At 64.2% G+C, this 55,654-nt stretch carries 56 protein-coding genes and 1 tRNA gene (1 of these 57 only partly in view); 22 read left to right on the top strand and 35 right to left on the bottom strand.

Annotation, left to right across the window (positions count from 1 at the left end):
* On the bottom strand, positions 1-1,081 hold the 5' portion of the coding sequence (locus AC0L3O_RS09510) for an MFS transporter (protein WP_473536401.1). The gene continues 203 nt to the left of window position 1, outside the view; only the first 1,081 of its 1,284 coding nucleotides appear in the window; the start codon lies at positions 1,079-1,081; the stop codon falls past the left edge of the window.
* An 82-nt stretch (positions 1,082-1,163) separates the two neighbouring features.
* Here AC0L3O_RS09510 and AC0L3O_RS09505 point away from each other — a divergent pair, with 82 nt between their 5' ends.
* On the top strand, positions 1,164-1,763 hold the full coding sequence (locus tag AC0L3O_RS09505) for a TetR/AcrR family transcriptional regulator (protein WP_473536402.1): 600 nt from the start codon (positions 1,164-1,166) through the stop codon (positions 1,761-1,763).
* Positions 1,764-1,808: 45 nt separating this feature from the next.
* The gene (locus tag AC0L3O_RS09500; protein WP_023800477.1) at positions 1,809-2,402 is read left to right on the top strand and encodes a hypothetical protein; all 594 of its coding nucleotides are present in this window, start codon (positions 1,809-1,811) and stop codon (positions 2,400-2,402) included.
* A gap of 246 nt (positions 2,403-2,648) precedes the next feature.
* Here the strand turns inward: AC0L3O_RS09500 and ppa are convergent, their stop codons facing one another.
* The 5 genes from ppa to AC0L3O_RS09475 form a co-directional block, all read right to left on the bottom strand.
* On the bottom strand, positions 2,649-3,182 hold the full coding sequence (ppa, locus tag AC0L3O_RS09495; RefSeq protein ID WP_023800478.1) for an inorganic diphosphatase: 534 nt from the start codon (positions 3,180-3,182) through the stop codon (positions 2,649-2,651).
* Between the two features lie 112 nt (positions 3,183-3,294).
* Positions 3,295-3,801: a GNAT family N-acetyltransferase gene (locus AC0L3O_RS09490; protein ID WP_023800479.1), complete on the bottom strand. Its 507-nt coding sequence runs from the start codon at positions 3,799-3,801 to the stop codon at positions 3,295-3,297.
* A gap of 116 nt (positions 3,802-3,917) precedes the next feature.
* Entirely contained in the window at positions 3,918-4,556 is a 639-nt protein-coding gene (locus tag AC0L3O_RS09485; protein ID WP_473615447.1) for a TPM domain-containing protein, read from the bottom strand.
* A gap of 8 nt (positions 4,557-4,564) precedes the next feature.
* Positions 4,565-5,392: a TPM domain-containing protein gene (locus tag AC0L3O_RS09480; protein ID WP_473536404.1), complete on the bottom strand. Its 828-nt coding sequence runs from the start codon at positions 5,390-5,392 to the stop codon at positions 4,565-4,567.
* An 85-nt stretch (positions 5,393-5,477) separates the two neighbouring features.
* Complete coding sequence (locus AC0L3O_RS09475) at positions 5,478-6,110, bottom strand: LemA family protein (protein WP_023800481.1); 633 nt, start codon at positions 6,108-6,110, stop codon at positions 5,478-5,480.
* A 161-nt stretch (positions 6,111-6,271) separates the two neighbouring features.
* Here AC0L3O_RS09475 and AC0L3O_RS09470 point away from each other — a divergent pair, with 161 nt between their 5' ends.
* The 6 genes from AC0L3O_RS09470 (at position 6,272) to AC0L3O_RS09445 (ending at position 11,528) form a co-directional block, all read left to right on the top strand.
* Entirely contained in the window at positions 6,272-6,514 is a 243-nt protein-coding gene (locus AC0L3O_RS09470) for a hypothetical protein (RefSeq protein ID WP_128248090.1), read from the top strand.
* Between the two features lie 7 nt (positions 6,515-6,521).
* Positions 6,522-7,406, top strand: coding sequence for a pyridoxal kinase PdxY (gene pdxY / locus AC0L3O_RS09465; protein WP_287184531.1), 885 nt, complete (start codon positions 6,522-6,524; stop codon positions 7,404-7,406).
* The gene (locus AC0L3O_RS09460; RefSeq protein ID WP_473615445.1) at positions 7,403-8,158 is read left to right on the top strand and encodes a DUF429 domain-containing protein; all 756 of its coding nucleotides are present in this window, start codon (positions 7,403-7,405) and stop codon (positions 8,156-8,158) included. The genes pdxY and AC0L3O_RS09460 overlap by 4 nt, the downstream gene beginning before the upstream one ends.
* A gap of 154 nt (positions 8,159-8,312) precedes the next feature.
* Positions 8,313-8,957: a carbonic anhydrase gene (locus AC0L3O_RS09455; protein WP_473476130.1), complete on the top strand. Its 645-nt coding sequence runs from the start codon at positions 8,313-8,315 to the stop codon at positions 8,955-8,957.
* Positions 8,958-8,966: 9 nt separating this feature from the next.
* A complete protein-coding gene (locus tag AC0L3O_RS09450) occupies positions 8,967-9,377 on the top strand; it encodes a nuclear transport factor 2 family protein (protein ID WP_128168617.1) in 411 nt (136 codons plus the stop codon).
* Positions 9,378-9,473: 96 nt separating this feature from the next.
* Positions 9,474-11,528 carry a M3 family metallopeptidase gene (locus AC0L3O_RS09445; RefSeq protein WP_473615444.1) on the top strand — a complete coding sequence of 685 codons (2,055 nt, stop codon included), beginning with the start codon at positions 9,474-9,476 and terminating at the stop codon, positions 11,526-11,528.
* Between the two features lie 85 nt (positions 11,529-11,613).
* Here AC0L3O_RS09445 and AC0L3O_RS09440 read toward each other — a convergent pair whose 3' ends face one another.
* Both AC0L3O_RS09440 and AC0L3O_RS09435 read right to left on the bottom strand, forming a co-directional pair.
* The gene (locus tag AC0L3O_RS09440; protein WP_473476123.1) at positions 11,614-11,943 is read right to left on the bottom strand and encodes a DUF167 family protein; all 330 of its coding nucleotides are present in this window, start codon (positions 11,941-11,943) and stop codon (positions 11,614-11,616) included.
* Between the two features lie 10 nt (positions 11,944-11,953).
* Positions 11,954-12,244: a YggT family protein gene (locus AC0L3O_RS09435; RefSeq protein ID WP_023800489.1), complete on the bottom strand. Its 291-nt coding sequence runs from the start codon at positions 12,242-12,244 to the stop codon at positions 11,954-11,956.
* Between the two features lie 161 nt (positions 12,245-12,405).
* Between AC0L3O_RS09435 and AC0L3O_RS09430 the strand changes: the two genes are divergently transcribed.
* From AC0L3O_RS09430 to AC0L3O_RS09405, 6 genes are all read left to right on the top strand, one after another.
* A tRNA-Ala gene (locus AC0L3O_RS09430) sits at positions 12,406-12,481 on the top strand.
* A gap of 520 nt (positions 12,482-13,001) precedes the next feature.
* Positions 13,002-13,916 (top strand): sugar phosphate isomerase/epimerase family protein, encoded by a 915-nt coding sequence (locus tag AC0L3O_RS09425; protein WP_473615443.1) that lies wholly within the window; start codon positions 13,002-13,004, stop codon positions 13,914-13,916.
* Positions 13,917-13,962: 46 nt separating this feature from the next.
* The gene (locus tag AC0L3O_RS09420; RefSeq protein WP_287171807.1) at positions 13,963-14,997 is read left to right on the top strand and encodes an ABC transporter substrate-binding protein; all 1,035 of its coding nucleotides are present in this window, start codon (positions 13,963-13,965) and stop codon (positions 14,995-14,997) included.
* 280 nt (positions 14,998-15,277) lie between these two features.
* Positions 15,278-16,816 carry a sugar ABC transporter ATP-binding protein gene (locus AC0L3O_RS09415; RefSeq protein ID WP_287281918.1) on the top strand — a complete coding sequence of 513 codons (1,539 nt, stop codon included), beginning with the start codon at positions 15,278-15,280 and terminating at the stop codon, positions 16,814-16,816.
* Complete coding sequence (locus tag AC0L3O_RS09410) at positions 16,813-17,781, top strand: ABC transporter permease (protein WP_473615441.1); 969 nt, start codon at positions 16,813-16,815, stop codon at positions 17,779-17,781. Before AC0L3O_RS09415 ends, AC0L3O_RS09410 begins: the two co-directional genes overlap by 4 nt.
* A gap of 256 nt (positions 17,782-18,037) precedes the next feature.
* Entirely contained in the window at positions 18,038-19,018 is a 981-nt protein-coding gene (locus tag AC0L3O_RS09405; protein ID WP_023800493.1) for an ABC transporter permease, read from the top strand.
* A gap of 42 nt (positions 19,019-19,060) precedes the next feature.
* Here the strand turns inward: AC0L3O_RS09405 and AC0L3O_RS09400 are convergent, their stop codons facing one another.
* From AC0L3O_RS09400 to AC0L3O_RS09305, 20 genes are all read right to left on the bottom strand, one after another.
* Positions 19,061-19,495, bottom strand: a complete 435-nt coding sequence (locus AC0L3O_RS09400; RefSeq protein ID WP_077381007.1) for an FKBP-type peptidyl-prolyl cis-trans isomerase — start codon at positions 19,493-19,495, stop codon at positions 19,061-19,063.
* A 796-nt stretch (positions 19,496-20,291) separates the two neighbouring features.
* Positions 20,292-21,098 carry a cytochrome c oxidase subunit 3 gene (locus tag AC0L3O_RS09395; protein WP_128168630.1) on the bottom strand — a complete coding sequence of 269 codons (807 nt, stop codon included), beginning with the start codon at positions 21,096-21,098 and terminating at the stop codon, positions 20,292-20,294.
* Entirely contained in the window at positions 21,095-22,669 is a 1,575-nt protein-coding gene (locus AC0L3O_RS09390) for a cytochrome c oxidase subunit I (RefSeq protein ID WP_473615440.1), read from the bottom strand. Before AC0L3O_RS09390 ends, AC0L3O_RS09395 begins: the two co-directional genes overlap by 4 nt.
* Positions 22,666-23,448 carry a cytochrome c oxidase subunit II gene (gene coxB, locus AC0L3O_RS09385; RefSeq protein ID WP_473615438.1) on the bottom strand — a complete coding sequence of 261 codons (783 nt, stop codon included), beginning with the start codon at positions 23,446-23,448 and terminating at the stop codon, positions 22,666-22,668. The genes AC0L3O_RS09390 and coxB overlap by 4 nt, the downstream gene beginning before the upstream one ends.
* Positions 23,449-23,495: 47 nt before the next feature.
* The gene (locus AC0L3O_RS09380; RefSeq protein ID WP_023800498.1) at positions 23,496-25,109 is read right to left on the bottom strand and encodes a GMC family oxidoreductase; all 1,614 of its coding nucleotides are present in this window, start codon (positions 25,107-25,109) and stop codon (positions 23,496-23,498) included.
* Complete coding sequence (locus AC0L3O_RS09375) at positions 25,106-25,654, bottom strand: sugar dehydrogenase complex small subunit (protein WP_473615437.1); 549 nt, start codon at positions 25,652-25,654, stop codon at positions 25,106-25,108. Before AC0L3O_RS09375 ends, AC0L3O_RS09380 begins: the two co-directional genes overlap by 4 nt.
* 323 nt (positions 25,655-25,977) lie before the next feature.
* Positions 25,978-27,102, bottom strand: coding sequence for a D-alanyl-D-alanine-carboxypeptidase/endopeptidase AmpH (ampH, locus tag AC0L3O_RS09370; RefSeq protein WP_473615436.1), 1,125 nt, complete (start codon positions 27,100-27,102; stop codon positions 25,978-25,980).
* A gap of 488 nt (positions 27,103-27,590) precedes the next feature.
* Positions 27,591-29,090 (bottom strand): helicase HerA domain-containing protein, encoded by a 1,500-nt coding sequence (locus AC0L3O_RS09365; RefSeq protein ID WP_473615434.1) that lies wholly within the window; start codon positions 29,088-29,090, stop codon positions 27,591-27,593.
* A 105-nt stretch (positions 29,091-29,195) separates the two neighbouring features.
* Positions 29,196-30,428 carry an arsenite efflux MFS transporter ArsK gene (gene arsK / locus AC0L3O_RS09360; RefSeq protein ID WP_473615433.1) on the bottom strand — a complete coding sequence of 411 codons (1,233 nt, stop codon included), beginning with the start codon at positions 30,426-30,428 and terminating at the stop codon, positions 29,196-29,198.
* Positions 30,425-31,852, bottom strand: a complete 1,428-nt coding sequence (locus AC0L3O_RS09355; RefSeq protein ID WP_473615431.1) for an FAD-dependent oxidoreductase — start codon at positions 31,850-31,852, stop codon at positions 30,425-30,427. The genes arsK and AC0L3O_RS09355 overlap by 4 nt, the downstream gene beginning before the upstream one ends.
* A gap of 51 nt (positions 31,853-31,903) precedes the next feature.
* On the bottom strand, positions 31,904-32,224 hold the full coding sequence (locus AC0L3O_RS09350; RefSeq protein WP_127315183.1) for an ArsR/SmtB family transcription factor: 321 nt from the start codon (positions 32,222-32,224) through the stop codon (positions 31,904-31,906).
* Positions 32,225-32,301: 77 nt separating this feature from the next.
* Positions 32,302-33,018: an arsenical resistance protein ArsH gene (gene arsH / locus AC0L3O_RS09345; protein ID WP_473615540.1), complete on the bottom strand. Its 717-nt coding sequence runs from the start codon at positions 33,016-33,018 to the stop codon at positions 32,302-32,304.
* A gap of 4 nt (positions 33,019-33,022) precedes the next feature.
* Positions 33,023-33,445 carry an arsenate reductase (glutaredoxin) gene (gene arsC / locus AC0L3O_RS09340; RefSeq protein ID WP_473615430.1) on the bottom strand — a complete coding sequence of 141 codons (423 nt, stop codon included), beginning with the start codon at positions 33,443-33,445 and terminating at the stop codon, positions 33,023-33,025.
* Entirely contained in the window at positions 33,442-34,131 is a 690-nt protein-coding gene (locus tag AC0L3O_RS09335; RefSeq protein ID WP_128168639.1) for an aquaporin, read from the bottom strand. Before AC0L3O_RS09335 ends, arsC begins: the two co-directional genes overlap by 4 nt.
* Positions 34,132-34,135: 4 nt before the next feature.
* Entirely contained in the window at positions 34,136-34,642 is a 507-nt protein-coding gene (locus AC0L3O_RS09330) for an arsenate reductase ArsC (RefSeq protein ID WP_287322279.1), read from the bottom strand.
* 16 nt (positions 34,643-34,658) lie between these two features.
* Positions 34,659-34,991 (bottom strand): ArsR/SmtB family transcription factor, encoded by a 333-nt coding sequence (locus AC0L3O_RS09325; protein WP_287281907.1) that lies wholly within the window; start codon positions 34,989-34,991, stop codon positions 34,659-34,661.
* 278 nt (positions 34,992-35,269) lie between these two features.
* The gene (locus AC0L3O_RS09320) at positions 35,270-36,253 is read right to left on the bottom strand and encodes a TonB family protein (RefSeq protein ID WP_023800508.1); all 984 of its coding nucleotides are present in this window, start codon (positions 36,251-36,253) and stop codon (positions 35,270-35,272) included.
* On the bottom strand, positions 36,253-36,711 hold the full coding sequence (gene exbD / locus AC0L3O_RS09315; RefSeq protein ID WP_473615428.1) for a TonB system transport protein ExbD: 459 nt from the start codon (positions 36,709-36,711) through the stop codon (positions 36,253-36,255). The genes AC0L3O_RS09320 and exbD overlap by 1 nt, the downstream gene beginning before the upstream one ends.
* A gap of 15 nt (positions 36,712-36,726) precedes the next feature.
* Complete coding sequence (exbB, locus tag AC0L3O_RS09310; RefSeq protein ID WP_473615427.1) at positions 36,727-37,662, bottom strand: tonB-system energizer ExbB; 936 nt, start codon at positions 37,660-37,662, stop codon at positions 36,727-36,729.
* A gap of 28 nt (positions 37,663-37,690) precedes the next feature.
* Entirely contained in the window at positions 37,691-38,482 is a 792-nt protein-coding gene (locus AC0L3O_RS09305; protein ID WP_128173647.1) for an ATP-binding cassette domain-containing protein, read from the bottom strand.
* Positions 38,483-38,712: 230 nt separating this feature from the next.
* On the opposite strand from AC0L3O_RS09305, the gene AC0L3O_RS09300 reads away from it, so the two are divergent.
* The 3 genes from AC0L3O_RS09300 to fhuB are packed head-to-tail and all read left to right on the top strand — an operon-like array spanning position 38,713 to position 43,815.
* Complete coding sequence (locus AC0L3O_RS09300; protein WP_473615425.1) at positions 38,713-40,887, top strand: TonB-dependent siderophore receptor; 2,175 nt, start codon at positions 38,713-38,715, stop codon at positions 40,885-40,887.
* A 7-nt stretch (positions 40,888-40,894) separates the two neighbouring features.
* Entirely contained in the window at positions 40,895-41,776 is an 882-nt protein-coding gene (locus AC0L3O_RS09295; RefSeq protein WP_473615424.1) for an ABC transporter substrate-binding protein, read from the top strand.
* Positions 41,773-43,815 carry a Fe(3+)-hydroxamate ABC transporter permease FhuB gene (gene fhuB, locus AC0L3O_RS09290; protein ID WP_473615422.1) on the top strand — a complete coding sequence of 681 codons (2,043 nt, stop codon included), beginning with the start codon at positions 41,773-41,775 and terminating at the stop codon, positions 43,813-43,815. The genes AC0L3O_RS09295 and fhuB overlap by 4 nt, the downstream gene beginning before the upstream one ends.
* Before the next feature lie 7 nt (positions 43,816-43,822).
* Here the strand turns inward: fhuB and AC0L3O_RS09285 are convergent, their stop codons facing one another.
* The 3 genes from AC0L3O_RS09285 to AC0L3O_RS09275 all read right to left on the bottom strand — a co-directional run bounded on the left by AC0L3O_RS09285 (position 43,823) and on the right by AC0L3O_RS09275 (position 45,642).
* Positions 43,823-44,767 carry an LLM class flavin-dependent oxidoreductase gene (locus AC0L3O_RS09285; protein ID WP_473615539.1) on the bottom strand — a complete coding sequence of 315 codons (945 nt, stop codon included), beginning with the start codon at positions 44,765-44,767 and terminating at the stop codon, positions 43,823-43,825.
* Between the two features lie 131 nt (positions 44,768-44,898).
* Positions 44,899-45,048, bottom strand: a complete 150-nt coding sequence (locus tag AC0L3O_RS09280) for a hypothetical protein (RefSeq protein WP_287343343.1) — start codon at positions 45,046-45,048, stop codon at positions 44,899-44,901.
* Positions 45,049-45,249: 201 nt separating this feature from the next.
* Positions 45,250-45,642, bottom strand: a complete 393-nt coding sequence (locus tag AC0L3O_RS09275; RefSeq protein ID WP_023800517.1) for a hypothetical protein — start codon at positions 45,640-45,642, stop codon at positions 45,250-45,252.
* A gap of 271 nt (positions 45,643-45,913) precedes the next feature.
* On the opposite strand from AC0L3O_RS09275, the gene AC0L3O_RS09270 reads away from it, so the two are divergent.
* A complete protein-coding gene (locus AC0L3O_RS09270; protein ID WP_473615421.1) occupies positions 45,914-48,064 on the top strand; it encodes a DUF294 nucleotidyltransferase-like domain-containing protein in 2,151 nt (716 codons plus the stop codon).
* 6 nt (positions 48,065-48,070) lie between these two features.
* On the opposite strand, the gene AC0L3O_RS09265 is transcribed toward AC0L3O_RS09270, so the two are convergent.
* Positions 48,071-48,703, bottom strand: a complete 633-nt coding sequence (locus tag AC0L3O_RS09265; protein WP_128245866.1) for a hypothetical protein — start codon at positions 48,701-48,703, stop codon at positions 48,071-48,073.
* Between the two features lie 297 nt (positions 48,704-49,000).
* On the opposite strand from AC0L3O_RS09265, the gene AC0L3O_RS09260 reads away from it, so the two are divergent.
* The 4 genes from AC0L3O_RS09260 to AC0L3O_RS09245 all read left to right on the top strand — a co-directional run bounded on the left by AC0L3O_RS09260 (position 49,001) and on the right by AC0L3O_RS09245 (position 51,877).
* Entirely contained in the window at positions 49,001-49,255 is a 255-nt protein-coding gene (locus AC0L3O_RS09260) for a DUF4212 domain-containing protein (RefSeq protein ID WP_023800520.1), read from the top strand.
* Between the two features lie 14 nt (positions 49,256-49,269).
* Positions 49,270-51,135 carry a sodium:solute symporter family protein gene (locus AC0L3O_RS09255; RefSeq protein ID WP_473536429.1) on the top strand — a complete coding sequence of 622 codons (1,866 nt, stop codon included), beginning with the start codon at positions 49,270-49,272 and terminating at the stop codon, positions 51,133-51,135.
* 108 nt (positions 51,136-51,243) lie between these two features.
* Positions 51,244-51,552, top strand: coding sequence for a YggT family protein (locus AC0L3O_RS09250; RefSeq protein WP_473536430.1), 309 nt, complete (start codon positions 51,244-51,246; stop codon positions 51,550-51,552).
* A 4-nt stretch (positions 51,553-51,556) separates the two neighbouring features.
* Positions 51,557-51,877, top strand: coding sequence for a hypothetical protein (locus AC0L3O_RS09245; protein ID WP_473615419.1), 321 nt, complete (start codon positions 51,557-51,559; stop codon positions 51,875-51,877).
* 20 nt (positions 51,878-51,897) lie between these two features.
* On the opposite strand, the gene AC0L3O_RS09240 is transcribed toward AC0L3O_RS09245, so the two are convergent.
* From AC0L3O_RS09240 to AC0L3O_RS09230, 3 genes are read right to left on the bottom strand one after another with little or no spacing between them, the layout of a single operon-like run.
* Positions 51,898-52,842, bottom strand: coding sequence for an ABC transporter permease (locus AC0L3O_RS09240; RefSeq protein ID WP_128245864.1), 945 nt, complete (start codon positions 52,840-52,842; stop codon positions 51,898-51,900).
* The gene (locus AC0L3O_RS09235) at positions 52,842-53,894 is read right to left on the bottom strand and encodes an ABC transporter permease (RefSeq protein ID WP_128245863.1); all 1,053 of its coding nucleotides are present in this window, start codon (positions 53,892-53,894) and stop codon (positions 52,842-52,844) included. Before AC0L3O_RS09235 ends, AC0L3O_RS09240 begins: the two co-directional genes overlap by 1 nt.
* Positions 53,894-55,405: an ABC transporter ATP-binding protein gene (locus tag AC0L3O_RS09230; protein ID WP_287343359.1), complete on the bottom strand. Its 1,512-nt coding sequence runs from the start codon at positions 55,403-55,405 to the stop codon at positions 53,894-53,896. The genes AC0L3O_RS09235 and AC0L3O_RS09230 overlap by 1 nt, the downstream gene beginning before the upstream one ends.
* Between the last annotated feature and the right edge of the window lie 249 nt (positions 55,406-55,654).

Below are 55,654 nucleotides of genomic sequence, written 5' to 3'. Positions count from 1 at the left end.
GCCCGCTGCGGTCGCCGAACGCCTCGTTCGACAGCCTGAGCGTCGGCGGCACGGTGGCGATCCAGTCCAATCCGTAGAGCACGGCGAAGATGATCAAGCTGGTCGACGAAAAGCCGGAATAAGGCAGATAGATCAGCGACAGGCCGCGGATGCCATAATAGACGCCGAGCAGCTTGCGCGGGTCGAAACGGTCGGTGAGCCAGCCCGACAGCGTCGTGCCGATCAGGTCGAAGATGCCCATCAGCGACAGCAGGCCGGCGGCTTGCACCTGGCCGATGCCCATGTCGCCGCAAAACGCGATCAGGTGCGTTCCGACCAGTCCGTTGGTGGTGAAGCCACAGATGAAGAAAGTGGCGAACAGATACCAGAACACCCGCGTGCCGGCGGCACGACGCAGCGTGCTGAACGTGTGGGTGAGGAAATTGCCCTGCGAGGCCGGCGCAACCGGCGGCACGTCGTCGACGTCCGCGCCGTAGCGCACCATGCCGATCGCGGACGGCCGTTCCGGCACCAGCAGCCAGACCAGCGGCACCAGGCAGGCGGTGGCGACCGCAATGGCGATGGCGACAGGCTTCCAGCCGCCCGACTGGGCGAGCGCGGCGAGCAATGGCAGGAACACCAGCAGGCCGGTGGCGGCCGAGGCCGACATCAGCCCCATCACCAGGCCGCGATTGGTCTTGAACCAGCGATTGACGATGGTGGCGCCGAGCACCGTGGCGACCGCGCCGGAACCGACGCCGGAGAATACGCCCCAGGTGAGAAGCAGGTGCCAGGGCTGGGTCATCAACAGGCTGAGCGCCGTCGAGCCCGACATCAGCACCAGCGCCGCCAGCAGCGTGCGGCGCAGCCCGATCCGTTCCATCAGTGCCGCGGCAAACGGCCCGGTCAGGCCGTAGAGGAAGATGCCGATGGCCGCGGCGAGCGAGACGACATCGCGCCGCCAGCCGAAACTCTCCTCCAGCGGCAGCATCATGACGGCCGGCGCCGACCGCAGGCCCGCCGCGATCAGCAGGCACAGGAAAATGACGGCCACCACGACGAAAGCATAGCGCTGGCCAAACGGGCGGGATCGAGCTATCATGTTACTGACCGGTACGTTTCAATGCATGGGAGCATACGTACCGATCGGTAACATTGTCAAGCAGGCAACGGCACGTCCAAGAATGAAAAGCATTGAGCCAACGATCAAAGCGGATGAACGGCCCCGCGCGGGCGAAAAAATCCTTCGCGTTGCCCGCGACCTGTTCTACCGGCAAGGCATCAGGGCGATCGGCGTCGACGAGATCGTGCGGCGCGCTGGCGTCACCAAGCCCAGCCTCTATCGCAGCTTTCCCTCCAAGGACGAATTGGCCGCGTCCTATCTGCGGCAATACGACCTCGAGTTCTGGGCCCGCTTCGACGCGGCGGTGGCTGCCCATCCCGGCAATCCGCGCGCGCAGATCGCCGCCTTCCTGACCCGCATCGGCAAGCGCACGCAAAAGCCCGACTATCGCGGCTGCGGCATGACCAATGCGGCCGTCGAATATCCCGAACGTGGCCACCCGGCCCGCGTGGTGAGCGAGGCCAACAAGCAGGAATTGCGCCGACGCCTGCGCGCCATGGCGGCGGCAATGGGTGCCGGCGACGCCGATACGCTGGGCGACGGGCTGCTGCTTCTGATCGAAGGCGCCTATATCAGTGGCCAGCTGTTCGGGGCCGGCGGACCGGCGAAGTCTGTGGCCAGCAATGCCGACCTGCTGATCGAAGCGAGCTTGAAGAAATAGCGTTTGACGATACCGTGCGGCAGCCCCGAAACGGAGTTGCCCGCGATGCGTGCTCTTTTGCTGATCCCGCTTGCCCTCGCCGGCCTCTGCCAGCCTGCCCGGGCCGGCGCCATTTCCAGCGCCTACACCGATCTCGACTGGAAGAAGGACTGCGTGACCTACGCGCAAGCGGAGGAAGGCGACGGCGACTGGGCCAGTCTCGCCTGTTCGGGCTATCGCGGCTACCCGGTGCTGATCGCCTACGACGACGCGCGGGAATCGCTGTTTTATGGTTTTCCGCCCAGCAACATGACCCCAGTCTGGGAAAGTTTTGTCGCCTTCAACTCGGCGGCATCCAAACTCGAGTGGCGCATCGAGACGAACGGCGATCGCGCCGTCCCGTTTGCGGTCATTCATCGGCGCTCGATCAGCAATCCCGAGGTGGAGAACAAACCGACCGACGTGCTGATCGTCGCCAAGGTCGGCCAACCGGAGACCTATGAAGGCTGCACCGTCGGCCTGGTGCTGGCCACCGGCAACCCCGGCGCCAACGACCAGGCACGCAAGCTCGCCGACGAGAAGGCGCGGACCTTTGCCTGCGGCAAGGACAAGCGTGTGGTTATCGGCAACGCACCCGCTTTCGGCCGCGTCGATAATTAGGAGCGCGTCGCATTGAAAAGTAACGTCGGTCAGCGCTGCCCCTCATTGCCCTGCCGGGCATTTCTCCCCGTATAGTGACGGGGAGAAAGACGCAGCCATCAATGGTTTCGCCAATTACCACCGTTGCTGAATGGGCGCCAAGGTCGAGGTCAGCGGGCTTCTCCCCGTTCACGGGGAGAAGGTGCCGGCAGGCGGATGAGGGGCGGCGCTACGCCTGAAGTTTGCCCGCAAATTTCAGGCGCTGGGCTACTTGCTTGCCTTGGCCCGTTCGATCGCCTCGACGATCATCTTCTTGGCGTAGGCGGCGTCGTGCCAGCCCTCGATCTTGACCCATTTGCCGGGTTCGAGATCCTTGTAGTGCTCGAAGAAGTGCTGCACCTGCTGGCGGGTGATGTCGGGCAGGTGCGTGTATTCGGTGACGTTCTCGTAGCGCAGCGTAAGCTTGGGCGACGGCACCGCGATGATCTTTTCGTCGAGGCCGGAATTGTCCTCCATCACCAGCACGCCGATCGGCCGCACATTGATGACGCAACCCGGCACCAGCGCCCGCGTGTTGCAGACCAGCACGTCGATCGGGTCGCCGTCACCCGACAGCGTGTGCGGCACGAAGCCGTAATTGCCGGGATAGCGCATCGAGGTGTGCAGGAAGCGGTCGACGAACAGCGTGCCGGCCTCCTTGTCCATCTCGTACTTGATCGGCTCGCCGCCGATCGGCACCTCGATGATGACGTTGATGTCCTCCGGCGGGTTCTTTCCGATGGCGATGGCTTCGATACGCATGGCTTTTGTCCCTCTTTCGATTGGAAACCGATAGCGGGCAGCGGCGCATGGTGCAATGCGGCGAATGGTACTGAAATCGGCTGAGGGTGCTGGCGAGAGGGGTATCGAGCCGTCACTCCCAGACGAAGGCGACCTTCTTCAGAGCCTTCTGCTCGAAAACCTCGACTCCCTCGGCGACGTCGCGGCCGCCGGCGCCGGCATAGAAGGTGAGCGCGTTCTGGTTGTCCTCCAGCGCCCACACCACCATGCCTTTCAGCCCGTGGTCTGCCAGTCGCGCCCGTGCTGCCGAGAATAGCCGGCTGCCGAGCCCGATGCCCTGATATTCCGGGCGCACGTAAAGTTCGTAGATCTCGCCCTGCTGCTTGAGCTCGCGGGCGCGGTTCTTGCCGATCGTGGCGTAGCCGGCAACCTTGCCGCCGATCTCGACAACCAGGACGGTGGCGGCGCGGCGGATGGCGTTCGCCCACCAGTCGGCGCCGCGGCGGTTGATCATCGATGTCAGCGTGCGATGCGGGATGATGCCGGAGTAGGCGCCGCGCCAGGCCAGCAGATGCACGTCGGCGATGGCGCTTGCGTCGCGCGGCTCGGCTTTCCTGATGTCGATGCTCAGCGTCTTCATGATTGGTTAACCATAAACCCGCATCGCCCGATTGCAAGAGTCCGGTCAGCGGCTCCCAAGCTTTCGCACAGACGATAGACGTGCCGTTGAGTGCTGAAAAAACCGTTCGTAGCGACTCAGATTTCGACCAGATGGTCGTCGAGTTCGTTGCTGTCGCCGGAAGAAACCGGGAAATGCTCGGCCAGCACCGCAGCCGTCGCTTCGATCGCCTTGATGAAGCCGTCGGCGAGACGATCGTCGCGGGCATGCGCGGTAAGGTCGCGGACGACGCCGTCCCAGACATCCTGGCCGACGCGGCTGTCGATGCCGCTGTCGGCGATCACTTCGGCGTAGTGCTCGGCGATCGAAACGAACACCAGCACACCGGTGCGCGCCGTGGTGCGGTGGACGTTGCGGGCGAGGAACTGCTTTATCGCATTGGCATGCGCGGTCTGGTAACGCAGCCGTCTCGGCACCAGGTGGATGCGCAAGCCGGGCAGCGCCCACAACAGCACAAGCATCGAGGCCATCGCCAGAAGCTGGGCGATGACGAAATGCGGCACGCGGATCGACAGCCACCACGCTTCCAGCCCGTAGCTGACGGCGAGGCTGACGACGAGCATCGCCAGCGTCGCCATGAAGGCCGCCGGAAAGAAATAGCCGTCGCTGGCATAGGCGACCACGCAGTAGATTTCGCCGTCGGTCTTCGATTCGGCGACGCGGATCGCTTTCGCGATGCGGTCATGATCCTCGGGGCTGATCGGTCGAGTTGCCATGTCGTGTCTCACCAGCTTCCTGAAGATCCGCCGCCACCGGACGAGCCGCCGCCGCCCGAAAACCCGCCACCGCCTGAGCCGCCTCCGCCCGACGACCAGCCGCCCCCGCCGGACGACCAGCCGCCAGAAGATTGCCGGCCCGGCTCGAAAATCATGCCCAGCCAGCGATAGCGACCGGGGCCGATCTTCCGGCCGAAGATCGGCGGCAGGATGGAGGCGGCGATGCTGCCGAAGAAGATGATCGCCCAGATGCTTATGAAGATCGCAAAGAACAGATCGTCGGTGTTGAACGGCGGCTGCTGGTTGCGGGTCCCGCGCGCTTCCAGCTCTTCCGGATTGCCTTCCAGCACCATGACCATGTCGTCGACGGCCTTCATTATGCCGCCGGAGAAATCGCCGGCGCGGAAGGCCGGCACCATGTCGTTTTCGATGATCAGCCTGGTGTGCAGGTCGGTCAGCGTGCCTTCCAACCCGTAGCCGACCTCGATGCGCATCTTGCGGTCGTCTTTGGCGACCAGCAAAAGCACGCCATTGTCCTCGCCCGCCTGGCCGAGCTTCCAGGCGCGGAACAGCCGGTTGGCGTAGGGCTCGATTTCCTCGCCGTCGAGGCCAAGAAGCGTCGCGACGACGATCTGGTCAGAGCTCTCGGCCTCGAAATCCGCAAGCTTGCGGGTCAGCGCCGCCTCGGTTGCGGCGTCGATGATGCCGGCATTGTCGACGACCCGCCCGGTCAGGGCAGGCAATTCGGCGGCAAGGGTGGCGAGGGGGAGGAAGAGGGCTAAGTAGAGAAGGGCTAGAGCAACCGGCAGGAATGCAGGGCTTGCGTTCCGTCCCACCCCTCTTGAGGGGGAGATGTCCGGCAGGACAGAGGGGGGTGGGACGGAGTACAAGGTCAATGGAACTGCGCTCGCTAAGCGCCGATCACCCGCCCTGCTGCGTACCGAAATCGACCTTCGGCGTCTGCATCTTGTCTTCCTCGATGGTGAAGTTGGCGAACGGCTGATTGTCGCGGAACCACAGGGTCGCCCAAATCACCGACGGGAAGGTCCGCAGCGTCAGATTATACTCCCGCACCGCCTCGATATAGTCGCGGCGGGCGACCGAGATGCGGTTCTCGGTGCCTTCGAGCTGCGCCTGCAGCGCCAGGAAATTCTGGTTGGCCTTGAGGTCGGGATAATTCTCCACCACTGCCAGCAACCGCGACAGCGCGCTGGTCAGGCCGGCTTGACTGTCCTGGAATCTTTTGACCGCTTCCGGATCGCTCAGCGTGTCGGGCGTCACCGTCACCTGCGTCGCCTTGGCGCGCGCCTCGACCACGGCATCGAGCGTATCCTTCTCATGCGCCGCATAGCCCTTGACCGTCTCGACCAGGTTGGGAATGAGATCGGCGCGGCGCTGGTACTGGTTCAGCACCTGGCTCCATGCGGCCTTGGCGTTTTCCTCCGCCGTCGGAATTGTGTTGTAGCCGCAGCCGGCCAGCAGCGGCAGCACGATCGCCATCATCAGCAAGGCCGGCAGGTTGCGGAAGACGAAAGGGGAGGAAAGGGCAGGCATGGAAAATCCCTCAACAAGACTGACGGGCGAAGCATTACCACAATCCGCGCGCAAGAACATGACCTCAACCTGGGGCGCTGCTGGTGCTTTGGCATTCACTCTCAGGCCCTGTGATTGACCGGGCGAACAGGTTAAAGTCGCTGCGAAAACAGGGCATAGCCATGGCGGGACGCCAGGACAGCGACGACGAATCGCGCCGCATCATCGAGCGCGTGGCAAGTGAAACCGACCCGGCCTCGTCCGTTGCGCGGACCGCGAAGGGTGCGCGCGATGACGTCACTGCTGCAGACGCCGACCGGGCGGACCCGATCGAATATTGGGGCACGCGCATCGGCCGGGCGCTGGGGCTCATTGTCGGCATTGGCCTGTTGATCTGGCTCGTGCTTTTCATCATCCAGGGTTAGGAACCTCGTGAGCACCGAAGAATACGACGCGCCGCGCGCGGTTATCGTTATTTCCAGCCATGTCGCGCGCGGCTCGGTCGGCAACCGCGCCGCGGTCTTTGCGCTGGAGACGCTGGGCTTTCCGGTGTGGGCGGTGCCGACCGTCATCCTGCCCTGGCATCCGGGCCATGGACGGGCGACGCGCATCGTGCCGCCGCTCGATCAATTCAGGGCGCTGATGGCCGATCTCGAGCGCGCCCCGTGGCTGGGCGAGGTCGGCGCGGTGCTGTCCGGCTATCTCGGCGAAGGCGGCCAGGCCGACGCCGTCGCCTCGCTGGTCGGCGCGGTCAAGGCGAAGACGCCGGACGCTGTCTATATCTGCGACCCGGTGATGGGCGATTCGGGCGGGCTCTATGTGCCGGAGACGACCGCCATTGCCATGCGCGACCGGCTGATGCCGATTGCCGACATCGCCACGCCCAACCGCTACGAGCTGGAATGGATGGCGGGAGCGCCGCTGCCCGACCTCAAAGCGGTGATGGCGGCCGCCCTTCATGCCGGGCCGTCGACCATGCTGGTCACTTCGGCGCCGGCGATGATGGCCGGCGGCACCGGCAATCTGCTGCTCAACGGCAACCAGGCGCTGCTCGCCGAGCATCGCCTCATCGACAAGCCGCCCAATGGGCTCGGCGACCTGACGGCGGCCGTCTATCTGGCGCGCATCCTGTCCGGCCAACCGGCGATCAAGGCACTGCAGTCGACTACGGCCGCGGTCTACGAGATCCTGGCGCGCACCGCCAAGCGCGGCGGCGACGAATTGCAGCTCGAAACCGATGCACAGAGCCTGTCGCACCCGATGGCGATGGTGCAGCTTCGCCATCTCCTGCATCCGGGGCGGGACAAAAGAGCGTGACCGTTGTCGGCGTCGACGGCTGCAGGGCCGGCTGGATCGCCGTTCGCCGCGATCCGGGCGCAGCTCCCTCGGCAGCCGTTTTTCCAAGCTTCGCAGCACTGCTCGACGCATTGCCGGCCGACGCGACCGTCGCCGTCGACATGCCGATCGGCCTGCCCGATGTTTCGCAAAAGGGCGGCCGCGGGCCCGAAGCTCTGGTGCGGCCGCTGCTTGGCAACAGGCAATCGAGTGTCTTCGCCATCCCCTCGCGTGCGGCGCTTTACGCGCATACGGACGGCTTCACCACGATCGACGCGTGGCATGCCGCGCATCGCCAGGCAAGCGAAGTGGCCAAGGCGACCTCCGATCCGCCGCGCGGCGTCTCGATCCAGGCTTTTGGCATCTTTGCCAAGATCCGCGAGATCGATGCCGTGCTGATCGCACGTCCCGAACTGCGCCGCCACGTCTTCGAATCGCATCCGGAAGTCGCCTTCTGCCGGCTGAACGACGACCAGGCGATGCGCCTGCCGAAGAAGATCAAGGGCGCCGTCAACCCAGCCGGCATAGCGGAACGCAAGGCGCTGCTTTGCCGGCACGGTTATGTCAGGGGCTTTCTCGACCGGACGCCGCCGCCAGGCGCTGCTGCCGACGACTTTCTCGACGCCGCAGCGATGATGCTGATAGCCGGCCGCATCGCCAGCGGCGAGGCAAGGCCGTTTCCGGATCCGCCGCTCGCCGACCGTTTTGGCATCCCTGTGGCGATCTGGGCGTGAATTTCGTTGCCCCGTCTATCGGCGAGACGATCGCATTGGCGAATGGCAACCACGTCCTTCGCGATTCGGCATTGCTCGCGACCGGCTTTTGCCGCTAGAGCCTTCCTGACCTAAAGAGCTGCCGCCTAACCCCGAAAGGCTCCAGACGCCGCCAATGCCTCATCTCCCTGACCATCTGCTCACCGGCTACCGCAATTTCATGAGTGGCCGCTATCTCGCCGAAAGCGGACGCTATCGCTCTCTTGCTCGCGAGGGCCAGGCCCCCGAAACGATGATAATTGCTTGCTGCGACTCCCGCGCGGCCCCCGAGGCGATCTTCGACGCTGGCCCCGGCGAACTCTTCGTGCTGCGCAATGTCGGCAATCTGGTGCCGCCCTATGCGCCCGACGACCAGTTCCACTCGACCTCGGCGGCTCTCGAGTTCGCCGTGCAGAGCCTCAAGGTCAAGAACATCGTGGTGATGGGCCATGGCCGCTGCGGCGGCATCCGCGCGGCACTCGACAGTACCGCCGCGCCGTTGTCGCCCGGCGACTTCATCGGCAAGTGGATGAGCCTGATTGCGCCGGCCGCCGAGACCGTGTCGTCCAGCACCTTCATGACGGCGACCGAGCGGCAGACCGCGCTCGAGCGCATTTCGATCCGCTATTCGATCGCCAATCTCAGAACTTTTCCCTGCGTCTCGATCCTGGAAGGCAAGCGACGGCTGTCGCTGCACGGCGCCTGGTTCGACATCTCGACCGGCGAACTCTGGGTTATGAACAAGGACACCGGCGACTTCGAGCGGCCGGAGATGACGTAGGAGGGTTGCATGGCATGCCGTTCGATCGCTTTGGCCGCAGCGGCGCTGCTGTTTTCAGTCATATCCGCCGGCGCCGACGACGGCGCGCTCATCGGCCGCTGGTATGCGGCGCTACTGGTCGCCGATCGCACGGAACTGTCGGATCTGCTTGCCGACGACGTCCGGATAAAACTCGACGATCTCGGCGTCGTCCAGACCAAGCAGGAATTCATCGCCTCCATCGACGACTGGGAGGGCGCCGTCGCCGGGGCTGAAATCCGGCATCGGATCGAGAAGACCGAAGGCGGCGTCATCACGGTGATCGCCTGTTATGATTTCCCCAATAACGACGTGCTGATGCAGGAAACCTTCGCGATCGCCGACAACCGCATCACTGCCAGCTCGCAGGCGGCGATCGCAGAAAACTGCGATAGCTACTGACCAGCCGCGATATTGCGTGCGGCAAGCCGGCGCCTTACATCGGTGACGATCCGCCTCATCCCGCCACGCAGCGAAAGCCCCTCACTTAACGGAAGAATGCCCATGCTGTCCGCCGTCGACCTCGCCGCCCATCCGCTGACCACCTGGCAAGGACCGCTCGGCCTGCCCGATTTCACCCGCATCGGCGACGGCGATTTTTCCGGGGTTTTCGATGCGGCATTGGCGGCGCATGAGGCCGAGATCGAGGCGATATCAGGCAATGCCGAGACCCCGACCATCGAGAACACGCTTGCAGCGCTCGAGCTTGGCGGCGAGGCGCTCGACCATGTCTCGTCGATCTTCTGGTGCCGGGCCGGCGCCCACACCAACGAGGCGATCCAGGCGCTTGAGCGCGACATCTCGCCAAAGATGTCGCGGCATTTCTCGGCGATCTCGATGAACGAGAGGCTGTTTGCCCGCATCGACGAGCTCTACCAGCGCCGCGACGCCCTGAAGCTCGATGCCGAAACGCTGCGGGTGCTGGAAAAGACCTGGAAAAATTTCGTCCGTTCCGGCGCCAGGCTCGACGCCGCGGGCAAGAAGCGGCTGGCGGCGATCAATGAGGAACTATCGTCGCTCGGCACGAATTTCGGCCAGAACCTGCTTGCCGACGAGCGCGACTGGGCGCTGTTTCTTGACGAGGCCGACATTGCCGGCCTGCCGGAATTCCTGAAAAGCGCGATGGCCGAGGCCGCCGAGATGCGCGGCCAGAAGGGCCGCTATGCCGTCACCCTGTCGCGCTCGATCTACGAGCCGTTCTCGACCTTCTCCGAGCGCCGCGACCTGCGCGAAATCGCCTTTCGCGCCTTCACCATGCGCGGCCAGAACGGCGGCGCCACCGACAACACCGCCGTGGTGCGCGACATGCTGCGTCTGCGCGCCGAAAAGGCGAAGCTGCTCGGCTATGCTTCCTATGCCGCGCTGAAGCTCGACGACACCATGGCAAAGACGCCGGAGGCGGTGCATAAGCTGCTCGACCCGGTCTGGGAAAAGGCGCTGGAAAATGCCGCAAGCGATCAGATCGAATTGCACCGGCTGGCGGCCGAGGCCGGCAGCAACGAAGAATTCGCCGCCTGGGACTGGCGCTTCTATCAGGAGAAGCTGCGCGCCGAGAAGTTTGCCTTCGACGAGTCCGAGCTGAAGCCCTATCTGCAGCTCGACCGCATCATCGACGCCTGTTTCGACGTGGCGACAAAATTGTTCGGCATCAGCTTCGAGGAGAAGCAAGGCATCGCCACCTGGCATCCGGACGCGCGCGTTTTCATCGTCAGGAATGCCGACGACAGCGAGCGCGGGCTGTTCCTGGCCGACTATTTCGCGCGGCCCTCTAAGCGCTCCGGCGCCTGGATGAGCGCGCTGAAGTCCGGCTACAAGCTTGGCGATGGCTCCAGGCCGGTAATCTACAACATCATGAATTTCGCCAAGCCGCCGGAGGGCGAGGTAGCGCTTTTGTCGGTCGATGAGGCCAAAACCCTGTTCCACGAATTCGGTCATGCGCTGCATGGCATGCTGACCGAGGTCACCTGGCCGTCGGTCGCGGGCACCTCGGTCAGCCGCGATTTCGTCGAGCTGCCCTCGCAACTCTACGAGCACTGGCTGACCGTGCCGGCGGTGCTGGAAAAGCATGCGCTTCACGTGACGACCGGCAAACCGATGCCGAAGGCGCTGGTCGACAAGATGCTGGCGGCGCGCACCTTCGGCGCCGGCTTCGCCACGGTCGAGTTCACCGCCTCGGCCTTGGTCGACATGGCCTACCACGCGCGGCCGGATGCGCCGGAGGAGCCGCTTCGTTTCGAAGCCGAAACGCTCGAGAAGCTCAACATGCCCGACACCATCGCCATGCGCCACCGCACCCCGCATTTCGGCCACATCTTTGCCGGTGACGGCTATTCGGCCGGCTACTATTCCTACATGTGGTCGGAGGTCCTCGACGCCAACGCCTTCGCCGCCTTCGAGGAGACGGGCGACCCGTTCAATCCGGCGCTGGCCGAGCTGCTCAGGAAAAACATCTATGCCGCCGGCGGCTCGAAAGACCCGGAAGAGCTCTACACCGCCTTCCGCGGCAAGATGCCGTCGCCCGAAGCGATGATGGCCAAGCGCGGGCTGGTGTAGAGCGAGGGCCAACGGAGGACCAATCGCCAACCTCGGCGCCGCGGACCGACGATGTCTGATCAAAAGCACCTCGCAGCAGGCCACCTCACCGCGGCGCGCTTGGGCGGCCATCCAGCGCCTCGATGGCTTTCGCCAGCGCAGCCGGATCGCCTGATATGCGCAGCGTCTTCAGCCGCGCCGTGCCGCCGGCGACGACCGAGACGGCCGACCGCGGCACGCTCAGCGCCTTGGCGACAAGCCGTTCGAGCGCCTGGTTGGCGGCGCCGTTTTCCGGCACGGCACGGACGCGGGCCTTCAGATGGCTTCGCCCGTCTGCCGAGATCTCGATGCCTTCGAGCCTGTCCATCGCCGCTTTCGGCGTCAGCCGGACGAACAGGTCGACGCCGTCGTTACGCGGGCGAAACGGCCCGGTCATGGAACCGCCGTCAGACGACCAACGGCGCCACCGTGGTGAGCAGGAACTGCCGCAGGAAGAACAGGATCAGAAGCAGGATGATCGGCGAAATATCGATGCCGCCGAGATCGGGCAGGAAGCGGCGGATCGGCCGCAGCGCCGGCTCGGTCAGCCGGAACAGCATGTTGCTGACGCTATCGACGAACTGGTTGCGCGAGTTGACGACGTTGAAGGCGTAGAGCCAGGAGAAAATCGCCGAAGCGATGATGATCCACCAATAAATGTCAAGCGCCAGGACAATGGTCTGAATGAGGGCTATCATGCCGGTCTCCGATTGTTGCCGACATGTAGCCATTGCAGGCGGAGGCGGCAAGAGCCAGCTTCGCGGCACGGCAGGCCGGTGGCTGGCCGCCCGGCGTTTGGGCAAAACGCCGTCTTGACAGGAAACCGCCGCGCCCGATAAATGCGCCCATTCCGCTGGACGGGGCTGTAGCTCAGCTGGGAGAGCGCGTCGTTCGCAATGACGAGGTCAGGAGTTCGATCCTCCTCAGCTCCACCAGCGGAAATTTACCCCAGTAAAATCAGGAAGATAGCTGTAGCGGCGCACCTCGAACGCGCTCTGGCGGGCTTTGAGCTTGGGGCTTTTAAACCTGGCCATCAAGCCATTCTCGCAGATCGGGGTCCTCGTGACCTTCAGGGATAGGCGGTCTCGTTCTGACGTACCAGATCACGCCAAATCCAACTGCCGCCCACGCGCCAGCAACCACGAATGTGATGATGTCAGTCACTTCAAACCCCTAGGCCCGACACATCATTAGCTCGACCGAAATCGCCCCACAAGAGCAGAATCAGGTCGTTGCGGGAGTGGGCTGGTGCCTAGCCAAGGGAAGTCCTGCTGTTGTCAGACGCCTAACTAAATCCAGCCGTTCCGCACGGCTGTCACAGCCGCTCACGATGGCCTGCTCTGCGACGATCCGATGGCATTCGTCAGACAGGTTTGCGCATTGCCGGCGGCGACACGGTTGAAGCGGCCTGCACAATCGGCATAGTAGGCCGGTCGTGAACCACGGGAGGGCAATATGAAGCTCGGACTGCTCACCGCACCGTTTGCCGACACCCCGCTTGGCGAGGTCGCCGTCTGGGCAAGTTCTGCCGGCTTCGAGGCGCTGGAGATCGCCTGCTGGCCGAAATCCTCGGGTGCTGCCCGGCGCTATGCCGGCACCAGCCATATCGACGCCGCCTCGACCTCGGCCTCGCAGGCCAAGGAAATCGCCGCCGCACTGGCGGAAGAGAACCTGTCGATCTCCGGCCTCGGCTTTTATCCCAATCCGCTGCATCCCGATGCCGCCCACCGCAAGGCCGTCGTCGATCATTTGAAGAAGGTGATCGTGCTGGCGAGCCATATGGGCGTGCCTGTCGTCAACACCTTCTGCGGCGGCGACGCCTCAAAAACCATCGACGCCAACTGGCAAGAGGCACTCAAACTGTGGCCCGATATCATCGCCCATGCGCGCGACAACGGCGTCAAGCTGGCTTTTGAGAACTGCCCGATGATCTTCAGCTACGACGAATGGCCGGGCGGCCACAACATCGCCTATTCGCCCTATATCTGGCGCCGCATCCTCGAGGCATGGGGCGGCGACGTCGGCATGAACTTCGACCCGTCGCATCTGGTCTGGCAGATGATCGACCAGGCCCGCTTCATCAGGGAATTCGGCCCGTACATGCTGCATGTCCATGCCAAGGACCTGATGATCGATCATGATGGCCTTTACGAGCGCGGTATCCTCTCGGCCGGCATGGGCTGGCAGGTGCCGCGCATGCCGGGGCTTGGCGATGTCGACTGGAATGTGATCTTCTCCGGCCTCTACCGCGCCGGCTACGACGGAGCCATCATCATCGAACACGAGGACCGGCGCTTTGAGGGAAGCGACGACGACGTCAAGCGCGGCTTTCTGCTCGCCCGCGACGTGCTGCGCCCCTTCGTGAAATGAGGCCCCTTTTCGAACTGAACTGAAAACAAGGTGGAGGAAGACTGAAATGAAAAAATATCTGGCAATGGTTCCGCTGCTTGCCGGCGCGGCGTTTCTGGCTTCGGTGGGCATCTCGTCCGCTGAAGCCAAATACACGATCGGCGTCTCCAACACGGTGCAGGGCAATGGCTGGCGCGAGGAGATGATCTGCGCCATCAAGGCGCAGGCGCTTGCCTCCGGCGAGGTCACCAAGCTCAACATCGCCCATCGCAACACCGACGCCGCCGGCCAGCTCGAGGATATCCGCAACCTGATCAGCGCCAAGGTCAACGCCATCGTCGTCAACCCGGCCGATCCCGCCGGCATCAAGTCAGCGCTTGAGGAAGCCACCAAGGCCGGCATCGTCGTCGTCGCCGTCGACCAGGCGGTCACCGAGCCTTCGGCCTACATCATCTCCAACAACCAGGAACAGTATGCCTATCTCGGCGCCAAATGGCTGTTCCAGCAGATCGGCGGCAAGGGCGACGTCGTCTATATGCGTGGCGCCGCCGGCGCCTCGGCCGACAGCGACCGCGACAAGGGTTTTAAGAAGGCGCTTGCCGAATTCCCCGACGTCAAGGTCGTGCATGAGGTCTTCACCGGCTGGCAGCAGGACCAGGGCAAGCAGCAGATCCTCGACTTCATCGCCACCGGATCGCCGTTCAACGGCATTTGGACCTCGGGCATCGACAATGTGATCGTCGATGCGCTGGTCGAGTCGCAGACGCCGCTGGTGCCGGTGGTCGGCGCCGACAATGCCGGCTTCGTCGGCCAGCTGAACTCGGTCGAAGGCCTTGTCGGCGCGGCGGTGACCAATCCTGGTTCGATCGGCGGCGCTGGCGTGACCCTGGCCCTGCAGATCCTGAACGGCAAGAAGCCGGCGGAGCAGACCGTTCTCGTCGAGCCGCAGCTGTGGGAGAACGCCACCGAAGAGGGCAAGGCCAAACTGAAGGGCGTCGCCGATCCGTCGCTGAGCCCGGAATGGCCGGTCTCGATCTCCATTCCGGAATGGACCACCTACACCAAGGAGCAGATCATCGCCTGCAAGGGCCCAGGCGAGTAAAGATGGCTTCGAGCCGTAGCGCGAGGACGGCGAACTGCCGCTCGCTATGCGATGATTTGATTGGTTGGCGCTCTACGGCGCCCCCCTCTGTCCTGCCGGACATCTCCCCCACGAGGGGGGAGACCAGCCGTCACCAATGCTTTGGCCAATCTTCGGCGTTGCAAGAAGAGAGCCGGCGTCAAAGCTGCCAATCTCCCTCCTTGTGGGGGAGATGTCCGGCAGGACAGAGGGGGGCGCCGTAGAGCGCCGGCAATAGAGTTTCTGGAACGAGAGCAACGCGATGACCACCAACCCTCTCCTGGACGCCACCGGCGTCGTCAAGACTTACGGCGCAGTGGTGGCGCTGCGCAACGCGTCGCTGTCAGTTCTGCCGGGTGAGGTTCACGCGCTGATGGGCGCCAACGGCGCCGGCAAATCGACGCTGGTCAAAATCCTGACCGGCGCCATCCGCGCCGATGCCGGACGTATCCTGATCCGCGGCGAGACGCGCGACGTGCGCTCGCCCGCCGATGCGCGCCGCGCCGGCCTGCTTCCCGTCTACCAGGAACCGTCGCTCATCCCCGATCTCGACGTCGCCTCCAACCTTCGCCTGACCGACACGCCGGTCGAGCCGTTCCGCGCTTGGGTGCGCGAACTCGGCATTCCCGACCTCGACATCCGCGACATCGCGCGCGACATCCCGCTGGCCGTGCTGCGCGTGCTCGATCTGGCGCGCGCGCTGGCGGTCGAGCCCGACGTTTTGCTGCTCGACGAGATGACCGCGGCACTGCCGGCGAACCTTGCCGAAAAGGTGCTTGAGGTCGTTCGCCGCCAAGGCGACAGCGGCCGTTCGGTGATCTTCATTTCCCACCGTTTCGTCGAGATATCGGCGCTTTGCGACCGCGCCACCGTGCTTCGCGACGGCGAGACTGTCGGCGTCGTCGACATCGAGCCGGGCGTCGAGGAGCGCATCGTCGAGATGATGCTCGGCGCCAGGATCGAAAAGACGCGCGTGACGGCGCGCCAGGCGGGCCAGGCCGCTTCGCCTGGGGATAGCCGTCCACGCCTCGGTGTGGCGAACCTTCGTGTCGGCACCAAGCTCAACGACGTCTCGTTCGATCTGGTGAACGGCGAAGTCGCGGGCGTCGTCGCGCTCGAGGGGCAAGGCCAGGACGAGCTGTTCGCTGCTCTTGCCGGCTCGATCCGGCCGTCCGGCGGCACCATCGAAGTGGACGGGCAGCCGGTGAAATTCGCGCATCCGGCCGATGCGATCCGCGCCGGCATCGCCTATGTGCCCGGCGACCGCACCGAAGCGCTGACCATGCAGCGCTCGGTGCGCGAAAACATCGCGCTCCCGTTCAGCGCCGCCTTGCGCAACTGGGGACCGATCAACATGGCGCAGGAACGCTCAAGGGTCGTCAGCGCGATCGAGCGTCTGCAGATCGACACCCGCGCCCAGCGCGAGGTGCAGCGCCTGTCCGGCGGCAACCAGCAGAAGGTGACGATCGCCCGCTGGATCGCCGCTGAAGCACAGACCATTCTCTGCTTCGACCCGACGCGCGGCATCGATGTCGGCACCAAGCAGGAGATTTACAAGCTGCTGCGCGAACTCGCCGACCAGGGCAAGTCGGTGCTGTTCTATACATCCGAACTCGAGGAGGTGCAGCGTGTCTGCGATCGCGTCATCGTCATCTTTGGCGGGCGTGTCGTCGATGTCTTCCCCGTCGAACTCGCCGACGAACCGGCACTGATGCGCGCCGCCTACGGCTTGCCGCGCGGCGCCAAGGTGGACGTCGGCATCCTTGCCGACATCCACTCGAGCCCGGTGGCGAAACCTTGACCCGCCTCGTCCGTCGTCAGGGCTGGGTCGCCGGCCTGCTCGTCCTGTTCGTGGTCCTGTTGGTGATCACCAGGCTCATCCAGCCGGGCTACGGCAGTGGCGATTTCGGCTCGCTGGTGCGCGCGGTGCTGCCTTACGCCTTTGCCGTGGCCGCCCAGACGATTGTCGTCATCGCCGGCGGCATCGATCTTTCCGTCGGCGCGATGATGGCGCTGACCAGCGTCACCGCCGCCTCGATGATGGACGGCGCCAGCGAGGAATACGCGCTTTTTGTCGTTCCGTTCGTGCTGGCGATGGGGCTGGTGCTGGGCGCCGTCAACGGCATGCTGATCGTCGTCACTCGCGTGCCCGATATCGTCGTCACGCTGGCCACCCTGTTCGTCCTGCAGGGCGCGGCGCTGTTGGTCCTCGGCGCGCCCGGCGGCGCGGTGGCCGAATGGCTAAGGGCGACCATCGTCGGCACCGTCTCGATCCCGGGCTTGCCAGAAATCTCTGCCTGGATACCGAAGGCGCTGGTGCTTCTTGTCGTCTGCCTGTGCATCATCTGGATACCGCTCAAGCGATCAAAACTCGGCCTGTCGATCTACGCCATCGGCAGCAGCGAGCTCGCCGCATTTCGCAGCGGCGTGCCGGTCGCGCGCACCAAAATTATCGCCTATGCCCTGTCGGGGCTTTTCGCTGCCATGGGCGGGCTGGCGCTGACCATGAGCACAGGCATCGGCGCCCCTATTCCCGGCCCCTATCTTCTCGCCAGCGTGGCGGCGGTGGTGCTCGGCGGCGTCGCGCTTGGCGGCGGCAAGGGCGGCCTGCTCGGCCCGATCGTCGCCGTCTTCGTGCTGCGGCTGGTGCGCACCGACCTGACGCTCTTGGCCATCGATCCCAACGTCACCGCAATCATCGAGGGCGCGATCATGGTCGCCGTCGTCATGTTCGGCGCCTTTATTACGATGAGGGGGCGGCAATGATGAGCAATGGCGCAAGGCTGGTTTACGGAGTCGGCGATCCACGGCGCCCCCCTCTGTCCTGCCGGACATCTCCCCCACTTGGGGGGAGATTGGACGGCGCGACGGCTTTCGCCAATTGTCGACGTTGCAAGAATGAGCGAGGCGCCGAAGCTGCCAATCTCCCCACCCGTGGGGGAGATGTCCGGCAGGACAGAGGGGGGCGCCGTAGAACGCCATCCTCTCCCGGCATCGCGCCACCCCAATCGCGAGCAACCTCATGAGCACAACCGCGATCCAACCCGTCCCCTTCGGCCGCCGCCTCAAGCGCTTCATGGCCGACCGGCCGCTGATCCCGCTGATCATCCTGCTGGTCATCCTGGTGGTGGTCCTGCAGATCCTGCGCCCCGGCATCGTCAACGAGCGCTGGCTCGCCAACACCGTCAAATTCGCCATTCCGCTGGCAATTCTGGCCGGATGCCAGACCATGACCATGTTGACCGGCGGCATCGATCTGTCGGTCGGAACCGTGGCGACGATGAGCGCCTTCATCATGGCGACGCAGGTCGTCAACCATGACCCGGCGGTGGCGATCCTGATCGCCTTGGTGCCGGCGGTGCTGATTGGGCTGGTCAACGGCATCGGCGTCGGCGTGTTTCGCGTGCACCCACTGATCATGACGCTTGGCACCAGCCTGATCGGCACCGGCTGCCTGCAGGTCTATCAGCGCACCGTCATCGCTTCGGGCGCCAAGATTCCGCCCTTCCTGGCCTGGTTGGGCACTGGCCTCACCTATGGCGTGCCCAACGCGCTGCTGCTGTTCGTGCCCATCGCCGTCCTCATCGTCTTCACCTTGAACCGCACCGGCTTTGGCCGCCTGCTTTACGCAGTCGGCGACAATGAAGGGGCGGCACGCCTGTCCGGCGTCCGCTACTGGCAGGTCATCACAGCGCTCTACGTCATCTCCAGCGTGCTCGCCGGCATCACCGGCCTGCTCTACATCGGCCTGATCAAGGCGCCGTCGCTGTCGCTGGCCGAACCGCTGGTGCTGCCTTCGGTGGCAGCCGCGGTGATCGGCGGCACCTCGATCTTCGGCGGCCGCGGCGGCTACACCGGCACCATCATTGGCGCCCTGATCCTCACCGTGCTGACGACACTGCTGACCATTTTGCAGATGCCCGAAGGCGCACGGCGGATACTGTTCGGGCTGATCGTGCTGTTCGTGACGGCGGCGTATTTGCGGATCATTGAGGATCGGTAGGGGAAGCGCTGGAGCCGGGGCCTCTTTTGACGGAAGCATAGTCTACGCCGCCTGAACGATCTCGACCAGTTCAACGTCGAACACCAGATCCTTTCCGGCCAACGGATGATTGCCGTCGAGCTTGACGCTGGCGTCGTCGACGCCGACGACCGTCACCTGCATGGGGCGCCCTTCGGGGGTTCTGGCCTGCAATCGAGTGCCGATATCGACGTTGATGTTGTCCGGCACCCTGGCGCGGTCGACGGTCATGACCGCTTCGGGGCGGTGGGGACCATAGGCGGCGTCGGCGGGAACGGTGACGGTGCTTTTCGCGCCGACCTCCATGCCCTCGACATGGGTCTCAAGGCCGGGGATCACTTGCCCTTCACCGAGCTTGAATTGCAGCGGTTCGCTGCCGGAAGAATCGAATTGAGTGCCGTCGGCTAGACGTCCAGTATAATTGATGCGCACGGTGTCGCCATTCTTGGCCTGTGTCATGGCAGTCATCCTTTGGGATTTTTGAGGGACCGGCCAGAGTTCACGGTCCCGTTTTCGATCATCCACGCACTAAGGTGCGCGGCGCGAAACTCTAAAACTAGGGGCTTGGCTGCCGATGTAAACCCAGAATGCCAATTCAGCCACCTGCGTAAAGACAAGTCGCGGAGGCGGACTGGGATCTGTTCGCCAAGGATCTGGGGCGCGCATTTTCGAGCATGTCGTGGCGACAGAGATTGCGAAGACTCTGATCGGCCACCCACCCCGCGGTTTTTGGCGTTTGCTGACGTTGAGCAACGTCAGCTTTCGCCCAAGCGCATCAACCTTCAACAGCCAAGCTCCCCTGCTCCGCCTCCCCCGCATTAGGATCCCCCGGCGCCGTCGCCGGTCACCTGGCTCGTGTTCCAGCCGCGCAAGCCATGGCGAGTCGCTATGGCATCGTGCACGGAAGACGCCACCGCCTTTACGGCAAGTTCGGGATCAATTGAATGACCTCTGCCATTGCGGCCCTCATCCTGAAACGCAACGTGCCTTTAGGCAAAACCACGGCCGCAATTCTTTTGCAACTACAGCTTGAGATATGCTTGGTCATTGATGATCGAGGACGGGAGCTACTACACTACTTGATCCTGCAGGAAACTGATCGACCATGGAGTAAGGTCACTTCCGCCAGAGGCAGCTCTTCTGGGTGCTTTTAAGTTTGCTTCTATGCAACTTTGAACCGCGAAGGCCGCCCTCAGCCGGCTCCCAGATATGTTTCAGCAATGCCGATGCTAGTCGACGTCGCGTCGGTACGCTCCTAGCTGGCCCAAGCGTAGAAGACGGCGAACAGCAGAAGCCACACCGCATCGACAAAATGCCAGTACCAGGATGCCGCCGTCGTGATGAAGCCGCCGCCGCCGGCTGAGCGCGCGCGGATCACCCGATATGCGGCGATCGACAGCAACAAGATGCCGATAACGACGTGCAGGCCGTGGAAGCCAGTCGTAAGGAAGAAGATCGAGGGATAGACACCGTCGCGGAATCCCACCGAGGCGAGGCTGAATTCCCGAAGCTGAAGGCCGACGAACACGCCGCCGAGCGCGATCGCCACGGTAAGCCCGATAGCCGAAAGCTGCCATCGCTCTTTCAGAAGCCAGTCATGCGCCGCTGCGACGCAGACCCCCGACGCGAGGAGGATCACTGTGTTGAGAAGCGGGCCGCCCCAAGGGTCGTCGGGGCGCATCGGCGTAGGTGGCCATGAGCTGAACCCCGCGATCTCCGGATAGATCGCGTATCGTAGGTAGACGGCGAACAAGGCGGCGAAGAACGCTACCTCGGACGCGATTAAGGCGATGATCGCGATCCTCGGGCCAAAGGTGTTTTGCGGACCATTCGCACGCTCACCACTCGTCGCCCGCGACCACGCTGTCAGAGCGATGAACAATGGCAGAAGCCCCACCGCGATCACGAGCGGACCGAGTACCGCGATGCTGCCGGCCAGCGTGCCGAACAGCGACGGGTGGAAGAGCGCGAGACCGGCGCACGCTAGCAGGAACAGCGAGACAGCAATCGCGACAGGCCATCGGCCATCCGTGCCGCCGACCTCGGTGACAGTCTTGCTCACGCGCCTGCCTCCGCGCCCGCCGTGCCACGCGGACGCGCCATCTCGGGATCGTCATCCCATTCATGCGTGAAAGCCGGGCCCCACACATCGCGGGGGGCCGGCGCGCCACGCCGCAGCGAGACCGCAAGCATCACCAGGAACAGCAGCGTGGAGGCGAGCGCGAGCACAGCGCCGAGCGACGCAATCATATTCCAGCCCAAGAAACCGTCCGGATAATCCGCGATGCGCCGTGGCATTCCTGCCAGTCCGAGGAAATGCATCGGGAAAAACAGAACGTTGGTGCTGATGAAGAAGCACCAGAAATGCAATCGTCCAACCCACTCCGGGAACATGCGTCCGGTCATGCGCGGGAACCAGTAATAGAAGCCCGCGAAGATCGCATAGGTCGCGCCGAGGCTCAGCACATAGTGGAAATGCGCGACGACGTAGTAGGTGTTGTGCAGCACTTGATCCGCGCCGGCATTGGCAAGCACGATCCCCGTCGTGCCGCCGACCGTGAACATGATGATGAAGCCCAGCGCCCACAGCATCGGCACGGTGAGGCGGATCGACCCGCCCCACATAGTGGCAATCCAGGCGAACACCTTGATGCCGGTCGGCACCGCGATCACCATCGAGGCCAGCGTGAAGAAGGCACGCGGCGCGAAGCCGCCACCGACGGTGAACATATGGTGCGCCCAGACGATGAAACCCAGCGCCGCAATTGATGCCATCGCCAGCACCATACCGGGATAACCGAAAATCGGGCGACCTGAGAACCGCGAGACGATCTGACTGATGATGCCGAAGGCCGGCAGGATCATGATGTAGACCTCCGGATGGCCGAAGAACCAGAAGAGGTTCATGAACAGCATCGGGTCTCCGCCGCCGGCTGGATCGAAAAAGGCGCCGCCGAAATTGCGGTCGGCAAGCAGCATCGCCAGCGCGGCAGCCAGCACCGGCATGGCGAGAAGCAGCATGAGCGACGAAATCAGGATCGACCAAACGAACAGCGGCATGCCGAACAGCGGCAAGCGATCCTCGCGCATGTTGAGGATGGTAGTGACGAAATTGATCGCGCTGATCACGGAAGAAATGCCGGCCAAGTGCAGCGCGAGGATCGTCATGTCGACCGATGGTCCGGGCTGGCCGTCTATGCCCGACAGCGGCGGATAGAGGCTCCAGCCGGTACCCGTTCCGTCGCCGACCAGCAGCGACCCGATCAGCATGATCAAGGACAGTGGCAGCAACCAGAAGCCGAGACTGTTCAGTCCCGGAAAGGCCATGTCGCGCGCACCAATCATCAGCGGGACGAACCAGTTGCCGAAGCCGCCGATCAACGCCGGCATCACCATGTAGAAGATCATGATCAGGCCATGCGCGGTGATCAGCGCGTTCCAGGACTGGCCGTTGACGACATAGTCCATGCCCGGCTGCGCCAGTTCGAGCCGCATGTAGCCCGAGATCGCGCCGCCCAGCGTCCCCGCCATGATCGCGAATCCGAGATAAAGCGTGCCGATCGCCTTATGGTCGGTGGTGAACAGCCAAGCCGCAATCGACCGGCACGCGCGCCTATGTTCGGTGGCGCTCATTTCGCCACCTGCGCTGATATAGTCGCGGCGCTGACCACCGGATATCGCGTTGCAGCGTCCCGCACCCAGGCGTCGAAATCAGGCTGCGCCATGGCCTCGATCGCGATCGGCATGAAGGAGTGATTCAGACCGCAGATCTGGTTGCACTGCCCGTAATAGACGCCCGGCTTCTCGACGCGTGTCCAGGTTTCGTTGAGGCGCCCGGGCATGGCGTAAATCTGTAGGCCCAGTGCCGGCATGAAGAAGGAGTGCACGACGTCCGACGATGTCACCTGTATGCGCACGACAGCGCCGACCGGGACAACCATGCGATTGTCGACCGCTAGCAGACGCGGTTCACCGGCCGGAACGGAGGCCGGCGGCAACATGATGGAATCGTATGCGAAGCCGCCATTGTCGGGATAGGAATAACGCCAGAACCACTGATGGCCGCTGGCCTTTATCGTCAACTGTGCGTCGGGAATATCGCTCTCATAGGCGAGCAGCTGGAGCGACGGAGCGGCGATCGCGCCCAGCACCAGCACCGGCACGATCGTCCAGCCGAATTCCAGCCAGGGCATGCGCGTGACTTTTGACGCCGTGGGGTGCCGGCTCGCCCGGAAGCGCAAGAGCGCGAAACCGATCAGCATGGCGACGAGCGCGACGATGCAGACGCCGATCAGCAATATGTGGTCGTGCAGCGCAACGATCCGCTCCTTCGTCTCCGAGGCTGAGACGCCGAAACTTGTCTGCCAGTTCGCCGGCGCCTGCGCCAAGCCGTGCCGTGCGTCGAGCATCATTGCGGAGACAAAAAAGAGGAAAACAGTGCCCCGCCCGCGCATGACATCTACGCCTTCAGCAGGGAGATGAGATGCGCGCCGAGGCGCGCACTGAGCGCCGCAATGGTGAGCGTGGGCGCATTCGCCGTGATGGACGGGAAGACGGACGAGCCAACGATGTAGAGGTTTGGATGGTCGTGGCTCTTCAGGTCCCTGTCGACGACCGAGGTGAGCGGGTCATCTCCCATGCGTGTCGTGCCGCCCATGATCGCGCTGTCAGCGATCGGGCCGAGCTGCTTGATCTGCGTGGCACCGAGTGCAGCCATGAGCTTGTTCTGCACATCGCGCGCGACCGCCAGCCCGCGCGCCGTGTAATCGTCAGACTTGAAGGCGATGTTCGGCCGCGGAATGCCGATCCCGTCCATCTGATCGCTCAGCGTCACGCGATTGTCCGGATTGGGAAGCATTTCGGCAGAGCTGCCAATGATCAGCTCCCGCGCGACGTGCGAACGGACTGCCGCCTTCAGCGCATCGCCGCGCAGGCCCTGTTTGATGAAGGTCGTCGCAGCCTGGAACGGACCGACCGCCCGCGCCCAGCCCTCATTGGAAGGCGAGATGCCGATGGCCGCACGCTCGTTGCGGAAATCGCCGTCCCGAAGCTCGGCAATGCCACCGGTCGAGACCGGTCCGCGATAGGTGAACACGGGATCCCTGGTCAGTCCCTGAATGCCGACATCGATCTGCGACAGCAGATTGCGGCCGACCTGGTCGGAACTGTTCGCCACGCCCGTCGGCGCATTGTCTCCCGTCGAAAGCAGTAGCAGCTTTGGCGTCTCAATAGTATGCGCCGCGATGACCACAATTTTTCCGGTCGCGCTGCCCTCGCTGCGATCCGGGCGACGGTAACGCACTTCGGCAATGCGTTTGTCCGGACCGACGACTAGCTCGTGCACCACGGCCTGCGGCTCGACATGCGCGCTGGCGCGCTCCGCGATGGCGAGATGATGCGTCGCGTCGTACTTCGCCTGGATGGGGCAGATCGGCACGCAGCTCGCATTGCCGCAGCATTGCGGGCGGCCATCCCGCCACACCGAATTGCGCGCCTGTGGAAATGGCAACACCGAGTAGCCGAGCGCCTTGGCAGCGATGCCGACCTGCTTGTCGGCATAGGTCATGGGGATCGGTGGCATCGGAAACGACTTTGAGCGCGGCGCGCCGAAATCGGCGGTGTCGTCGCCCGCGACGCCGATCTCTTCCTCGGCGGCCTGATACCACGGCTCCATGTCGCCATAGGCGATAGGCCAATCGACGCCGACGCCGAACTTCGAGTGCATCTTGAAATCGTTTGGCCGGAACCGCGCGGCGAGCCCGCCCCAGTGCCACGTGGTGCCGCCGACGATCCTCGCCTGCTGTCCCCTAAAGGTGTCCGGCCCAGCCTCGACATAGTAGGCGGAGAAGTCGGATTCTTCCGGCTGCGGCGCATAGGGCTGGTCGGGGTAAGGCGAATTCTGGCCCTTCGCGGACGAGTACTGGAATCGTGTCACAGCGGTGCCGCGATCGACGCGCGGTCCCGCCTCGAGGAACAGCACGCTGAAGCCTGCTTTCGCGATAGCCGCGCCGGCAAGCGCCGCGGCTACGCCTGAACCGACAAACACGACATCGGCGGACGCCGGCGCGGTCATTCGGAAAACCGTCCGGGCGGCGGTGCGTTCGCCCACGCGCCAAAATTCGTGTCGCATCGCGTCGGCGGCTTGGTGTAACCGCAGGCATGCCAGACGAACGCATCGAGATAGGTAAGGACGCGTTCTTCCGAGCCGTGCATGATGCTACCCGTATACCAGGCTTGGATGAGCGATTCCGACAGCGGTTTCAGCCCCGCCGACGCAACCGCGCTGTCCCATTCTGTCTCGGGCTGTTCCGTCACGATCGCATGCAGTTTTCCGAGATCGGCGGCGTCAGCGGAGAATGCCTGCAGGAACAATTCCGGAAGCGTGGCGTCGCTCGGCGACATGCCCGTCAGTATGCCTGTCAATTCGCGAAACGCGCCGAGGTCGATCGCGCTGCTCAAGGCGACCTGGCTACGGGCCGCGGCGGGCAATCCGAAGAATGCGCCGAGCGTCGAGACGGCAATGAGAAGCTCGCGTCGCCGCACTGTTGCCGGCGCAGAATGATGCGGCGCCGGCTCACCTACCTGCTTGGGCAGACGCGCATCGTCACTGCCAGCCATCGGTACCCTCAAGGCGAGCCTCTGCTGAAACAACGAGGCCGCACGCTTATCTGAAGCTACGGCTCAATCTGAGCTTGGTCAATCGACCCTTTCAAGCTCAGAACAGTCGAGCCAGAGAGCTCCACATTTGAGATCTAAAGCGCCGCTTGGGCCTGACTTTGCACGCGGCGACCTATCATGCGGTGGTCGTCCTTAGGAGGGGATAGCTAAGCCGTCGGCCGGAAATAGCCGATGTCGAGCTTGCCTTGCCACCAAACATGCGGTCCGTCAGGCCCCTCCACAGCGTTAATCATCGCGCACGTTCCCCCTGATCAGCGCGAAAATCAGCGTGGAGCGATCTCTGCGACGAGATCGTTCGTCGTCTTGACCCCCGCCATGAAGCCGGCGGCATTGAATTCGTTCATGACGAAGAAAGCGCCGACGCCGCGTGTCGGTGCAATCGCAACATAGAGAAACATCCCTTGCAGGCCGCCGCTCTTCTGGAGGATGAGCGGGCTATGCTCGGTGGGGAGCATGATGACCCATCCGAGACCCATGGCGTCCATCGGGCCGCCGTCATCCAGCCCCACCACCGACGCGAGCCCGTCCCGGTACAAAAAAGCCGCGTGGTTCAAAAGCCGCAGCTCGGCATCGGCCGCAGAAGGCTTGTTGTCGACATGCCAGTTCATCCAGCGCAGCAGGTCGTCCGCGGTCGAGTACAATCCACCGGCGCACTCCATGGCTGTGCTCGTCGGCACGATGGGCATGGCGCTGCCGTCGAAGTTATGGCCCTGCATCAGGCGCGGCTCGTCCTCCGGTCTTGCGTTGAAAACCGTGTCTTTCATGCCGAGAGGATCGAGGACACGCTCCCGAAGGAGCTCGGCATACGGCTTTCCAGAGACATTCGCGAGCGCCGCTCCAAGGAGGTCGTATCCGAAGTTCGAATAGAGAACGGCGGTGCCCGGCGCGAACAGCAGCGGATTGTCCTTGAGGGCGGCAATCTGCGCCTCTTTGGTGTTCGTAGAGAAGGGGTCGGAGGGGGGCGCCTCGGCCACTGGCACCTCCCGCGGAAGGCCGGAAGCTTGCGCGACGAGATCGATCAGGCGAAGGGCGCGGCCATCCTTCTCAGGGAGCGTGACGTCCCAGCCAAGGCGATCCTGCAGCCGGTCGGTGAGCTTTACCTTGCCGTCGATCGCCAGCGAGGAAAGTGCACTGCCGCAGAACACTTTGCTCACGGACGCGATGCGGAACATTGTGTCGCCGTCGGGCACTTTTTCACTCCCGTCGGCAATCTTGCCGAAACCGGCCAAGGCCGTCTCGCCGTTACGCACGGCGCCGAAGATCAGGCCAGGCACCTCGGTGGAGAGATATAGGATCGTACCGTTGAACTGCACCGCTTCCGTCAGCAGCCTGTCCTCGGCATGCCCATAAGAGGGAACGGCTGCGATTGCCGTCAAAGCGATGGCCATAAGTCGGCGCGATCGAGACAAACGCATTGCCGAAATCCTTTGAGGAAGCTGCAGAATAAAATCTTCGGAAAAAGGGCCGCCGCGTAGTATCTTACCATCTCTCCAGAAGCAGGAGATGTCAACAGAATGAACCGAAGGGGGTAATCGGCAGCGGTAGCGTAGTTTCGGCGGCTATTTGCGCTACAGTCCTGCCGTATTTCTTGTCCTTCGTCAGTTGATCGGGGCTGATCTCTTCCTTAGCAAACCGACTCGCGGGTAATTTAGAAGATATGTGAAGCGCCGTCGGCAGGAGGGAGTGCTGTAGCGTCGAACAACTTACAATAGGCGGATCTGCGTCGCGCCAATCGTCGTCGTATGATGAAGACCGGGCAGAAGAGCTGTGGCGGGCCAAGGCCCTATCTGCGCAAAAAAGACTCGCCGCTGTACCTGCCGCTTGGCCATACATCGCCTTGATGCGTGGCATTTCCCTTGCGCGCTCGGCCGCCGCCTCACACAGCCAAACGCCCCTGCTCCACCTCCGCAGCACCGGGGTCGCCCGGTGCCGTTGCCCAGGCGAGTTCCACCAGCGTCACGATCCGCCGACCAAGCCCATCAAGCTGGCACACGATCAGCCCCTGCTCTTCGATATAGGTCAGCAGTCGCCGGGCGCGGCGCAGCGAGTGCGAGCCGTAGGCGCGGGCGATCGCCGCATCGCTCGGGCAGGGCCAGCCTTCCTTGGCGGCGCGGGCGATCATCATGAACACGCCCTGCATATCCTCGGGCAGCAGCGAGGCGCGCGCCGAGACGTCCTGCCAGGCGTCATCCCCTGCCATGTCGGAGCCGACGCCGGCGCGGGCGCGCGTCAGCATGCGGCGAAAGGCGGGCAGGTCCGGCACCACCGAGGCGAGGCCTTCTATCCGGCAGCGGACCACGAACTCCTGATAAAGCACGCCGATGACTCGGAAGCCCGCGTCGGGCTGCGCCAGAACGGCGCGCAGGACACGGTCGACGCGCTCACGCCGCTCCGCCAAATCCTCGGCGCTGATCGGCGGCTCCGACGGTTCGGGGCGGATTTCCAGCGCCGCCGACTTCGCCGCCATCAGCTGATCGAGAAGGTCCGGCGACGACCGGCGCTGCGGCCGGACAGTTTCCGGTGGCGGTGCTGCCAGGATAATGGCGCGTGCATCCTCAAGGGCTGCTTCCGGCAGCGGCATCAGCCGCGGCGTGCCATTGCGCGGACTTGTGTCGGTCGGGCCGATGCGCAAGCCGAGCGGACGGCGCGACAGCGCCGGGCCGAGCGCCATGAATTGCCCGCGCTCCAGGTCGCGAAAAGCCTCCGCCTGGCGCCGCTCCATGCCCAAAAGGTCGGCGGCGCGCGCCATGTCGATATCGAGAAAAGTCCGGCCCATGAGGAAATTGGAAGCCTCGGCGGCGACATTCTTGGCGAGCTTGGCCAGCCGCTGAGTGGCGATGATGCCGGCAAGCCCGCGTTTGCGGCCTCGGCACATCAGGTTCGTCATGGCGCCAAGCGAGAGCTTGCGCGCCTCGTCCGAAACCTCGCCGGCCACAGCCGGCGCGAACAGCTGCGCCTCGTCCACCACCACCAGCATCGGGTACCAGTGGTCGCGGGCGACCTCAAAAAGCCCGCCAAGGAAGGCGGCGGCGCGGCGCATCTGGTTCTCGGCGTCGAGCCCCTCGAGATTGAGCACCGTGGAGACGCGGTGGATGCGCGCCCGCTCGCCGGCGCTCTGCAGGCCGCGCTCGGTATGCTCCTCGGCATCGATCACCAAATGGCCGAACCGGTCGCCCAGCGAGACGAAGTCGCCTTCGGGGTCGATGATGGTCTGCTGCACCCAAGGGGCACTCTGCTCCAGCAGCCGGCGCAGCAGATGGGATTTGCCGGAGCCCGAATTGCCCTGCACCAAAAGGCGCGTCGCCAGCAGCTCCTCAAGATCCAGCGCCGCCGGGGCGCCTGCGGTCGTGTGGCCCATCTCGATCGCAACGGTCATGTCTCGACTCTCCTTAGGGAGAGGGCTTATCAACCGCATCACAGCCCGTCGAGCGCCCATGGCCGGCGGCTCGGTGTTGCGCACAGCTCGACGCGGCGCGCGGCGTCAGTTCGTTGACGTAAGCATCACAGGCGCGAGGGGCTGCCGTCTGATCAGGATGATGGCGAAAAAAGCCAGTATGCCGAGCATGCCTGCTGCAGCGGTGAACCAGAGCGATGGCTGGACGCCCAAGCCTGCCATCGCCATGGCAAGGGCAAATGGCGCAAGGGCTGAAGAGAACTGACGCGCGGCCGTCACCCAGCCGAGCCGGGCGCCGTAGCGCTCCCGTCCGAACAGTTCCAGCGGCAGCGTGCCGCCGACGATGCTGGCGAGGCCCGAGCCCAATCCAAACAGGATGACGAAGGCGATGGCGCCGGCCACCGACGGTGTCGTCGCCAGCAGGACGACAAGACCGAGCGGCAACAATGTCGCGCCGATCACCGCGAGCCAGGTCTGCGCAAGCCGGCCGCCGAACAGCATGTTGATCAGCCGGCTTGCCACCTGGGACGGGCCGAAAAGCGTGGTGACGACAAGCCCGGCGGAGCCAAGCCCGAGCGCCGCCGTCAGCGGCACCATGTGAACGAGGATCGACGACAGCACGAAACCCTCGATCGCGAAGCCGCCAAGCATGAGCAGAAACACTCTGCTGCGGTCGCGCGCGGTGAAGGCAACCGGTCCGCCCGCCGGGCCGGCGGCAGCAGGTGTCGCCGAAGCGTTTTTGTCCGCCCGACGCGACAGCCGCGCCAGCCAGGCATGGATGGGCAGGCAGATGGCGACATTGATGAACGCAAAGGCCAGATAGACCTCGCGCCAGCTCAGGTATTCGTGCAGTGCTGCCGTCAGCGGCCAGAACAGGGTGGAGGCGAAGCCGGCGATCAGCGTCAGATGGGTGATGCTGCGCTGCGCCCTGGCGCCGCCGATCTGGACGATCGCGACGAAAGCGGCGCTGTAGAGCACGAAGGCAGACGCCAGTTCCATCGCCATCAAGGCCAGCACGAAGCTCACCCGGCCGGGTGCAACCGCGCAAGCCACAAGCGCTGCTGCGGCAGCAAGCGAGCCAAAGGCCATCACGCGGCCGGCGCCGAAACGATCGGCCCAGCGCCCCGCTGTCGGCGCAAACAGTCCACCCACCAGCAGCGACGCCGACAAGGCGCCGAAAACCCATTGTTCCGGCCAGGCGAGCTCACGCGCGATCGACGGCACCAGGATGCTAAAACTGTAATAGAGCGTACCGTAGCCGATGATCTGCGTCAGCCCCAACGCCCAGAGCGCGGCAGCCGGGATTTTCCGGTCGCTCATTGAGCGGCGATCTCGAGATCGTCGCTGCGCACTGCTTGCGTGCTGCCGCAGCCGCAGCCCGACTTGCCGCTCGCCTTTGCCTTGGCATCGTCGACACAGCAGGCGTCGACAGCAGCCGGCGCCGGTCCGCCGCAGCAATTTTGGGACGACACGCCTGACAGTGATACCGGCACCGTGCAGACGCCGGTTTTGGGCAACACCAGCTGCACGGCATCGGCGGCCGCCATGTCGCCGGCGAGCGCCGCGGCGACCGAGCGGACCTGCTCGTAGCCGGTCAGCAGCAGGAATGTCGGCGCCCGGCCGTAGCTTTTGACCCCGACCGTGTAGAAATCGGGCTCGGGGTGGCTGAGCTCGCGATGACCATGCGGCGGGACATCGCCGCATGAGTGCTCGTTGGGATCGATGAGCGGTCCGAGCGCCTTGACGCCTTCGAGCCACGGATCGAGGTCCAGCCGGAGCTCCCGGGTCAAGGCGAGATCGGGCCGCTGCCCCGTCGCGGCGATGATCCGGTCGACGGGTCCGAGCGTGCGCAACCCATCCTTTGTCCGGCCTTCGACAGCGAGGCGGCCGTCGACCTCACGGATTGCAACAATGGCAAAGCCGGTCACCAGCCGCACGCGGCCGCTCTCAGCGAGTTGTCGTACATCGGAGCCAAGCTCGCCCCGCGCCGGCAGGGCGTCGGCATCGCCGCCGCCGTAGATGCGGACAAGGTCGGTGCTGCGCGTCACCCATAGTGCCGAAGTGCCCGGTTCGGTTTGCGCAAGCTCTGCCAATTCCAGCAAGGCATTGGCAGCGGAATAGCCGGCGCCGACCACCAATGTCGTGCGACCTGCATAGAGATGACGGTCGCGGCCGAGAACATTTGGGATGCCGTAGGCGAAGCGGTCGCCAAATTCCCTCTCGCCTTCGGCCGGCAAGCCGCCGGCGCCAAGAGGGTTCGGCGTCTGCCAGGTGCCGGACGCATCGATGACGGCACGCGCGCTGTCCCGGCGCGTGCCGTTCGCCGTTTCGACCAGCAGCATGAACGGCCGCGTCTGTCGCCCCTTGCTCAGAACCTTGTCGGCTCCCCAGCGGGAAATGGCGACAACGCGGGCACTGGTCTCGATCGACGGCGCAAGTTCGGCAAGCTTTGGCAGCGGCGCGAGATATTGGTCGACGATTTCATCCGCTGTGGGGAACGCCTCCGGCTCGGGCATTTGCCAGCCGTGGCTCTCGAGAAGTTTTCGGGCGACCGCATCGACACAATAGCGCCATGGCGTGAAAACCCGGACATGACCCCAATCCCGAAGGTTCGAGCCGACCGCGGAACCTGCCTCGTAAACCTTGACCGGAAGGCCGCGGCTGATGACAAGTTGGGCGGCGGCCGCCAGGCCGACAGGTCCGCCGCCTATGATGGCGACCGGAAGATCGTTTTCAGAAACCATGACACCCCTTCTATGTTTCTAGGATTATAGAAATACCAGTCAAAAAAAGAGTTATGCAGCCGCCTCCCCGACAGCCGGGCCGCATGCGGCATCGGCACAACATTCATCGGCAAGAAAGCCAAGGAGATCGTTCATCACAGGGTAATTGGCACGGCAAATCAGCGTCGTTGCCTGGCGTTCCTGGGTGACCAGGCCGGTCAGGATGAGCCGGTGCAGATGATGCGACAGCGTCGACGCAGCGATGCCGAGGGCTTCTTGGAGATAACCGACCGGTCTCCCGGTTTCGCCTGCCCGCACCAGCGTGCGATAAAGCTTCAGCCGCGTCGGATTGCCGAGCGCTTCGAGCTGTTTTGCTGCTTGTTCGAGTTTCATGGAAATAAGGTAGCGCTGAGACAACGCCGCGTCAATAACTATTTCGAAAATTATCGAATTAGCAACCACACCCGCTCTCAAATCGACCGCTGATTGACCCGCTCGGCAACCGCTTCGGCGCTTTCGACACGCTCTGAATAACGGTCCGTGAGATAGGCGGACCGATCGCGCAGGAGCAGCGTGAACTTCATCAACTCCTCCATCACGTCGACGATCCTGTTGTAGTACGGCGACGGCTTCATCCGGCCGGCCTCGTCGAACTCGTTGAAAGCCTTGGCCACCGACGACTGGTTGGGGATGGTGACCATCCGCATCCAGCGGCCGAGGAGACGAAGCTGGTTGACGGCGTTGAAACTCTGCGAGCCGCCAGACACCTGCATCACCGCGAGCGTGCGGCCTTGCGTGGTCCTGACGCCGCCGGCCGAGAGCGGCAGCCAGTCGATCTGCGCCTTCATCACTCCGGTCATCGAGCCATGCCGCTCCGGCGAGCACCAGACCTGCGCTTCCGACCAGATCGACAGGTCTCGCAGCTCCTGGACTTTGGCGTGGTCGGCCGAGGTCGAATCCGGCAGCGGCAGGCCGGAAGGATTGTAGATGCGCACTTCGGCGCCGAGGCGGCGCAAAATGCGAGCGGCCTCCTCCGTCGCGAGCCGGGAGTAGGACCGCTCGCGCAGCGAGCCGTAGAGCATCAGCACGCGAGGTTTTTGGATCGACCGCGGCACGTCGAGCAGCGCCTGCAGGTCGATCGGCCGGAACAGGTCTTCGTCGACGTTCGGCAATGAGTCTTCAGGCAATTGGTCAGGCAACGCGCTTGCCCTGCGCGTCGATGACGATTTCGCCGTCTTCCTTGGTGAACGGCCCGATCTCAGGATTGGGCAGGATGTCGAGAACCGCTTGGGACGGCCGAGCAAGCATAGTGCCAAGCGGCGTCACCACGATCGGCCGGTTGATCAGGATCGGATGCGCCAGCATGAAATCGACGATCTCGTCGTCGGTCCATTTGGGGTCGCCGAGATTGAGCTTGGCGTACGGCGTGCCCTTCTCGCGCAGCAATTCGCGCGGCGTCATCCCCATCGCCTTGATCAGCTCGACCAGCCGCTCGCGCGACGGCGGGTTTTTCAGATATTCGATCACATCAGGCTCTTCGCCGGACTGCCGAATGATCGCCAACGTGTTGCGCGAGGTGCCGCAGTCGGGGTTGTGGTAGATGGTGATGGTCATTTCGCGGCTCTCATCTGTCTGATTGGCTTGGGCTCAGCGAGCAGCCATCCTGCCAAGGCCATGGCAAGCAGCGCGCCCAGCAGCTCGGCGACGATGAACGCCGGCAGGTCTATCGGTCGGATGCCCGCGAAGGTGTTGGAAACCGCCCGCGCGATGGCGACTGCCGGATTGGCAAACGAGGTCGAGGCCGTGAACCAATAGGCCGCCGTGATGTAGAGGCCGACCAGCCAGGGGATGGCATCCGAATGGAAGCGAAGGCCGGCCAGAATGGTGAAGACCAGGCCGAAGGCGGCCACCAACTCCGCAATCCATTGTCCGTTTCCGGTCCGCACGGTTTGCGAGATTTGTAGGATCGGCAGTTCGAACATGGCGTGCGCCAGCAGCGTTCCGGCGACGCCGCCGACAATCTGGGCGATCACATAGGTCAGGGCAGCGTTCGCTTCGATTTCCCGCCGCAGCGCAAAAACCAGCGTCACCGCCGGATTGAAATGCGCCCCGGAAATCGGTCCGAGTATGGTGATCAGCACCACCAAAATCGCTCCAGTCGGCAGCGTGTTGCCGAGCAGGGAGAGACCCACATCATCCGTCAGACGATCCGCCATGATGCCGGACCCGACGACCGTCGCAACGAGCATCGCCGTGCCGAGCGCTTCCGCGACGATGCGGCGGGACAGGTCGGCCGCCATGATATCAGCCGGCCTTCGGCAAATCGCGGCCGATTTCATCGAGCCGTTTCTGCAGGGCGAGCTTGTCGATGGTGTTCATCGGCAGGCTGACGAAGATCGAGATCCGGTTGTTGAGCATGCGATAGGCTTCGGCAAAGGCCAGATGCTTTTCGGCGTCGGTGCCGTCCACGACGGCCGGGTCGAGCACCCCCCAATGCGCCGTCATCGGCTGTCCCGGCCAGACCGGGCAGGCTTCATTGGCCGCGTTGTCGCACACCGTGAAAACGAAATTCATCTCCGGGGCGCCAGGAGCCGCGAATTCCTGCCAGTCTTTTGAGCGGGCGAAGGAGGTGTCGTGGTTAAGGGTTTTCAACAGCTGGAGCGCGTAGGGATGGACCTCTCCCTTCGGCCGAGATCCGGCCGAATAGGCCCTGAACTTGCCGGCGCCGACACGGTTGAGGATCGCCTCGGCAAGGATCGACCGTGCCGAATTGCCGGTGCACAGGAAAAGCACGTTGTATGGGTCATTCATGGGGTGGTCCTCCCTTCTAACAGTTGCAAGTCACGGCCTGAATGACCGGCTGGCAGAGTTCTGGCGCGCCGTTGCAGCAATCCTCCATGAGATAGGCGAGCAGATCGCGAAAGCCGGTCATGTCGGCGACGTAACGGACTGTCCGGCCGTCGCGCTCGGCGCGGACCAGGCCGGCATGGTCGAGAACCTTCAGATGCGCCGACATGGTGTTCTGCACTGCACCGAGGCGCGAGGCGATCTCCCCGGCAGGCACACCGTCTGCGCCCGCCCGCACCAGCAGGCGAAACACTTCGAGCCTGGTGTCCTGGCCAAGCGCTGCCAGTGCGAGAAGAGCGGCGTTCTTATCCATATATCCTAAAATCCGGAACTATCGATGTATATGGCCGGTATGTGACAGACAGACGACATAGGCAAGAGGCCGGCCACTTCTGAGCCGCTGCATTCTTCGGCTGATATCACGGAATGGATTCCAGGGTCTGCGCCGCGTCGCTTCGCTCCTTGCTCCGCCCTGGGATGACGAAGTGGAGGATGATTCGGCTAATCCTAGAGGTTGGCGGTTTGCCACTGGACCGAATTGTCGACGTGCGCTGCCGGCCCAGACCTGTCAAAATCACTGTGCCGAGGAACTTAGTTGCGCAGGGCGAACGAGAATGGCGCGGTGCGGGTTATGCGGGAGCCGAGTTCCGGCGGCGGCTCCGGCACCGACGCGCCCTGTAATGCGCTGAGCGCCGCGCTATCGAGGTCTGGATCGCCAGAGGAACGAGCCAGCCGGGCGGACAGGACCCGGCCGGATCCGTCGATCGTGAAGGTCACGCTCGGACTGCCTTCAGCGCGCCGGGCCTTCGCCGCCCTTGGATAGTTTGTGTGCCGTCTTATCCATGCACGCAACCGCGAATTCCACCTGTCCGGACTCACGCCGGATCTCGCAGCCGCTGCTTTGGTCGATTTCGGGGCGGCCGCCCTGGCTGCGGATGTCGCAGCGACACTGGCCGTCGTCCGCGGCGGTGCGGCCTTTTCCTTTTTCGGACGCTTTTTGGCTTCTTTGACAGGCTTCTTCGCCTTGACCTCAGCCGGCTCCTTTACCTCAGTCTTTGCCTGTTTCTTTGGCTTGGCCTCGACGGGTTTGTCGACCGGTTTCGGCTGCGGCAGCGGAACGACCACTTCCGGCGTGACGGCTTCGGCAATTTCGGGCACGACCTCCTCGAGCGGCGGCTGGTCGACCCGTTCGGCCACTGTCGGCGGGGTCGGCTCGACCGTGTCGGCCGGAGCGGCCTCCGATGGCTCGGTGACCGGCTCGGCCTGCTCGACGGGCGGTTCGGGCGGAGGCTCCGTTTCGGTTATCTCGGGCTCCTCGGCCGGGCCCGGCTGATCGGGCGCTATCTCATCCGATATCGGCGCCGGCTCGGCCGGCGTGAGCGCCATTGGCGACAGCTCGATCACCTGCGCCTGCGGCGGCCCGCCATCGGGCTCGGCCGGGCGCCAGCTCTGCATCGCATAGCCGACCGCGGCATGCGCCATCAGGACCAGCGCAGCCGCGCCCGCCCACCAGGCGATCTCGCGCGCGCCGAAACGCCGCTGATCGGCCATCGGCAGGGCGGCCGCCGGCGACATTATTGGCCGGTTCCGACTTGCGGCGCCGCGGCATCGCCGGGCGCTGTCCCGAGGCCAACCAGCGCGATCTTCAGATAGCCGGCGCCGCGCAAAAGGTTCATCACCTCCATCAGCTCGCCGTAGCCGACCGCCTTGTCGGCGCGCAGGAAGATGCGCGTCTGCCTGTCGCCTTTTGTCCTGCCGACCAGCGCGGCGGCGAAGGCTGCGCGCGGCACGCTGTCGTTGCCGATCGCCAGGCTGAGATCGTTCTTCAGCGTCAGGAACAGCGGCGTCTCCGGTCGAGGCGCAGGCGTTGCGGTCGAGCCCGGCAGGTCGACATTGACATCCACGGTCGCCAGCGGCGCCGCGACCATGAAGATGATCAGCAGAACCAGGATCACGTCGATGAACGGCGTGACGTTGATCTCGTGATTTTCCTCGAGATCGCCGTCGATGTTCTCTCGAATTCTAGCCGCCATGGCGTCGCTCCGTGTTCATTCCGCGGCCATCTGCTTTGCCGGCGCGACCGTGCGGAAATCCAGATCCCGGCTGACCAGCCGCTCGACCCCTGCCGACGCATCGGCAAGGATCTGCCTGTAGCCGGCTATCGATCGCGCGAAGACGTTGTAGATGACCACCGCCGGGATCGCCGCGACAAGGCCCATCGCCGTGGCCAGCAAGGCTTCCGCAATGCCCGGGGCAACGACGGCGAGGTTGGTGGTCTGCGCCTGCGAGATGCCGATGAAGGCGTTCATGATGCCCCAGACGGTGCCGAACAGGCCGACGAAGGGCGCGGTCGAGCCGATTGTCGCCAGCACGCCGGTGCCGCGCGACATGCGCCGCGCCGCCGCCGCCTCGATGCGCGACAGGCGCGAGGTGACCCGTTCCTTCAGCCCGTCGCCGGACACATGGTCGAGCGAGCCGGCCGAAAGCGCGGTCTCTTCCTCGGCTGCCCGCACCAGCAGGGCGCCAGGACCGTTATTATGGCCAAGCGCGCGCCCGGCCTGGTTCAACGTCGCGGCATTGCCGATCGCTTGTGCCGCGCGGCGGGCGCGCAGCTTGCCGCCTAGGATCTCCAGCGATTTGGCCAGCCATATCGTCCAGGTGACGAAGGACGCAAAAGCCAACCCGATCATCACCGCTTTCACGACGATGTCGGCCGCCATGAACATGCCCCATGGCGACAGGTCACGCGGCAGGGTCAGGGACGTTGCCGTCGAAGGGCCAGTCTCGGTAGGCGTTGTCTCGATAGGTGTTGTCACGCCGGGCTGCGTCGCCGGTGGCGCGGCGGCGTCTGGCGCAGCCTGCCCAGGCACTGGAGCCGGCGCCTCGATCGCCGGGGCCGCGCCCGGTTGCTCCTGGGCGGCTGCGCCGCCGGCCGACAGGATGGCGGATGCGAGCAACGCCGCGAACAAACCATGTCTGGACAAGGGCTTCTTCCTTATTCTCACAGTGGCCTCATTGCACATAGCCGATGGGCTGGCCGGTGACGGGGTGCGCAAACACGCCCATCTCGACACCGAAAATTCCTTTGAGCACGTCGCCCTGCATGATCTGGTCCGGCGTGCCGCGCGTCAGCAGCCTGCCGTCCTTCAGCGCGATCAATTCGTCGCAGTAGCGCGCCGCCATGTTGGGATCGTGCAGCACGACGACGACGCACAGGTCGCGCTTGCGGCTGAGGTCCCTGACCAGCCCCAGCACCTCGACCTGATGGGCGATGTCGAGCGCCGAGATCGGCTCGTCGAGCAGCATGACGCCGGCATTCTGCGCCACCAGCATGGCCAGCCATGCGCGCTGGCGCTCGCCGCCGGATAATTCGTCGACCAGCCGGTCGGTGAAGTCAGCCATATCGGTCAGGACAAGCGCCTCCTCGACATGGCGCCTGTCCTCATGCCCGAAACGACCGAGCGCGCCATGCCAGGGATAGCGGCCGAGCGTCGCCAGTTCGCGCACCGTCAGGCCGGTCGCCGCCGGCGTCGTCTGCGGCAGATAGGCGAGCGCGCGCGCCAGTTCACGCGCGCCCCACTGCACCAGCGGCCGCTGCGCGAAGGTTATGCCGCCCGAGCTTGCCGGCTGCTGGCGCGCCAGGAGCTTGATCAGCGTCGACTTGCCCGAGCCGTTGTGCCCGATCAGCCCATAGACGCGCGAGCGTTGCAACTCGAGTGTGACGGGACCGAGCAGCGTCCGCTCGCCGACAGCGAACCGCACCGCTTCGACATGGAAGGCAGTCTGGGCATGAATTCCTGCCACCGTCTCGGCCTCACTCCAGCTTTGCGCGCATTTCGAAATCCGGTTTTCGGCAATCCGGTTTGCGGGCGCCGATGTCCGGTTGACTATGAAACATGAGTTTACTAGTCAACAATGAAGATGACTTTTTGAGTCAACAAAATGTCGTGACGCGCCGGATTTGCGTCGAAACACGAAATGTGGAGCGCGCCGAGATGGTCGTTGGTTCAGGTCGCGGAAGAACTCAAAGCGAAGTGACTGCGCGCCGAAACCTGCTGGTCGCGGCGATGTCGCTGCCGGTGCTGCTTGGCGGCGGTCACGCCGTCGCGCAGGAGGCGACCACCACTCTCGACCCGATCAATATTCAGGAACGCGTCGAAAGCGCCTTTGGGACGGTCGACGGCTATGTCGCCACCCAGGGCTCCACCGCTACCAAGACCGAAACACCGCTGATCGAGACGCCGCAGTCGATATCGGTCATCACCAAAGACCAGATGGAAGCGCAGGCGGTGGACAGCCTGAACAGCGCGCTGCGGTATACGCCAGGCGCAACCGGCAATCTCTACGGCACCGACAATCGTGGCCACGGCTTGCAGATACGCGGCATTTCGAACTCCAGCGGCGTCTTCTACAAGGACGGGCTGCAGCTCAAGGAAAGCAATTTCACGCTGTTCACGGCGCTCGATTCCTACGGTGCCGAACGCTACGAAATCCTGCGCGGGCCGGCATCGGTTCTTTACGGCCAGGCAAGTCCTGGCGGCATCATCAACTATGTCAGCAAGCGTCCGACCGAGGAGAACCTCCGCGAGGTTGAGCTCGGCGCCGGAAGCTTCGACCGCTATGAAGGAAAGTTCGACTTCAGCGGGGCTGTCAACGCCGACAAGTCGCTGCTGTTCCGCCTCACCGGCGCCGCCCACACCGGCGATACGCAGACAGACTTCGTCGAGGACGACCGCATCTTCATCGCGCCGGCGCTGACCTGGCAGCCCGATGCCGATACCAGCCTGACCATCCTCGCCAACTATCAGCGCGACCGGTCCGGCTGGGCGATGCAGTATCTGCCGGCATACGGCACGATCAGGCCGGGCAGGGACGGAAAATACCTGCCGAACAGCATGTTCGTCGGCGAACCGGGCTTCGACACCTACGACAACGACCAGGCGTCGATCGGTTACGAGTTGGATCACCGCCTCAACGAGACGTGGCAGGTTCGCCAGCATGCCCGCTACGTCTATCTGAAGCACTATGAGGAAGGCGTCTTCGGCGGCGGGCTTCTGAATGATAAGGGCGATTATTCCCGCTATGCCGATGCCGGCGGCAGCAGGCTCAGCGGCGTGACCATCGACAACCAGGCGCAGGCCGATTTCGACACCGGGCCGCTCGCCCACACGCTGCTTCTCGGCCTCGACTACAAGCGCTACACCTACCGCGACTATGCCGCCAGCAACGATATGACCGACGATGATTTCAACATATTCGACCCGGCCTATGGCTACCCGGTCGGCGAAATGACGCCCTATACCGACACCGACACCACCCAATCGCAGGTCGGCCTCTACGCACAGGACCAGATCAAGCTGGGCAACTGGCGACTGACGCTGGGCGGCCGCCAGGACTGGGCCGACGCGAAAGTCCACGACAATCTGGCCGGCGCTTTCGGTCCCCGCCAGAAGGACGACGCCTTCACCAGCCGCGCCGGTCTGCTTTATCTCGCCGACAATGGCCTTGCCCCTTATGTCAGCTATTCCGAATCGTTCCAGCCGGTGTCCGGCCCCGACAGCAACGGCAATCCGCTCGTGCCCGAAACCGGCAAGCAGTACGAGGTCGGGCTGAAATACCAGCCGGTCGGCTGGAACGCCTTCGTCACCGTTTCGGCGTTCGACCTGGCCCGGCAGAATGTCGTACGCTATGGCGGTGTTGGCGCGCCCAACGACATCTTCCAGACCGGCGAGATCAGGTCGCGCGGCATCGAGCTGGAAGCTGTTGCGAGCCTCGATTCAGGCTTCGATTTCCGGGCGGCCTATACATATCTCGACACCGAGATCACCAAGGCCACCTCGATCACCGTCGATGACGATAGTGGCGAGACAATCAGCGATGAGGGCAACACCCCATTCGGCGTGCCGGAGCATGCGGCCTCGCTGTGGGCGAATTACACCGTCGGCAGCGGCAAATTGGAAGGCTTCGGGCTCGGCGCCGGCATCCGCTATGTCGGCTCGACCTTCGGCGACGACGCCAACACTTTCAAAGTGCCGGCAGTCACGCTTGTCGATGCCGCACTCCACTACGAATGGAGGAACGCCGAGCTGAACCTCAATGTCAGCAATCTGTTCGACAAGCGCTATGTCGCCTCCTGCTACGCGGAAAGCTTCGGCTGCTTTTATGGCGAGGGTCGCCGGATCAACCGCTCGGTGAAGTACACATGGTGACCCGCGCGTGCAGGCCCGGACCCAATTGGCGCCACTGACGCGGCGCCGGTGCCTGGCCGGCCTGGCCGCGACGAGCCTAGGCCTGCGCGGCGGCCCGGCGCATGCCGCTCCGCCGCCGCGCATCGCCTGCCTCGAATGGACCTCGGCCGAGATGGTCATCTCGCTCGGGATCGGCCCGGTGGCGGTCGCCGACTCAAAAGGTTACCGCGACTGGGTCGCGGGACCGGCTCTTCCTGCCGGCTGCCTCGATCTCGGCTCGCGCGGCGAGCCCAATCTCGAACTGCTCCTCGAACTCAAGCCCGACCTTATCACCGGTGCCTATGGCTATGGGCTGGACGAATCTCCGTTCAGGCGGATCGCGCCGCTGCATACGGTGCCCTTCTACGATGGCACCGAAGCGCCTTATCGCCAGGCCGAGAATGAGACGCTGAAACTTGGCTCAAAACTCGGCCGCGAGGCTGAAGCTCAGCGCCTCATCCAGGCGACGGCGGCGGCCATCGCCCAGATCAGGGCACGTTTTTCACAACGGGCAAAACAGCCGCTCGCGGTGATCAGCATGTTCGACGACCGTCACGTCCGTGTCTACGGCAAGGGCAGTCTGTTCCAGGACGTGCTCGACAGGTTGAGCCTCACCAACGCCTGGACGGCGCCGACCGATAGCTGGGGCTTTTCCATGCTGGGCATCGAAGAGCTGGTTGCGATCGGCGAGGCCCGCGTGATTTCCCTCGATCCGATCCCGCCGCATGTGAAGATCAGGATCGACCAGAGCAGCCTCTGGGCGAACCTTCCCTGTGTCAAGGCCGGCAACGTCAGGACAATCCCGCCGGTATGGCCGTTCGGCGGGCTGGCCGCCGCTGCCCGTTTTGCGACGGTTTTGGCCCGGGCATGACCATCATGCAGTCCACGGCCAGCCATCGTGCTCGTTTCAAGGCAGGGATGCTCGTCGCCCTCGTCGGCCTGCCGGCGGTGCTCGCCGCCTATCTCACCGCTGCCGGGCTTTTGCGCCTGTTGCCCGCCGACATGTGGTGGCAGTCGCTCGTGGCGACCGACTTTTCCGATCCGCGGCAGCTGCTTTACCGGCATGCCTTCCTGCCGCGCCTGGCGATCAGCCTGCTGGCCGGCGCGGCGCTCGGCCTGACCGGCGCGCTGCTCCAGCAGCTGCTGCGCAATCCGCTCGCCGAGCCGACGACCATCGGCACCAATGCAGGCGCCACCGTCGCCCTGACGATCGCCACGCTCTACGCGCCGTGGCTGCTGGAGCAAGGTCGCGAATGGATGGCGCTCGCCGGCGGCGCCCTGTCGACGCTGGCGGTTTTGGCTCTGGCCCGGGGCCGGAGTTTCTCGCCGGTCGCGATCATCATTTCCGGCCTGGTGGTCAGCCTCACATGCAGTTCGGCGAGCGCCCTGCTGATGGCGGCAAACCGCGAATATTCCGAGGAGCTCTTCATCTGGCAGAGCGGTTCGCTGATCCAGAACGGCGATGCCGTAGTGCTCGGGTTCGCGCCATGGCTGGCGATGGCCGGCATTGCCGCCTTCCTTCTGCTCCGGCCGCTGCGGCTTCTCGACCTGAGCGACGAGGGAGCCGAAAGCCTCGGAACGAATCCCGCGATGACACGGCTGGCCGGGATGACCGTCGCCGTCGCTCTGAGCAGCATGGTGGTCGCAGCCGTCGGCGTCATCAGCTTCGTGGCGCTTGCGGCGCCGGCGCTGGTCAGGCTCGCCGGCGCACGGACCCTGCGCCAGCGCATGATCTGGGCGCCGCTTGCGGGCGCCATGCTGTTGTGGCTGACCGACCGGCTGGTGCAGGTCCTGCCGTTTACCTCCGAAATCCCGGCAGGCGTGGCGACTGCTTTCCTCGGTGCGCCGCTGCTGTTTCTTCTCCTGCCGAAATTGCGCACCAGCCCGGATCGGGACGGCACCATGCTGGCTTCCGTGCGCAGGCGCAGCGGGTGGCCCTGTCTGCTGCTCGGGCTCGTCGCGATGGCGCTTCTTCTCTGCGCCGCGCTTGTCATCGGGCGAGGCGCGACCGGCTGGCACGTGGCCTCGGCCGCCGAACTTGCCGACCTGCTGCCGCTCAGAGCGCCTCGCATCGTCGTCGCGGTTTGCGCTGGCATGATGCTTGGCGTGGTCGGCACGCTGATGCAGCGGATGACCGGCAATCCGATGGCGGCGCCCGAGGTGCTGGGTATCTCAGGCGGCGCCTCGCTAGGCATACTGCTGCTCTTCGTCGCGACTTCTGATGTCAACCGTCCGGCGATGATCGCGGCCGGTCTCGTCGGGGCGCTGGTCAGCCTGGCGATGGTTTCGCCGACCGCCCGCCGGCAGCCCCTCGCGCCTGATCGGTTGCTGCTTTCCGGGGTCGCCGTGGCGACGATGGCGTCGGCATTCTCGGCGGTGATGCTCGCCAGCGGCGATCCTCGGCTCGATACGCTGATCGGCTGGCTGTCCGGCTCCACCTACCGAGCCACCGCCGCCGATGCCTCAATCGCTGCCGTGACGGCGACTGCTCTGCTCGCCATCGTGCCCCTCACCAGCCGCTGGCTGAAAATCCTGCCGCTTGGAGAAGCCGCCTCGCGCGGGCTCGGGCTTGGCCTGTTTCGCGTGCGGGTCGTCCTCCTGGTGCTTATCTCGGTGCCGACGACAATAGCCACGCTGGTCATCGGGCCGCTGAGCTTCGTCGGATTGATGGCGCCGCACCTGGCCCGCATGCTCGGTCTTCAACGCGCGTTGCCGCAGCTTTTCGCTTCCGCGATGCTTGGCGGGATGATGCTTGTCTCGGCCGACTGGGCCGGCCGGATGCTGATTTTCCCGTGGCAGATTCCGGCGGGTTTGCTTGCTGCCCTGGTTGGCGGGCCTTACTTCATGGTGCTGATGTGGAAAGGTCGGCAATGGCCACGCGCTTCGGGTTGGCGACCACAAAGCGCATAGCACGCGCTCAGCCGGCGCGTGCTTCGCGGATCACGCGACGCGCAAACGCGCCGGGCTGAGGGACATCGGCCTCGCGGCGCGTCAGCGAATTGCGCAGCAGCGCGATCACCTCGCGGCCCGCCGCCGCGATGCCGCCCGGCCTGTCGACACCGACGATCATGAACTCCTCGATTCCCAGGGCAGCATAAGGAAGCAGGGAAAGCGCGACTTGTGTCGGCGGCCCGACAAATTCGACCGCCTTCTGGCAGGAAGCGTTGCCCTCCGAACGGATCCGGACGGGGAGCGCGAAACGCAGCTTGCCGGCCCGACCGTGTTCGGCGGCGGCATTGCGAACCCGCTCTATCAGTTGCCGGATCTCGTCGAGCGAACCCGGCGTCAGCTCGAAGACATCGGCATGCCGCCCGGCGACCCTGAGCGCCGTTCCGGACCGTCCCCCCATGCGGATGCTCACGCCGGCGCTACGCGGCCCCTTGCGCGGCACATAGCCGCCGCTGACGCTGTAGAAGGCGCCTTCATGGTCGAACGGCCTGTCGTTCGACCACAACCGTTTCAGCAGCACCAGATATTCATCGATGCGCTGCCAGACAACCGTATGACCGACCGGGCGTGTTTCGGCATCGTCGTCGTTCAGCGGCTCGCTGAGCATCCTGAGCGACAGCCGACCGCCGCTTTTCGCGTCGAGGGCCGCCAATTGCCGTGCCGCCACCGTCGGGTCGATCACACCAGCCCAATGCGTGAGAACGATCTCGAGCGAAGAAGTGCGGTCCAGCGCCCGGGCGGCAATATCCATATTGGTCAGCAGCCCGGCCGGATCGTCGACGACGATTTTCTGGAAACCGATGTCCTCGATCAGCGACAGCTTTGTCGCTGTTTCCGCGAAATCGTAGAAAAACGGCGCGGTTGGGTCGGCCGGGTGAGTTTTACCGGGAACATGCGTGAACTCGAACGGCATTGCCATCTCCTCCATCACGTTGGGGTCAAGCGCGCGAAAGCGCACCGGGACTCGGTTCATTCAACTCCGATATCGCGAAACGGCAGACAGCTATCCCTTTAGTCAGGCCCGATGACGCGCGGGCTCCATAGTCAGGGAACAAAACCCAGAACGACCGCCCCGGTGAATACGAACGCAAGGGCAAAGACGAGATAGGCAAAGGCGCCCGCATAGGCCGGCCGCCAAGTCTGCTCGGAACCGAGCCTTTGGCGGGCAGTGTGGGCGTTCTGGAAATAGGACATATCGACCTCCGTCTCGGCAGTTAATCTATTAAATCAGTAGACTTTGTCGAGTGCTATTTTCCAGCGATCCTTAGAATGTTTTTCTCCAACCTGAGGACAATTTGGTTTGTTTGCTGCTTAGCGCGGCACTTTCCGAGGCCGATCGGCCCGATGGCAAAACGCCCGGTCGTGCGGGCGGGCAGGGATGGGCGGAGCGGCCGCCTAGTTGGCGGGCGGCCTGTAAGCTTCCAGGCCGAACAGCATCAGCACGAGCGACACAAGGAAGAACCCGACCGCGACGCCGAGCGCGATCCGGGCGTAGAGTCTATAAACGTCGCCCATGATGGTGCCGAACACCCGTCGTGCCGAGGCATCGGCTGGGCGCGATTTCTCATCGAGGTAGAGCCAGACTTCGGTGTGCTTGGGATTTTTGAAGGCTGCGGTCGTGGCTTTCCACATCAGCGCCAGAACCATGGTCAGCGTGAGGAACGCGCCGGAGCGAAATGCAGACACCGGGTTGAAGGAGAATCCGACCATGACACAGCCAATGGCAAGCGAGCCGAACATGACGGCGCGCCCGATGCACCCCACAGCAACCCGCCTGATCTCATCCATCGGCGCCCTCGGCAGCAAGCTCGCCGACAATGTGCGAGCGCTGCGACCGTATCAAATCACTTTAAGGCGAATGTGCCGCCTGGACGTGCAGGCGCGCAACTCCCCGGCGCAACATTGCGAACGCCATAGCCTGACTTCGGCCATCGACGCGGCCCGCCGGCGCGCTCTATGTTGCATGGCAAAGCAGAATCGAACCTTTCCGGCATCGACAGGCGCTGTCTAGGACAGGCGTTGTCTGGGCAAGACATCCGGCAGAGGAAGGCTATCGGCTATGCCGAAGGAGACGGAATTGAAGCCGGCGAGCGGCGCGACACCGCTGATAGCAATTGCGGCTGCCGCCGTCGACACCGAAACAACCGGGCCCGACGCCACCAAGGCGCGCGTGGTCCAGATTGGCGCGATCGGCATCGCGCATGGCAAGGTCGTACGGCAAGCTCAGCTCGATCTGCTCATCGATCCCGGTGAAGCAATCCCGTCCGAGGCTTCGCTCGTCCACGGCATCACCGATGCCGATGTTGACGGAGCCGGCAGCTTCCCGGATGCATGGGCACAATTCCAGGAGTTCGTCGGCGACCGCATCCTCGTTGGCCATTCGATCGGCTTCGACCTGGCCGTATTGGAGCGCGAATGCCGACGCGCCCGCTTGCCCTGGAAAAAGCCTCGGGCGCTGTGCGTCCGGCTTCTTGCGACCATAGCAAATCCCAATCTGGCAGACCATTCGCTGGAAACGATCGCCGGGTGGCTTCGCCTGGAGATAACCGGCCGGCATTCGGCTCTGGGCGATGCGATTGCGGCCGGAGACATCTTTGCCGCGCTGATTCCGGAGTTGCGCAAGCGCAACATCCGAACACTTGGAGAGGCCGAGGTTGCCTGCCTTGCCCTTTCGGACGCTCTCGAAGCCGGCCATCGCGCCGGCTGGGCCGAACCGGTGTCGCGACCCCAGGCTCCCGCGTTTCAGCCGGTTGATCCCTATGCCTATCGCCATCGCGTCGGCAGCCTGATGAGCAGCCCGCCAGTGGTGGTGAAGTCGACCAAGCCGACAAGGCAGGTCATCGACCTCATGGTCAAGCGCAAGATCAGCTCTGTCCTCGTGTCCGAGCGTGGAACGCCGGATCAAGCGATCGAGGATTATGGCATCGTTACCGAGCGTGACCTGCTGCGCCGCATATCGTCCGACGCCGAGCGGGCTTTTGACATGCCGGTCGGAAACATCGCAGCGCGACCGCTGATAAGCATCCGCGCCGCCGCCTTCGCTTATCGGGCGATCGGCCGCATGGATCGGCTGAAAGTCCGCCACCTCGCCGTCCGCGACGAAGGCGGCATGCTGGTCGGCGTGCTTTCGGCGCGCGACCTGCTGAGGCTTCGCGCCGCCGCTGCCATCGATCTCGACGACACGATCGAACATGCCAGGGACGCCGCCGAACTGGCGGCCAGCTGGTCGATGCTGCCGGGCGTGGTACGATCGCTCATCGGCGAAGCGATCGACCCGCGCGTGGTGGCGGAAATCATCAGCGACGAACTTTGCTCGCTTACCCGCCGCGCCGCCGTGCTTGCCGAACAGCAGATGCAGATCGAAGGTCACGGCCCGCCGCCCTGCGCCTATGCCGTGCTCGTGCTCGGCTCAGGCGGCCGTGGCGAAAGCCTGATGGCCCCCGACCAGGACAACGCAATCGTCTTCGCAGATGGCGAGCCGGATGGGCCCGAAGACCGCTGGTTCAAGAAACTCGGCGCCAGGCTCGCCGACATGCTCGACGTCTCAGGCGTGCCGTATTGCAAAGGCGGGGTAATGGCCTCGAATGCCGCATTCCGCGGTAGCCTCTCCACCTGGAAGCGGCGCGTCGAGGATTGGGTTCGCCGCCTGCGGCCTCAGGACCTGCTCAACGTCGATATCGTCTACGACCTGCGGCCGGTGCATGGCGACACCACGCTGGCCGCGCAGTTCATCGAATATGCCTATGACCGTGCCCACGCCGAGCCGGTGTTCGCGAAACTGCTCGGCGAGCAGATGACGACCGGCAGTCCCTTCACTGTCTTTGGCGGCTTTCAGCTTGAAAATGGCCGGCTGGACATCAAGAAGCATGGCCTTTTTCCAATCGTCGCGACCGCACGCACGCTTGCAATTCGCCACGGCATCCGCGAGCGGAGCACGCGTGCCCGGCTCGAGCAACTGATCGCCCTGGATATTGGCGGCGAGCCCGACATGAAGGCGATGCTGGCCGGTCACGCCATGCTGGTCGGCTTGCTGCTCGCTCAGCAGACGCGTGACATCTACGCCGGTATACCGGTATCCAACCGCGTCGAGATCAATGCGCTGGCGCGCGATCAGCAGGCACAGCTCAAGAGCCTCATTAAGCGCCTTCAGTCGGCACCCGACCTGGTGCGGGACCTGATGTTCGCATCGCCGGCGACGCTCGGACAGTAAACAAACTCAGCTGCGCGCGGCGCCAAGCAGTTGGTCGACGAGGGCGCTGCGGTCGGCCTGCACCAGGAAATCCTCATGCGCGCGCAGCAGATTCATTCTCAGGAAGTTGAAGATATAGTCGTAATCGTTGGTCAGCAGATTGGGGTGGATCGGGACCATCTCGAAAACCGTTCGTGCCAGCGGCTCGGGGATCTCGCGCACCGGCCGCGGCGGACCGATCTGGGTGGCGGCGAGGCGCTGACGGGTGAGTTCGGTGGCGTCTTCCCAGAAAGTGGCGGGTGAGCCCTCTGGAACGGCATATTTGGAGAAGCTTGCCAAGGCGACTTGTTCCAGCGCCGCCGGCAGGCCTCGCTGGCGCAAGCCGGCAGGTTCGCGCAGCGCACCCTCCACCATTTCCGCCATCATGGCGTAACACGCAGGGTAGGCGCGCCAGCGCGAATGGCTGAGCGCCGCCTGGAATTCCTTCTCGCTGAACAGCTTCTGCCAGTATACCCCTGCCCTGACGCGGCAGAACTCGACGATGCTTTTCTGCGCCAGGAAGGCGGCGCGCGAATCCATGAAGTCAGCCAGTTCGCCGACGCTGCCGATCGGCTGCGGCTTGCGCAGGAACGCGGGCAACAGGTCGTTCAGCAGGCCCATGGCGCTCTCCCTTCGGTTCCAACCGATGTTGACCGTTTAGCCTCCGCGAGGCCGCACCGCCAGCCCTCTTGCCAATTCAAGTCCTCTCACCGATTCTCCAGTCCTTTCACCGATTCTAAAGTCGTATGAACAGCCGCGACAAAAAGTGATACTCCTCCAAAGTTACGGTCGGCTGATTCTATGCTTGGCCGCGACATATGCCGGAGGGCTTCCGCGTCAGCGGAAGAGGCAAGCTTTAAACGGCGCCTTGCGGTCGAGACGGTTCGCAAGCTGCCAACCTAGGGAGGGTTCAACGCTATGGCGACGCCAGACCGCATAAGTTATTGGAACAAGACCAAGAGCCTCATGTTCGTCATGCTCGGCCTATGGGTGTTCTTCGGTTACGTCATCCACATGTTCGTGGAGCAACTCAACACCATCGTCATCTTTGGCTTTCCGCTCGGCTTCTACATGGCCGCTCAGGGTTCGCTCATCGCCTTCGTCGTCATGCTGTTCTGGTTCGCACGGCGCCAGAACGCGATCGACGAAGAGCATGGCGTCCATGAAGATTGATCGGGGGAACTTCAATGGCTAACACGACATCCACCACCGCAGGCGGAGGCGACTTCACCTCCAATCTCGGCCGCATCTACGGCATCTACACCGGCGGCTTCATAGCCTTCATCATCCTGATGGCTGTCTTGAGCGCCATGGGCGTCGAGAATGTTGTCATCGGCTACCTGTTCATGGGCTTCACCATCGTCATCTACGCCGTGATCGGCGTCCTGAGCCGCACCATGCACGTTGGTGAATATTACGTCGCCGGGCGTCGCGTACCGGCGCTCTACAACGGCATGGCGACCGGCGCCGACTGGATGTCGGCGGCCTCCTTCATCGGCATGGCTGGCTCGCTCTATCTGCTCGGCTATGATGGTCTCGGCTTCGTGCTCGGCTGGACCGGCGGCTACGTGCTCGTGGCCATCCTCGTTGCGCCCTATCTGCGCAAGTTCGGCGCTTACACCGTTCCCGACTTCCTGTCGGCGCGCTACGGCGGCAATCTTGCCCGCTTCATCGGCGTAATCGTTCTGTTCTCCTGTTCATTTACCTATGTGGTCGCGCAGATTTTCGGCACCGGGCTGATCTCGGCCCGCTTCCTTGGCATCGACTTCAACGTCGCGGTCTATGTCGGACTGGCTGGCATCCTGGTGTGCTCCATGTTGGGCGGCATGCGCGCCGTCACCTGGACGCAGGTCGCCCAGTACATCGTGCTGATCATCGCCTATCTCATCCCTGTCATCTGGATGTCGACGGTGAAAACCGGCGTGCCGATCCCACAATTGATGCAAGGCCAGGCGCTGGCGAACATCACCGCGCTTGAGACGGCGCAGGGCATCACCGTGCATCACATCACCCCATTCGTGCATGGCGGCTACGATGCCAAGAACTACTTCCTGCTCATCCTTTGCCTGATGGTCGGAACGGCGTCATTGCCGCATGTCCTGATGCGCTACTTCACCACCCCGTCGGTGCGTGAAGCGCGTGTTTCGGTCGCCTGGTCGCTGCTGTTCATCTTCATCCTCTACTTCACTGCGCCCGCCTATGCGGCGTTCGCCAAGTGGACGATGCTCGACCTGGTGGCGTCGGGCCTGACGCCTGAAAACATCGCCGAGAAAGCCGGATGGATGATGCGCTGGGCCGCTGCCGACAATACGCTCGTGCAGATCTGCGGCAAGGCGGCGACCGACACCGCGGCGATCGTCGCGGCCTGCGCCGAAAAGGGGGTGACGGCACTTTCGTTTGCCGACATCAACCTCAACGCCGACATGATCGTGCTGGCGACGCCGGAAATGGCCGGCATGCCTTACGTCATCTCGGGCCTCGTCGCCGCCGGCGGTCTTGCCGCCGCGCTGTCGACGGCGGACGGCCTGCTGCTGGCCATCGCCAACGCGCTCAGCCACGACATCTACTACAAGATGATCGACCAGAATGCGCCGACGTCGCGGCGCCTGATCGTGTCCCGCATCCTGCTGGTTATGGTCGCCGTGCTGGCCGCCTACGTCGCATCGACCAAGCCGTCGGACATCCTGTCGATGGTGTCGTGGGCCTTCTCTCTTGCCGCCGGCGGGCTGTTCCCGGCGCTGGTGCTCGGCGTCTGGTGGAAGCGCGCCAACTCGGCCGGTGCGGTCGCCGGCATGATCGCGGGCTTCGGCATCACCATCTTCTACCTTGTCATGACCCAGTACGGCGCCGACTTCGACAAGGCGACGCCGAATATGGAACTGTGGTGGGGCGTGAAGAACATTTCGTCGGCGGCCTTCGGACTGCCGGTTGGCTTCGCCGTGATGATCATTATCAGCCTTCTCACCAGGGCGCCGTCCCGGGATATGCAGGATTTCATCGAAGAAATCCGTGTGCCGCGCGGCAAGCAGATGATGGAAGAAAAGACTGCCTGATCGCGCATAGCGATCGGCGCTCAAGGCGGGGTCCGGTGACGGACCCCGCTTTCATTTTGGAGGCGTCGCTGGCATAACGCGGCGCCGCCGCTGCTTGGAAACTCCCACATGAACGATTTCTGGTCCTATTGGTATTTCCACATCCCGAATTTCATCCTTGCCGCGGTGATGTACACTCTGATGGGGCGTCTCCTGCTCCGCCTCTTCGTGCCCGAAAGCTGGGACAACTACATCTGGCGCTTCTTCAAGAGTGTCACGGACCCGTTCCTGCGGGCCGTGCGGAGCATTACGCCGTCGATCCTGACCCAGCCGGTGGTGATCGTCTTCAGCGTGCTCTGGCTTATGGCCTTGCGCGTGTTCTACCTCGTCTTTCTGATCAATTTCGGCATTGCGCCGATGGCTTCGCAGGGGGGTTGAGGCAATGGACAGAAACGGTCTTGTCCCGATCATGGCGGTCGCCATCGTCAACGGCATCTTTTCGCCGTGGGTGCTGATGGTGTTCCTGTTCTATCCGATCTGGTATCCGGGCTGGGCGCCTCCCCTGAGCCAGATCGTCTACATGGCAAGTGCGCTGATCCTGTCGACGATGACCATCATGCTCGCCGGCGTGCCGGCCGCTCTCTACGAGCGCTGGTCGGCGCGCCCCAGGAGCATCGTCGTCGCGTCGATCTGGCTTGCGGGCACGGTTTTGCTGACGCTGCCGGCGCTGCCGAATGTGATGCGGGCGCTAAGCGGTGGCTGAGAATTCCCTTCCCCGCCCTGTCAGCGTTCTTCGCGGCGGAACGGCTTGAGGAGCGCCGAAGGCGCGACGGCGTTGCGTGACATCACCGCCATGGCGACGATGGTGAAGATGAAGGGCAGCATCAGGAACGCCTCATAGGGGATATGGCCGAGCCCGCTCGCCTGCATGCGCAGTTGCAGGGCATCGACGAAGGCGAACAGCAGTGCCGCCCCCGCCGAACGCCAGGGATCCCAGCGGCCGAAGACGACGAGCGCGATCGCCACCCAGCCACGCCCGGAGACGAGGCCGAAGGTGAAGGCGTTGAACTGCACCATCGACAGGAAAGCCCCGGCCAGCCCCATCAGGGCACCGCCAAGGATCACCGCCTGGAAGCGAGCGGCGATGACGCCGACGCCGGCCGAATCGGCGGCGCGCGGATTTTCGCCGACCATGCGCACCGACAGGCCCCACGGAGTCCGATAGAGCACGAAAGCGGCAAGGGGAACGGCTGCCATCGCCATGTAGACCAGCGAAAACTGGTTGAACACGGCTGGTCCGAGCACCGGGATGTCGGAGAGAACAGGGATCGGCAGCGTTTCGAAACTCTTGATGCTGGGCGGCACCGATTGCTGGCCGAAGATCAGCCGGTAAAGGAAATAGGCGAGGCCCGACGAGAACAGCGTCACGCCGATGCCGCAGACATGCTGGCTGAGGCCGAGAGCCACCGTGAACAGCGCATGCACGGCACCCATCAGCGCACCGGTCAGCACCGCCGCAAGCACGCCGAGCCACAGGCTGCCGCTGAGGCTGGTCGCGGTGAAGCCGGTCATCGCCGACAACAGCATGATGCCTTCGATGCCGAGATTGAGCACGCCGGCCCGCTCCGAAAACATCTCGCCCAGCGTCGCGAAAGCCAAAGGCGTGGCGATGCGGATGATCGCGGCGAGGAAGCCGACCTGAAAAATCTGTTCGAGCACGACGCTCATCATGCGGCTCCGACGCGGCGGATGCGATAGGCCGTGAACAGCAGCGCCACCAGCATGGCGAGCAGCGCGGTGCCCTGGATGACGTCGCTGAGGAAGGCCGGAACGCCGGTGGCCCGCGACATCGCCTCGGCGCCGGTCATGACGGCGGCGAGGAACAGCGCCGCCGGCATCACGCCAAGCGGGTTGAGCCTCGCCAGCATGGCGACGACGATGCCGGAATAGCCATAGCCCGGCGAGATGTCGCTCATCACCTGGAAATGCACGCCGCCGACTTCGCTGACGCCGGCAAGGCCGGCGAGCGCCCCGGACAGCAGCGCCGTCGAGATCAGCACCCGCTCGACATGGATGCCGCCATAGCGCGCGGCCTCGGGATTTTCGCCGATCACCCTGATCCTGAAGCCGAGCGTCGTGCGCGCAATCAGGAACCAGATGACCGGTGCGGCCACGAAAGCCGCCACGACGCCGAGATGCAGCCGCGTGCCTTCGAGCAGCACCGGGAAATTCGCTGAATCCTCGATCGGCGGCGAGATCGGGTACCCGCTGAAACTGTCTTTCCAAGGGCCTTCGATCAGCGCCATCAACGCGTAGAAGATGACCGAGTTGAGCAGCAGTGAACTAACGACATCATCGACTTTGAATTTCACCCGCAGCGTTGCCGGGATCAGGGCGACCGCAGCACCGGCGGCGGCGCCGGCGAGCGCCATCAGCAGCATGGCAAGCGGCCCCGGCATCGGAATGGCGCCGACCGCACAGCTCGCCACCGCACCGGCAAGCAACTGCCCCTCGGCGCCGATATTCCAGAATTTGGCGCGGAAGGCGACCGCCACGGCAAGCCCGGTGAAGATCATCGGTGTTGCACGCACGAGCGTTTCGGTGATCGCGTAGCTGTCGCCCAGCGACGCCGAGAACATCACGCCATAGGCCTCGATCACCCCGGCACCGGCCAGCGCAATGAGGCCGCTGCACAGCACCAATGTCGCGCCGATGGCCAGCAACGGCAGAGCCAGGTTGAACCAGGCGGGCGTTGAGGTGCGGGCTTCGAGGCGGAACATCAACTATGGCCCTCCGCTCCGGTCATCATCAGTCCGAGCCGCGCGATCGTGGCGTCGGCGCTGTCCAACGTGCCGGCAATGCGCCCCTCATACATCACCGCGATGCGGTCGCAGAGCATCAGCAGCTCTTCGAGGTCTTCGCCGATGACGACGATGCCGCAGCCCCTGGCACGCATGTCGAGGAACTTTTCGTGGATGAAGCGCGCCGCACCAATGTCGAGGCCGCGCGTCGGCTGCGACACGATCAGCACCTTGGGGTCGAAGGCGAGCTCACGCGCCAGCAGCGCCTTTTGCAGATTGCCGCCGGACAGCGCTCCGGCCCGCGTCATCGGCCCGGGGCAGCGTATGTCATAGGCCTTGATCTGTTCTTCGGCGAAGGCGCGGATCGCATCGGGCCTGAGGAGACCGTTGCGGCTGAACGCCCCGGTGCCGATGCGCGGCAGCACCATCGAATCGGCAAGCGGCAGGTTGGTGACCAGTCCCGTCGTCATCCGGTCTTCCGGGATGCGCCCGAGACCGAGCGCCTGCACCTCGCGCGGCGAGAACCGCGAGACAGCTTTGCCGGCTATCGTCATCCGGCCGGCATCGGGCGCGCGAACGCCGGAGATCACCTCGGCAAGCGCCCGCTGGCCGTTGCCCGAGACACCGGCAATGCCGAGGATCTCGCCGGCGCGGACAAAGAGCGAGACATCGGCGAGCGCCATGCCTGAACGACGCGATGTCGAGATGCCATCCAGGGTCAGCACCGCAGCACCCGGCGTCGACGGTCCCCTGGCCGGCGGTACGATCTCGTGGCCGCACATCAGCCGCGCCATGTCCTGGGATGTCGTGCTGGCAGGTGCGTCGACGCGCCCGGTCACGCGGCCATGCCGCAGCACCACGCAGCGATGGGTCAGCGCCCTGACCTCGTTGAGCTTGTGCGAGATGAAGATGATGCCGAGGCCCTGGGCCACCATCGATCGCAGCGCCGAAAACAGTCCATCGATCTCGGTTGGCGCCAGCACCGCCGTCGGCTCGTCGAGGATCAGCAGCCTTGCGCCGCGAAACAGCGCCTTGACGATTTCGAGCCGCTGCTGCTCGCCGATCGACAGCGCCGAGACGGGAAGGTCCGGATCGAGCGTGAGGCCATGCTGGCGGCCGATCTCCGCCAGTCGCGCCAGCCCGCCGGCGCGGTCGATCCGGCCCGATTTGCCGGGAATGCCTATCAGCAGGTTTTCCAGCACCGAAAGCCGCGGCGCCAGATGAAAATGCTGGTGCACCATGCCGATGCCGGCGGCGAGCGCATCGGCCGAGTTGTTGATCGTCACCGGCCGGCCCTGAACCAGGATCTCGCCGGCGTCGGGGGCATAGGCGCCGAACAGCACGTTCATCAGCGTCGTCTTGCCGGCGCCGTTTTCACCCAGCAGCCCGAGAATTTCGCCGGGTGCGACGCTAAGATCGACGGCCTCGTTCGCCATGACGGCGCCGAAGCTCTTGGAGATGCCGCGCATTTCGATGAGAGGGGCGGGCAAAGGCGAGGGTGCTCCTGGTGGGAGATGGCGCTGATATCCCTCCCCCTCGAGGGGAGGGTGGCCCGAAGGGCCGGGTGGGGTCCGCTGTGACGCGCTCCATCCTTATCGGTCTAAAGCTCGAGGCAGCTGAGGTGGGGGGGCCCCCCCCCCCCCCCCGCCGCCCCCCCCCCCCCCCCCCCCCGCGCGGGGCGCCGCGCCACAAACAACACGGCAGGAGGGAAAAAAACAACCAAAAAAAAAAGAAAAAAA

Source organism: Mesorhizobium sp. WSM4810 (genome assembly GCF_055811235.1).
This window is presented reverse-complemented; position numbering and strand designations above follow the sequence as displayed.

Excerpts from the sequence above, each read along its gene's own strand:
- AC0L3O_RS09365 (WP_473615434.1), bottom strand. The coding sequence starts at position 29,090 with ATGACCGTTGCGATCGAGATGGGCCACACGACCGCAGGCGCCCCGGCG.
- AC0L3O_RS09405 (WP_023800493.1), top strand. The coding sequence starts at position 18,038 with ATGAGCACAACCGCGATCCAACCCGTCCCCTTCGGCCGCCGCCTCAAG.
- AC0L3O_RS09470 (WP_128248090.1), top strand. The coding sequence starts at position 6,272 with ATGGCGGGACGCCAGGACAGCGACGACGAATCGCGCCGCATCATCGAG.
- AC0L3O_RS09245 (WP_473615419.1), top strand. The coding sequence starts at position 51,557 with ATGGACAGAAACGGTCTTGTCCCGATCATGGCGGTCGCCATCGTCAAC.
- AC0L3O_RS09335 (WP_128168639.1), bottom strand. The coding sequence starts at position 34,131 with ATGGCGGCCGACCTGTCCCGCCGCATCGTCGCGGAAGCGCTCGGCACG.
- coxB (WP_473615438.1), bottom strand. The coding sequence starts at position 23,448 with ATGATGCTCGACGCACGGCACGGCTTGGCGCAGGCGCCGGCGAACTGG.
- AC0L3O_RS09275 (WP_023800517.1), bottom strand. The coding sequence starts at position 45,642 with ATGGATGAGATCAGGCGGGTTGCTGTGGGGTGCATCGGGCGCGCCGTC.
- AC0L3O_RS09240 (WP_128245864.1), bottom strand. The coding sequence starts at position 52,842 with ATGAGCGTCGTGCTCGAACAGATTTTTCAGGTCGGCTTCCTCGCCGCG.
- AC0L3O_RS09485 (WP_473615447.1), bottom strand. The coding sequence starts at position 4,556 with ATGGCAACTCGACCGATCAGCCCCGAGGATCATGACCGCATCGCGAAA.
- AC0L3O_RS09265 (WP_128245866.1), bottom strand. The coding sequence starts at position 48,703 with ATGGGCCTGCTGAACGACCTGTTGCCCGCGTTCCTGCGCAAGCCGCAG.
- AC0L3O_RS09375 (WP_473615437.1), bottom strand. The coding sequence starts at position 25,654 with ATGGCTGGCAGTGACGATGCGCGTCTGCCCAAGCAGGTAGGTGAGCCG.
- AC0L3O_RS09475 (WP_023800481.1), bottom strand. The coding sequence starts at position 6,110 with ATGCCTGCCCTTTCCTCCCCTTTCGTCTTCCGCAACCTGCCGGCCTTG.
- AC0L3O_RS09455 (WP_473476130.1), top strand. The coding sequence starts at position 8,313 with ATGCCTCATCTCCCTGACCATCTGCTCACCGGCTACCGCAATTTCATG.
- AC0L3O_RS09420 (WP_287171807.1), top strand. The coding sequence starts at position 13,963 with ATGAAAAAATATCTGGCAATGGTTCCGCTGCTTGCCGGCGCGGCGTTT.
- arsK (WP_473615433.1), bottom strand. The coding sequence starts at position 30,428 with ATGAGCGACCGGAAAATCCCGGCTGCCGCGCTCTGGGCGTTGGGGCTG.
- AC0L3O_RS09425 (WP_473615443.1), top strand. The coding sequence starts at position 13,002 with ATGAAGCTCGGACTGCTCACCGCACCGTTTGCCGACACCCCGCTTGGC.
- AC0L3O_RS09400 (WP_077381007.1), bottom strand. The coding sequence starts at position 19,495 with ATGACACAGGCCAAGAATGGCGACACCGTGCGCATCAATTATACTGGA.
- AC0L3O_RS09270 (WP_473615421.1), top strand. The coding sequence starts at position 45,914 with ATGCCGAAGGAGACGGAATTGAAGCCGGCGAGCGGCGCGACACCGCTG.
- AC0L3O_RS09285 (WP_473615539.1), bottom strand. The coding sequence starts at position 44,767 with ATGCCGTTCGAGTTCACGCATGTTCCCGGTAAAACTCACCCGGCCGAC.
- ppa (WP_023800478.1), bottom strand. The coding sequence starts at position 3,182 with ATGCGTATCGAAGCCATCGCCATCGGAAAGAACCCGCCGGAGGACATC.
- AC0L3O_RS09390 (WP_473615440.1), bottom strand. The coding sequence starts at position 22,669 with ATGAGCGCCACCGAACATAGGCGCGCGTGCCGGTCGATTGCGGCTTGG.
- AC0L3O_RS09445 (WP_473615444.1), top strand. The coding sequence starts at position 9,474 with ATGCCCATGCTGTCCGCCGTCGACCTCGCCGCCCATCCGCTGACCACC.
- AC0L3O_RS09235 (WP_128245863.1), bottom strand. The coding sequence starts at position 53,894 with ATGTTCCGCCTCGAAGCCCGCACCTCAACGCCCGCCTGGTTCAACCTG.
- AC0L3O_RS09330 (WP_287322279.1), bottom strand. The coding sequence starts at position 34,642 with ATGAATGACCCATACAACGTGCTTTTCCTGTGCACCGGCAATTCGGCA.
- AC0L3O_RS09435 (WP_023800489.1), bottom strand. The coding sequence starts at position 12,244 with ATGATAGCCCTCATTCAGACCATTGTCCTGGCGCTTGACATTTATTGG.
- AC0L3O_RS09280 (WP_287343343.1), bottom strand. The coding sequence starts at position 45,048 with ATGTCCTATTTCCAGAACGCCCACACTGCCCGCCAAAGGCTCGGTTCC.
- AC0L3O_RS09260 (WP_023800520.1), top strand. The coding sequence starts at position 49,001 with ATGGCGACGCCAGACCGCATAAGTTATTGGAACAAGACCAAGAGCCTC.
- ampH (WP_473615436.1), bottom strand. The coding sequence starts at position 27,102 with ATGGCCATCGCTTTGACGGCAATCGCAGCCGTTCCCTCTTATGGGCAT.
- AC0L3O_RS09255 (WP_473536429.1), top strand. The coding sequence starts at position 49,270 with ATGGCTAACACGACATCCACCACCGCAGGCGGAGGCGACTTCACCTCC.
- fhuB (WP_473615422.1), top strand. The coding sequence starts at position 41,773 with ATGACCATCATGCAGTCCACGGCCAGCCATCGTGCTCGTTTCAAGGCA.
- AC0L3O_RS09325 (WP_287281907.1), bottom strand. The coding sequence starts at position 34,991 with ATGGATAAGAACGCCGCTCTTCTCGCACTGGCAGCGCTTGGCCAGGAC.
- AC0L3O_RS09500 (WP_023800477.1), top strand. The coding sequence starts at position 1,809 with ATGCGTGCTCTTTTGCTGATCCCGCTTGCCCTCGCCGGCCTCTGCCAG.
- arsC (WP_473615430.1), bottom strand. The coding sequence starts at position 33,445 with ATGACCATCACCATCTACCACAACCCCGACTGCGGCACCTCGCGCAAC.
- AC0L3O_RS09320 (WP_023800508.1), bottom strand. The coding sequence starts at position 36,253 with ATGTCGCCGGCGGCCGCCCTGCCGATGGCCGATCAGCGGCGTTTCGGC.
- AC0L3O_RS09355 (WP_473615431.1), bottom strand. The coding sequence starts at position 31,852 with ATGGTTTCTGAAAACGATCTTCCGGTCGCCATCATAGGCGGCGGACCT.
- AC0L3O_RS09505 (WP_473536402.1), top strand. The coding sequence starts at position 1,164 with ATGAAAAGCATTGAGCCAACGATCAAAGCGGATGAACGGCCCCGCGCG.
- AC0L3O_RS09415 (WP_287281918.1), top strand. The coding sequence starts at position 15,278 with ATGACCACCAACCCTCTCCTGGACGCCACCGGCGTCGTCAAGACTTAC.
- AC0L3O_RS09490 (WP_023800479.1), bottom strand. The coding sequence starts at position 3,801 with ATGAAGACGCTGAGCATCGACATCAGGAAAGCCGAGCCGCGCGACGCA.
- exbD (WP_473615428.1), bottom strand. The coding sequence starts at position 36,711 with ATGGCGGCTAGAATTCGAGAGAACATCGACGGCGATCTCGAGGAAAAT.
- AC0L3O_RS09380 (WP_023800498.1), bottom strand. The coding sequence starts at position 25,109 with ATGACCGCGCCGGCGTCCGCCGATGTCGTGTTTGTCGGTTCAGGCGTA.
- AC0L3O_RS09440 (WP_473476123.1), bottom strand. The coding sequence starts at position 11,943 with ATGACCGGGCCGTTTCGCCCGCGTAACGACGGCGTCGACCTGTTCGTC.
- AC0L3O_RS09450 (WP_128168617.1), top strand. The coding sequence starts at position 8,967 with ATGGCATGCCGTTCGATCGCTTTGGCCGCAGCGGCGCTGCTGTTTTCA.
- AC0L3O_RS09250 (WP_473536430.1), top strand. The coding sequence starts at position 51,244 with ATGAACGATTTCTGGTCCTATTGGTATTTCCACATCCCGAATTTCATC.
- AC0L3O_RS09350 (WP_127315183.1), bottom strand. The coding sequence starts at position 32,224 with ATGAAACTCGAACAAGCAGCAAAACAGCTCGAAGCGCTCGGCAATCCG.